The following is a 57,671-nucleotide window of genomic DNA, read 5'->3' on the forward strand; positions in this document are numbered from 1 at the left end:
CTGCAATCAGTAACGCAACCCACGCCAGGCTGAGAACCGGATGCGCACTGATGAATGGCATAATATCTTGCATGGGGTGTAGCAACTCCCGTCAGTTGGGGGAAAATTCAAGGCCTCAGAGTATACCTGCGCGTCGGCGCAAATACAGCCAGTATGCGCGGGCTAATGCCACAAACTGCGGCACATCCCGAAAAATTAACACGCCTTTAGGCCGAAAGTTAATGCCCGCCGCACTCCATCTTTGATCTCCCACGGCTATTCCCTTTTCAGCGCTGGGGTAAAATCAGCCCGCTTAAATGCACTTAGCCACGCCTGTTTTTTCACATCGAGCTGGCGAGCCTATTGAGCATTTCATCTTTCAAATTGAGGTCAATTGACATGTCGAGCAATAAAAAACCGATGGTTCTGGTTATTCTTGATGGCTACGGATTTCGCGAAGAACAACAAGATAACGCGATTCTGAATGCAAAAACCCCGGTCATGGATAAGTTGTGGGCGACTCAGCCTCACACCCTGATTGCTGCGTCAGGCCTTGACGTAGGCCTGCCTGATGGCCAGATGGGCAACTCCGAAGTGGGCCACGTCAATTTAGGCGCGGGTCGTATCGTTTATCAGGATCTCACCCGTCTGGATAAAGAAATCAAAGAAGGCGACTTCTTTAATAATAGCGTACTGACCGGTGCAGTCGATCGCGCAATCAGCGCAGGTAAAGCCGTTCACATTATGGGGCTGCTGTCCGCCGGTGGCGTTCACAGTCACGAAGACCACATCATGGCGATGGTCGAACTGGCCCACCGCCGTGGCGCGAAAGCCATTTATCTGCACGCTTTCCTGGATGGCCGCGACACCCCTCCGCGCAGCGCCGAAGCCGCATTAAAACGTTTCTCTGAGAAGTTTGCTGAAATCGGCACCGGCCGCATCGCGTCTATCGTCGGCCGTTATTACTCAATGGACCGCGACAACCGCTGGGACCGCGTGCAACTGGCTTATGACCTGATGTCTCAGGCCAAAGGTGCATTCACGGCAGATAACGCTCTGGCAGGTTTACAGGCCGCTTACGCGCGTGACGAAAATGACGAGTTCGTGAAACCAACCGTGTTGCAGGCTGCTGGCGAAGAAACCGCGGCAATCAATGACGGCGACGCGATGATCTTCATGAACTTCCGTGCTGACCGTGCACGTGAAATCACCCGTGCCTTCATCAACACCGACTTCGACGGTTTTACCCGCGAAAAAGTGATCAATTTCGGCGATTTCATCATGCTGACCGAATACGCCGCCGATATCAAAGCAGCCTGCGCGTATCCGCCGGCATCACTGAAAAACACGCTGGGCGAATGGCTGATGGCGCATAAGAAAACTCAGCTTCGTATCTCCGAAACTGAGAAATATGCGCACGTGACCTTCTTCTTCAACGGCGGCATGGAAGATCCGTTTGAAGGTGAAGATCGCATTCTGGTGAAATCACCGAATGTCGCGACCTATGACCTGCAACCGGAAATGAGTTCTGCAGAACTCACCGACAAGCTGCTGGGCGCGATTGCCAGCGGTAAATATGACACCATCATCTGTAATTACCCGAACGGCGACATGGTCGGGCATACCGGCGTTTATGAAGCAGCCGTCAACGCGGTGGAAGCACTGGATAGTTGTGTTGCACAAGTTGTGGATGCGGTTAAAGCGGTCGGCGGGCAACTGCTGATCACCGCCGACCACGGTAACGCAGAACAAATGCGTGACCCGGCAACCGGCCAGGCGCATACAGCCCATACCAGCCTGCCGGTTCCGCTGATTTACGTGGGCGGCAACGCGCAAGCCATCGAAGGCGGGAAATTGTCTGATATTGCGCCGACCATGCTCTCCCTGATGGGGATGGAAATCCCGGCCGAAATGAGCGGCAAACCGCTGTTTATCGCGCGCTAATTTCCGTTAAGAAAGCGAATTTAAGGCGTATCAGCGCAGGCTGGTACGCCTTTTTTGTTTGTGCATCAGCCGGTTGATTAGTGTTACGATAAGATAAGGGACAGCCATATTGTCTATCATCCACGGTCGACAAGCGGAAAAAAGTTTGAGCAAATTCATTCATTTCAGCCTGATGAGAACCCGCCTTTCCGCTCAGGACAAGGCCGTATCTGCCTTCCCATCTCCAGCCTTATTACTTTGCGCTTCATTGTTAACCCTCTCCGTGAGTGTGCACGCTGACGAAAACAAAGATCAGCTCAAAACCATTCAGCAGAACATTGCGGAAAAAGAGAAAAGCGTAAAGCAGCAGAAACAGCAGCGCGGAACGTTGTTGCAACAGTTGCAGGCACAGGAAAAAACCATTGCCTCGGCCAGTACGCAGCTACGCGGAACTCAGTCAACACTGGCGACGCTGAATAAAGATATCGGCGGGCTGAATGCCTCTATCGATAAACTGCAAAAACAGCAGAAAACGCAGGAAGCTATTCTTGCAAAGCAGCTGGATGCGGCATTCCGTATCGGCCAGCATAAAGGCCTGCAACTGCTGTTAAGCGGTGAAGAGACCGAACGCAGCGAACGCATCATGGCCTATTTTGGCTATCTGAATGAAGCCCGCCAGAAAACCATCGAAGAACTTAAACAAACACGTACCAAACTGGCCGAACAGCGGGTTTCCCTGCAATCGAAAGAGACCCAGCAAAAAAGCCTGTTAGGCGAGCAGCAGACGCAGCAACAAAAACTTGAGCAGGCCCGTTCGGCGCGAAAACAAACGCTGACGGCGCTGGAATCCTCGTTGCAAAAAGATGAGCAAAGCCTGTCCGAGTTGCGCGCAAACGAAGCCAGCTTGCAGAATAAAATTGCCGCCGCTGAACGTGCAGCAAAAGCCCGTGCCGAGAAAGAAGCGCGCGAAGCCGCCGCCGTCCGGGCGAAAGAACAACAGGCGAAGAAAACCGGCACCACCTATAAACCGACCCAAAGTGAGCAATCGCTGATGGCGCGTACCGGCGGTCTGGGAAGACCATCCGGCCAGAATATGTGGCCGGTTAACGGTTCGTTGATACATCGCTTCGGCGAACAGCTTCAGGGTGAACTACGCTGGAAAGGTATTGTTATTTCAGCAAGAGAAGGCAGCGACGTCCGGGCAATTGCCGACGGTCGTGTCATTCTGGCTGACTGGTTACAAGGTTACGGGCTGGTTGTGGTCATCGATCACGGCAAAGGTGATATGAGCCTGTACGGATACAACCAGGATGCGTTAGTCAGCGTCGGTGATCAGGTCAGAACCGGACAGGCCATTGCTAAAGTTGGAAACAGCGGCGGACAAGGCCAGCCATCGCTGTATTTTGAAATTCGTCGTCAGGGTCAGGCAGTTAATCCACAGCCGTGGTTGGGAAGATAGCATTGCGATATAAAAAGTCCGTTTTAGCTGCCCTTTGTGGTACTGCGTTATTCGTTTGTCAGGTTCAGGCAGCGAAGTTATCCATCCTGATTGATGACTTTGGTTATCGCCAGCATGAGGAAAACCAGGTACTCCAGATGCCAAAAGCGGTATCCGTAGCGATTTTCCCCAATGCGCCAGATTCGCAGATGATGATGAACAAAGCCCATCAGCAGGGACGTGAAATCCTGATCCACCTGCCGATGGCGCCGCTGAGTAAGCAACCGCTGGAAAAAGATACGCTGACGCCGTCCATGAGCGCGGCTGAAGTGAAACGCATTGTCGATCAGGCCATCAGCAATATCCCTTACGCCATCGGCATCAATAACCATATGGGCAGCGCCATGACGTCCAGCCTCACAGGCATGGAAAACGTCATGCAGGCCATGAACGCCCATAATCTGTTCTTCCTCGACAGCATGACCATCGGCAATACGCAGTCGGTTAAAGCCGCTCAGGGCACCCGCGTGAAAGTCATCAAGCGCAATGTCTTTTTAGATGATGTGCAGAATGAAGCCGAAATCCGCCGCCAGTTCGAACGCGCGATTCAGCTGGCGCGCAAAAATGGTTATGCCATTGCCATCGGACACCCGCACCCGACCACGGTAAAAGTGCTGCAACAAATGCTGCCAAATCTGCCTTCGGATATCGTACTGGTCAGGCCAAGCGATCTGCTGAACGAACCGCAGCGCAGCGCGGCCGTGAGTAAACCTGAGAATGTGCAGCTAGCAAAACCGTCGCGTAAAGGGATCCGGATGTGCCAGGTGAAACAACCTGTTCCTCAGATTTATGCTGACAGCATGTTTAAAATTCTCGGAGAGAGCCTGCAAACATTGCCTGCGATCCAATTCATCGAACGCCAGTATTCTGTTTTTATAAATTTTTATAAAAATTAGGAATCCTATACATTGACTCCGGCATATTACATTCATCTGTAAAATACATTTTAAAAATCACATAAGATGTTGATATGTAAATTTATTACCCTTCGCCAAATAAGTAGAGCTTCAAGAGTTTGCCTCCTATAATGGGGTGTGCATATTTTTAAGCGGACTAAGCAAGGGCGCTAACCGATGGGACAAGATCGATCTAAGATTTTGCTGCTGGACAGCGGCAAAGAATGGGGAGGCGGAACTAACAGTATGTTGGAACTGCTGAAAAGAATTGATCGTGAGAAATTCGAAATCAGTTGCTGCTTTTACAACGATTACGCACGGGATAACGGGGAAACGATCAGCCAAATACTCAATGCGCTGAATGTCCCTGTATTTTTTATCCCCCAGGTAAAACAACCTACCTGGGCAAAAATCAGTAAAGAAATATTAAGGACTCTGTTTTTCTTCAGCAACCGTCTGCGCCAGAAAGCCATTTACTCCATCGATAAAATCTGGCGAATCAACCCTAATATTCACAAAATCCACTCCCTGCTTGAACTCGGTCAGTTTGATATTTTATATATGAATAATCAGCCAAGCTCTAACATAGAAGGCTATTATTCTACTGCCGGTTTACCGACAGAAATCGTGCAGCATTGCCGTATAGAACCCGTTTTGAACCGGGATGTGGTGCGCATTGTGAACCGGTTTTGCCACAGTATTATCTCTGTATCGCAGGGCGTTCAGGAACAACTTCTCAAACGCGGCGTTCACAGAAAACTCTGTTTTACCGTATTCAACGGCATTGATATTCACCAACCATTACCTGATGGTACAAAAATCCGCCAGGAACTGGGCGCGACCGACGATACTTTTATCTTTGGTAGCATTGGTTCGCTGATAAACCGCAAAGCACACCACTTCACATTACTGGCGCTCGATAAATTTAACCGCGCATTCCCCGAAGCCAGATGGAAGATGGTTTTTGTCGGCGAAGGCCCGAATTTACGTCGGTTGATTCAACAAGTATCGGCCCTGAATATGACAGATAAAGTCATATTTACTGGCTTTCAAAGCAATGCCCTGGAGTATCTGGCAGCATTCGATGCTTTTATATTAGGTTCTAAAAGTGAAGGATTGCCGCGCGTAGTTTTGGAATCTATGTTACTGAAAACTCCTGCAATAGGATCGAACGTAACGGGAACGGCCGAATTGATTAAAAACGCTGAGACCGGCATGCTATTTGAGTATGGGAACATTGAAATGCTCTTCAATCACATGAAGGCACTCTATCTCAATGCACATCTCAGAAATGAAATTGCAGAGCAGGCAAACCTGGTTGTTCGCGAAAAATTTGCGATTGAGAAATATGTCTCAGGCGTGGAAACTATTTTAAGCAGTGTTAAAAAGAAACAAGGCTAAATATGTTCAAATTTCTAAACCCTAAATATCGCCACATTCTTTCGCGTCATAATCTGCCATATGCAGGTACTGTCATCACTGACATACCAAAGAATAATATTACCTCTGTCGTCATCCCATCTGCCGGTGCTGACTATATTGAAGAGGCCTGTTTATGCGCAGAATTTGCTCATAAATTTGCTACCGAATTACAGGAAATTGTCATTGTTACCGATCAGGATGCCAGCCAGTTCCGGCCGCTGCCCGCTAAAGTCCGGATCGTGACGTTGAACCCGGAGTCAAAATCTGGCGATTATCGCTATAAGCAAATTTATCTCAGCCGCCTGATTAAACTGCTGGCACCTTTGCAGGCAAAAACCGACGGGATTTTGATGATCGATTCAGATCTGAATCTGCTGAAAATGCCGGAAATCCAGCTTCATGAAAACCATATTTATTCCAGCTTTCGCAAGGGCAAGATGATTGCGAAACTCGACGGTTGCGATCCTGAAACCATCCCGGCCTATTATAAAAATAGCGTGCGTCCCTATATCGTCGACCATGTTAACGGCGCATTCTTAGCCGCAACGCGTAAAACCTGGGAACGCTTATCCCCGCTGTGGATTATGTTTTTCAGAGATACCTGGAATATCCTGCCCGATAACCAACCGCCGACAGACCAGCTACCTCTGGCAGCCATGCTCGATACGCTCGATATTAAAAGCGTTAACCTTGGTGACTGGATGAACTGGCCCGTATCGAAAAAAATCGGCGGCACACCCTCAGTGATTCCGAAAGAAGTGATCGGTGCTCACGGAGGGTTCCCGCTGACGGAATGGCAAAAGTATCTGGCATCGCCAGACAGCGAGTTGTTATTCAAAGGCCAGGATTACACCCGCAAAGTACGTTATTTGACGGATGCAGAGAAAAAAACGGCTGACCCCGCAGTGTAAAGCGCCGCTGATTGCCAGTAAAAAGCCCGCCATTCCAGCGGGCTTTCGCATTTTCAGGACGCCAGACTACCAGCTAAGTATCACTTTTCCAGAGAGCCCGGAGCGCATTGCGTCAAACCCTTTCTGGAACTCATCAATCGGAAAATGATGCGTAATTAGCGGTGTCAGATCTAAACCTGACTGTATTAATGCCGCCATTTTGTACCAGGTTTCAAACATTTCCCGGCCATAAATCCCTTTGATGAACAACCCCTTGAAGATGACCTGATTCCAGTCGATAGCCATTTCTGTTGACGGAATACCCAGCATCGCAATACGCCCGCCGTGATTCATAGCATTAAGCATGCTGCGAAACGCCGCCGGAGCGCCGGACATTTCGAGTCCCACGTCAAAACCTTCGGTCATGCCAAGCTCTTCCATGACGTCCTGCAAACTTTGCTGGCTGACATTAACCGCGCGGGTTACGCCCATTTTACGGGCCAGCTCCAGACGGTATTCATTCATATCGGTGATCACCACATGGCGGGCACCCACGTGTCGGCATATTGCAGCGGCCATAATGCCGATCGGTCCTGCACCGCTGATCAGCACATCTTCACCCACCAGATCAAAAGACAGTGCGGTGTGCACGGCGTTGCCAAACGGATCAAAAATAGCGGCCAGATCATCAGAGATATTGCCCGGGATCTTAAAGGCATTGAAAGCGGGCAAAACCAGATATTCTGCAAAGGCACCCGGACGATTGACCCCCACGCCTTGCGCATTTCGGCATAAATGCGTGCGGCCACCACGACAATTCCGGCAATGACCGCACGTAATGTGCCCCTCGCCAGAGACCCTGTCGCCGAGGCTAAAACCTTTAACTTCCTGCCCCATCCCCACGACTTCGCCGACATATTCATGCCCGACCACCATCGGTACCGGAATGGTTTTTTGCGACCACGTATCCCAGTTATAGATATGCACATCCGTCCCGCAGATGGCGGTTTTGCGGATTTTGATCAGCAGATCATTATGTCCCGGCTCCGGTACCGGCGCATCCGTCATCCAGATGCCTTCTTCACGTTTCAGTTTTGCTAAGGCTTTCACAGGTGCTCCTCAGGCAATCACACCAAGTTTTTTGCCAATCTGGATGAAGGCGCTGACCGCCTTTTCGATTTGTTCCGTACTGTGCGCGGCAGACATTTGTGTGCGGATACGCGCCTGCCCTTTCGGCACCACGGGATAGAAGAATCCGGTAACGTAAATGCCTTCCTGCTGAAGCAGCGCGGCAAATTCCTGTGCCAGCCGTGCTTCGCCAAGCATCACGGGAATAATGGCATGATCGGCCCCGGCCAGGATGAAACCGGCGGCGGTCATTTTTTCCCTGAAGAGCGTTGCATTACTCAGCAGCTTTTCACGCAATTCATTACCCGCCTCAAGCATGGACAGAACTTTCAGGGAAGCAGAGACTATCGAAGGAGCTAAAGAGTTTGAAAAAAGATAAGGACGGGAACGCTGGCGTAGCCAGTCGATCACTTCCTGACGCGCCGCGGTATAGCCTCCGGATGCTCCGCCCAGCGCTTTGCCGAGCGTTCCGGTGATGATATCCACACGCCCCATGACGTCGCAATATTCATGCGTTCCACGCCCTTGCGCGCCAACAAAACCGACGGCATGGGAATCATCCACCATGACCAGCGCATCAAAACGCTCCGCCAGATCACAAACGCCTTTCAAATTGGCAATGACACCATCCATCGAAAACACGCCGTCTGTCGCCACGAGAATATGACGCGCGCCGTCCTTTTTCGCCTGCTCCAGGCAAGCCTCAAGTTCGGCCATATTGTTATTGGCATAGCGATAACGTTTAGCCTTGCAAAGACGAACCCCGTCAATAATCGAGGCGTGATTCAGCGCGTCAGAAATAATGGCATCTTCTTCACCTAACAGCGTTTCAAATAAACCGCCGTTTGCATCAAAGCAGGAGGAATACAAAATGGCATCGTCCGTCCCCAAAAAATCCGCCAGACGATGTTCAAGTTCTTTGTGAGTATCTTGCGTACCGCAAATGAAACGTACCGACGCCATGCCAAAACCGTGGCTGTCGAGCCCTTCCTTGGCGGCCTGAATTAATTCCGGATGGTTTGCCAGCCCGAGATAGTTATTCGCACAAAAATTGATGACCGGCTTGCCGCCCGCGACTGACACTTCGGGCTGCTGGGGAGTGGTCAGAATGCGCTCTTCTTTAAACAGTCCTTCAGCCCTCGCCTGGTCAAGCTGATCTTCTAACTGGCGATAAAACGAAACAGACATACAGTATTCTCCTGAAATGACCCATTCACGGAATACATTACTAATCTGCATACAAAATAACGATGAAACCGCTCACAATATCTTTGTTTTGCAGCATAGTTCACGCCTTACGGTCTGAAACACAAGAATGCATGTTATCGGACACCTTCCCAATGTGACCTTCATAATGAAGTGTTATGATATCGCCAACTGTATAGGTTGCGCATGGTGCGCAACTCTTCAAATGATTAAAGGTGAATCCCATGATAATCGTCACTGGCGGCGCTGGTTTTATCGGCAGCAATATTATTAAATCGCTCAATGATATGGGATACCGCGATATTCTGGTGGTCGATAACCTGAAAGACGGAACCAAATTCGTTAATCTGGTTGATCTGGATATCGCGGATTACTGTGACAAAGAAGATTTCATTGCCAGCATCGTTGCCGGCGACGATCTGGGTGATATCGACGCCATCTTCCATGAAGGCGCTTGCTCTTCCACCACCGAGTGGGACGGCAAGTACATGATGGATAACAACTATCAGTACTCGAAAGATATCCTGCACTATTGCCTGGATCGCAGCATTCCTTTCCTTTACGCCTCTTCTGCCGCCACTTACGGCAGCCAGAGCACCAGCTTTGTTGAAGATCGTAAATACGAACAACCGCTGAACGTCTACGGCTACTCTAAGTTCCTGTTTGACCAGTATGTTCGCGAAATTCTGCCACACGCTGATTCGCAAATTTGTGGTTTCCGTTACTTCAACGTATACGGACCGCGTGAAGGCCATAAAGGCAGCATGGCCAGCGTGGCCTTCCACCTGAATAACCAGATCAAAGCCGGTGAAAATCCGAAATTGTTCTCAGGAAGCGAAGGTTTCAAACGCGACTTCATCTATGTGGGTGACGTTGCCGCCGTGAACCTGTGGTTCTGGCAGAACGGCGTTTCCGGTATTTTCAACTGCGGTACCGGACGTTCAGAATCGTTCCAGGCCGTCGCGGATGCCGTGGTCGCGTACCACAAATCTGGCGATATCGAATACATTCCCTTCCCGGAAAAACTGAAAGGGCGTTACCAGTCCTTTACGCAAGCCGATATGACCGCGCTGCGTAATGCCGGCTACGACAAACCGTTCAAAACGGTCGCTGAAGGCGTAACGGAATACATGAGCTGGCTTAACCGCACAGTCTAAGCCCGCTGATTGAGGAATGGATTAACGGTATGAGAATACTGGTAATTGGGCCGTCATGGGTCGGTGACATGATGATGTCACAAAGTCTCTACCGCACTTTGAAGGCTGCGGATCCTGAAGCGCAAATCGACGTGATGGCACCTGCATGGTGCCGTCCTTTGCTCGACCGGATGCCGGAAGTGCGCCAGGCTCTGCCGATGCCATTAGGCCACGGCGCTCTGGAATTAGGCGAGCGCCGCCGTCTTGGCATTTCGCTGCGTGGCGAACAATATCAGCGCGCCTTCGTGCTGCCAAACTCGTTTAAATCAGCTCTGGTGCCTTTCTTTGCCCACATTCCCCAGCGCACCGGCTGGCGTGGCGAAATGCGTTATGGTCTGCTTAATGATCTGCGGGTTCTCGATAAGGCCGCCTTTCCTTTGATGGTTCAGCGCTATGCCGCGCTGGGCTATGATGCGAAGCAAATCCGCACCGCTGCCGACTTACCGCAGCCGATTCTCTGGCCAAAATTACAGGTGTCAGAAGCAGAAGTTGCGGCGGTGAAAACCTCATTTGCCGTCGGTGACAACAGGCCGCTTGTCGGTTTTTGTCCGGGTGCAGAATTTGGCCCGGCAAAACGCTGGCCGCACTATCATTACGCCGCTCTGGCAGAAAAACTGATTGGTGAAGGCCAGCAGGTGGTGCTCTTTGGTTCGGCGAAAGACCATCCGGCGGGCGAACAAATCCGCCAATCTCTGACTGAAAATGCACAGCCTTTCTGCCTGAATCTGGCCGGTAAAACGTCGCTGGATCAGGCCGTTGTTATGATTGCCGCCTGTCAGGCGGTGGTCAGCAATGACTCGGGGCTGATGCATGTCGCTGCCGCACTGGATAAACCACTGGTTGCCCTGTACGGTCCGAGCAGCCCGGATTTCACCCCGCCGCTCAGCCATCAGGCCAAAGTTATCCGCCTCATCACTGGCTACCATAAAGTCCGTAAAGGTGATGCGGAAGAAGGCTATCACCAGAGTCTGATCGATATTCAGCCGGAGCAGGTTTATCAGGAATTAAGTCAGTTACTGAATTCAGGGAAGGAGCAGTAATGCGGGTTCTCATCGTCAAAACATCGTCAATGGGTGACGTTCTGCATACTCTCCCGGCACTGACGGATGCCATGAAGGCTATTCCCGGGATCCGGTTTGACTGGGTCGTGGAGGAAGGTTTCACGCAAATTCCCGGCTGGCATCCGGCGGTAGATCGCGTTATCCCGGTAGCCATCCGGCGCTGGCGCAAAAACTGGTTTGGTTCTGAAACCCGCCAGCAACGCTGTGATTTCAAACGCGAATTGCAATCACGGACTTACGATGCCGTCATCGACGCGCAAGGCCTCATCAAAAGCGCCGCGCTGATTACCCGTGTCGCCAAAGGCGAGAAGCACGGCCAGGACTGCAAAAGCGCACGCGAGCCTTTTGCCAGCTGGTTTTACAATCAGCGTCATGAAGTCGATAAAAAACAGCATGCGGTAGAACGTACCCGCGAGCTTTTTGCAAAAAGTCTGGGTTATGAGAAACCTGCGATTCAGGGCGACTACGCCATCGCCGCACGCTTCCTTTCACACCCACCGGCGGACGCCGGGCAGTATCTGGTCTTCCTTCACGCGACTACCCGGGCAGATAAACACTGGCCGGAAGAGCATTGGCGCGAACTGATCGGCCTGTTCAGTACGCAGAATATCCGTATCAAACTGCCCTGGGGCGCGGAACATGAATACCAGCGTGCACTGAGGCTTGCAGAAGGCTTCCCCTTCGTTGAAGTCTTACCAAAATTAAGCCTGCAAAATGTGGCCGACGTGCTGGCTGGTGCAAAAGCCGTGGTTTCAGTCGATACCGGCCTGAGCCATTTGACTGCCGCGCTGGATCGCCCAAATATCACACTTTACGGCCCGACAGATCCGGGGCTAATTGGGGGATATGGAAAGAATCAGTTTGTCCTGAAAGCAGAAGGCAATTCCCTGGAAAATCTGAAGGCGGAACAGGTCTTTGTTCGTCTTAACGAAATTCTTTCTGCAGAAAAGGAAATGAACTGACCATGAGCTACGTGATTATTTTCATTTTGCTGTGGCCGTTCAAAATGCTGATGAAGCCCTTTCGCCAGCGGAAAGGGCGAAACCTGGTCATACAAACCGCTAAGATTGGTGACTTTGTTAACATTACGCCATTACTAAAGCATTTAAGAAAATCTGATGTCCTGATCAGTAAAACTGTTTTACCCCTGGCTGAGCGGGATTCAACAATAGAGAACATCTATCTGATTGAGGATTTTAAAAAGTCCTTAATCAGCAAAATTCGTCTCGCGTTTAGCCTGCTCAACCGTTATGACAACGTGTATTTGTTGCAACCCAACAGCGTTAATGCCTTTTATGCGGCATTTTGTAATGCGAAGAAAAAAGCGTTTCTGATCGCTTATACCCGTAAGTGGTATCACGGTATTTTCTATCAGACAGCGGATATTGTCCGTCTGCATAAGAAAACGGATTTCACGCTGGAAAGTTATCTGAAGCTGGCGGATCCGGACCTCAGTGCTGAGAGTTATAAAAAACACGCGACTTTACCGTTATGGATACCCGAAGAAGTCTTGCCCGAACTGGCTAAAAATACGTCGGTAAAAATTGGTATCAGCATCTCCGCAGGTAATAAGGCGAAGACTATTCCGACGGAGATATGGATAAAAATCCTCAGCTCTCTTGCTGGATTGCCTTGCAAGTTTTATGTTTTTGGCCCGGATAATGAACAAAAATATCTCGACAAACTGCTGGAAAAACTGAGTCGTCATGAAAACATCATTAGCTTAATTGGGAAGCTAAAATTGCATGAAGTGCCACATGCAATTTCACTGATGGATATGTATATAGCGTCCGATTCCGGTAATATTTATATCGCGGATGCCGTAAATGTTCCGGTGGTCTGCCTTGCAGGCCCCTGCGACCTGGCAGAACAGCACCCAACCTATGCGCCCTTAATTTTAACGCCAGAGGATGAAACGTTTACACCTGAGTCTTATATCTTCGCAGCGCCATATCAGTTCAGGCATAGCGCAGAGGAGCTCTTTTCGCTCAGTGATGCACAGTTGAATCAAATACGTTCATTTGTTATTAACAACACCAGTCAGGAACAGAATCATGTCCAGCCATGAATATCTGAATTACCTCGAGCATAAAGAAGATCTCGTAAACAATTTGGAATTCTCAGCATTACCCGTTGTTCATATCGCGTTTGGAATAAACAATGCATATGCTCGTGGTATGGGGATCACTATTTTTTCTATTCTGGAAAACAACCCGAGCCTGGCTTTTCATGTTCACGTTTTTGGCAGCCCGCTCGATGAAAAATCAAAATTGCTGCTGCTTGAATTGGCAACAAATCACCCATTAGCCATAACTTGTTATGTCTTTCGGGAATCTGCTTTTTCCGATTTACCCCTGATGGGGCGCTATCCGCAGGCAATTTATTACCGTCTTTTCACACCGTATATTCTCTCTGAAGTCACCTCCAAACTGATATACCTTGATGCTGACACACTCTGTTTAGGCAGCTATAAAGAGCTGCATGATACGGATATCAGCCATTATACTTTAGCTGCGGTTAACGATACCCAACGGGCGAGAAACAAACTATGCCCGCAACTGGGTCTCAAAAGTGGTAACTATTTCAATTCAGGTTTTTTATACATCAACATCCCGCGATGGCTCGAGAAAAAAACAACTGAACGGATCATTAAAACACTTTCTCTTAGCGAGCAAGAGCTGAAATTCCCCGATCAGGACGCGCTAAATATTACACTCGAAAATGAAGTGTTATTACTTCCTAAGAAATACAATTTTATATGCGACATAATTTTAAACAAGGTCGGTAAGAGTGTCCCGGTGCCGCCAGATACCATCCTCATCCACTACACGGGCAAATGCAAACCCTGGCATCTTTGGGGACTCGGGGAACTCTCGGCTATTTATGACCGATATTATGAAAAATCTCCCTGGCGCGCAGTGCCACACGACATGCCGGTTTCTTATAAAGAAATGAAGCGTTATGCACAGGCGCTCTGGCATGAACGCCAATACATGCCCAGCTTATGCTGGATGGCTAAGTATATGAATAACAAAATTTTTGGAAAGACACCTTTATGATAAAGAATCTGATATCAGAGATAAAAACGTCGTCTTTTGACGATAAACTGGCGTCAGTATTTTTCTTATTTATAACGATCTCCATCTCTTTCTTCATGTATTCCGGAGAGATCACCCGAAACTTTTTCTATATCACGACTTATATAGCGGTAATCTATGTTTTCTACATTAGCCTGCGGGTAGAAAAGAAAATTCACTTCTACCCTATTGCATGGGTTGTTTTTTCTTTAGGCATAAGTAAATTACTTTGGGTTATTCTTACAACAAACCATCAGTATCCCTTGATTGCTTATCATTACCAAATTAGCGGTAAACGACTCATTTTGGCAGCATTTATCCTGTATGCCATTGAACATAACATGCACAAATGGAAAATCCCCACGCTGACAGTACGCGCGGGCATCTCCATTATGACATTACTGTTTATCACTATATCCGTTATTCGCGTTATTATTTATTTAAAAACGGGCGAGAGAATTAAAATAAACTCCGATGCGCCCACATCAGGGGCTTATACCTTTACTATTTTCTCCCTGTTGGTCATGTACAGCCTTAAATATCATGCATTAAAACATTACCGGCTTATTTGCCTGATTGTTATGACGATGACGTTTGCTGTCCTTGCCGCAACCGAAACTCGATCGGCAATTATGTTATTTACACTGGTTAGTGCCGGGAGTGTAATTTACGATTTTTCAAAAAGCTCCAACACGTCAAAGATAATATACGGCTTTGCCATTGCCAGTTTAATCATTGCTGCTGTGATTTCAGGCCATCCTTATTACAATAAAGTGCTTAGCCGAATCGATAATCTTCACAATGAAGTAACGTCTTATGATGAAGGCAACCGTAATACCTCTGTAGGGGCCCGTTTTTCTATGTGGCGTGCAGGAATAGATGCCTTCAGGCAGCATCCGTTCGGCCAGTCTGCTGACAGTCGCAATGCACTGGCGACGACTTTCATTACTCAGCATGAAGGGGGAAATCCGGAAGCACTGCGTAATCTGCAATTCCATTTGCATAATGACATCATCGATACAATGTCGCTGCAGGGGATTTTGGGGGCTATTATCATGGTGCTGTTCTTTGCCGTATTGTTGATCTATCCCTTCAAACTGGTACCGAAAGGATACGAGTTTCTATTACTCTCTGTTCCGGTTATTTACTTCAGCCAGGGTGATACGCAATTTTATAATCGTGAGACGCCATACTTTATTGTTTTGGTGCTGGGTTATCTGCTGATGTTAAGAATGCGAAGCCATAACCCATTAAAAAAGCAATGATTTTTTCGGGCCGTGGATCTCGCACGGCCCGGTGCATGCCAGCCTTATCAGTGGAAATGTGTGATATGACCCTTACAACGACATCCGAAGACATTAAGCTCAGCGCAATTATCCCTATGTATAATGCAGGGGCGATGTTTCGAAACTTTATGGATTCGCTCGTCGCTCAGACATTAAATAGCCTCGAAATTATTATCGTTAATGATGGCTCAACGGACGGTTCAGATCAGATTGCACAAGAATACGCTGAACGATATCCGCATATCCGGGTCATTACCCAAACTAACGGCGGCGTTTCGCGCGCGCGCAATTCGGGCCTGGATATCGCCAGAGGTCAATATGTTACCTTCCCGGATGCTGATGACATCATCTACCCTGACATGTACAAAACACTGATAGATATGTGCGAGCAGGATGATTTGGATGCCGCACAATGTAATGGCGAACGCTATTTCGTGGGTTCTGAAAAAGTAAAACCAATAATACCCACGGATCGCTTAACCTCTACCGGCCTGCTGGATGGTGCCACCTGGTTGAAAACTGCGCTGGCCACCAACCGTTATTTACATGTGGTCTGGCTGGGCGTTTATCGTCTGGAACTCATTAAGAAGAAAGGGCTTTATTTTGAACCGGGATTGCATCATCAGGATATTCCCTGGACGACAGAGTTCATGTTCAATGCCCGTCGCGTAAAATATACCCAAGAAGTACTTTATCGTTATTACATTCACGGTCAGTCAATCAGCAATCAAAAACGAACCGGAATGAAAAATGCTGAGTATCAAAAACATTATCTGAAAATAGCTAAAATGCTTGATGAGCTGAATGAGCGCTATAAAGATCAGGTAAAGATATATTCCGAATTCCCACGACAAGTCACCCGTGAAGCGCTGACAGTGTGCCATTCGATCCGCCGCGAGCCGGATCCTGCGGCCCAAAAAGCCATGATTGAAGATATTTATACCTCCGGCACGCGCAGAATAATGCTCAAAAACGCCCGTGGACTCAAACAGTGGTGGCAATTATTGCTGTGGCTGAAACGCCTCCATAGCCTGCGGAAAAAACTCGCTTAAGACGTTTCAGAAAGAGATGATTCTTTTATGTTCATCTCTGGATTATAACTACTTCATAAACGAAGTTATTTATCTTTCTATATCAGGAAGATAAATAGCTTCACAGCTTTCGATTCTTCACCTAAAATCGACTCACTATATTCTAATATCAGATAATAGAATGCCTAACTCCGAAGCCAAATACGCAGCCTTGATACCCAAAAGAATTTTGCTGATGAAACTCCGTCACCACGGAGATATGGTGCTGACGACGCCGGTAATAAACAGGCTACATCAGCATTATCCCGATGCTGAAATTGACGTGCTTTTGTACAAAGAAACACTCCCTATTCTCAGCGAACACCCTGCACTGTCCAATATCCATGTCATTGACAGATCATGGAAAAAACAAGGGGTTCGCTATCAATTGCAGCAAGAATACCGGCTATTAAAAGCGGTTCGGGCACGACATTATGATCTGGTGATCAACCTGGCCGACCAATGGCGCAGCGCACTGATTTCCCGGCTCACTGGTGCAAAAGTACGGTTAGGCTTCGACTATAAAAAACGTCAGTCACCGATTTGGCGCGCCGGGCATACACAGCTGGTGTCGACTGAAAACCACAGTGTTTTGCATACTGTCGAACAGAATATGTCGATTCTGTCTCCGTTAGGCATTCCTACGGATAATGCCCAGACATCGATGCATTATTCCCCAAGCGATAAAGTTTTCTGTCAGCAACTGCTGCACGAAAATCAGGTTTCCGGCGAGTATATTGTGATTCAGCCAACGTCCCGCTGGACATTCAAATGTTGGGATGATGAGAAATTTGCCAACGTAATCGATGGTCTCGCCGATACGGGGCTGACTATCGTTATGACGGCAGGCCCCGATAAAAAAGAATTGGATATGGTGCGCAAAATCCAGGATCTGACCCATTATCCTCAGGTCGTCTCTGTTGCCGGCCAGCTATCACTGACACAACTGGCGGCGATGATCGATGGAGCAAAGCTCTTTATCGGCGTGGATTCTGCACCGATGCACATGGCAGCCGCACTCAATACGCCTTGCGTTGCCTTATTTGGCCCCACAAAAATGCAGCACTGGCGCCCCTGGGGCAACAATAACACCACCATTTGGGCGGGTGATTATGCTCCGCTTCCGGCACCTGATTCTATTGATACGAAGACTCAGCAACGTTATCTGCATGCAATCCCTGCCAGCGATGTGATTGATGCCGCCAGGAGTTATCTGCATGAGTAATACTATGGATGTTAAAAGTATTCGCCTAGCCATTGTCCGGCAAAAGTATCGCCCGGACGGCGGTGCAGAACGTTTCATCTCACGCGCACTTGAAGCGCTGGATGACCAGAATATCGACCTCAATATCATTACGCGTCAGTGGGAAGGGAAGCCAAATACGAAATGGAAAATCCACTTTTGCAATCCTGCAAAATATGGACGAGTTTCGAGGGAAAAAGGTTTTGCGACGGCTGCCCGGCAATGTTGGGAACAGGAACACTTCGACATCGTGCAAAGTCATGAGCGTATACCCGGTTGCGACATTTTTCGCGCGGGCGACGGCGCGCATCGGGTCTGGCTGGAACAAAGGGCGCGAGTAATTTCCCCTTTGCAGCGCATGCTCACACAAATCAGTCCCTACCACCGATATGTTCTGCAGGCCGAAGAGGCCATGTTCCATTCGCCAGAATTGAAAAAAATCATCTGCAATTCTGAGATGGTAAAACACGATATCATGCGCTGCTACGGGGTCGATGAGAGTCGTTTCGAAGTAATTTATAACGCCATTGATTCTCAGAAGTTTGTTCCCGCTACAGATGAACAACGCCGCACATCACGTGACACCCTTTCACTGCCACAGCAGGCCAATGTTCTGATTTATGTGGGTTCGGGTTTTGAACGCAAAGGGCTGAAACCTGCCATTGAGGCTATTGCCTCAGGTGACCGTTACCTGATTGTCGTCGGTCAGGATAAAGATCAGAAAAAATACGAATCACTGGCCCGCCAGCTCGGGTGCTTTGAACGAATCCGCTTCGCCGGCGTGCAAAACAATGTACTGCCTTACTATCATGCCGCTGACGGCATGATTCTGCCCACTTTATACGACCCTTTCCCTAACGTTATTCTCGAAGCTATGGCCTGCGGCCTGCCCGTCATCACCAGCCAGACATGTGGTGGCGCTGAATTTATTACAAACGGGCGGGAGGGCTTTGTTTGTGACGCATTAGATGTTGCCAGCCTCAGCGAATACGTAAGCAACATTCCATCACGCCAGGAAAATGACGAGATGGGAAACGCTGCGCGAAACCGAATTTTACCGTACACCCCAAAAAATCTTTCACAACAGCTGGTTGCGCTTTATCACTCGTTACTGGTCTGATGACAAGGGTGCTGACATGATGAGTCGATCGCACTTATCTGATAACATGTGCCCATCTATCCGCCGGGACTATTTTCGCTCTATGAAATTGATTTTCCCTAACGCAACGCCTGATAAAAAATGAATATTTTTTATAATATAATCATATATTTAATTCAGCCATTAATTTGGATCCGCTTGCTGCTGCGCAGCCGCAAGTCCCCGGCATACCGTAAACGCTGGGCTGAACGTTATGGCTTTTGCAAAGGGAAGGTTGTCTCTGGCGGCATCATGCTACATTCAGTCTCCGTGGGCGAAACACTGGCAGCTATCCCTTTAGTCCGGGCCTTGCGCCATCGTTACCCTTCGCTGCCGATTACGGTGACAACAATGACACCGACGGGCTCAGAACGCGTCCAGTCCGCGTTTGGTAAAGGGGTTCACCATGTTTATCTGCCTTATGATCTGGCAGGATCGGTAAATCGTTTCCTTGATGAAGTTAACCCAAAACTGGTGATCATCATGGAAACTGAATTATGGCCGAATCTTATCAGTGCCCTGCACCACCGCCAGATCCCACTGGTTATCGCTAATGCGCGCCTTTCGGCCCGTTCTGCAAAGGGATACCAGAAACTCGGTAAGTTCATTCGTACCATTTTGCAACGTATAACGCTGATCGCGGCACAAAACCAGGAAGATGGTGAGCGTTTCCTTTCTCTGGGGCTGAAACGCAATCAGCTCGCCGTTACCGGTAGCCTGAAGTTCGACATTTCAGTGACACCTGAACTGGCGGCAAAAGCCATCGCGCTGCGCAGCCAGTGGGCATCGCGCCGTCAGGTCTGGATTGCGACCAGTACGCATGAAGGGGAAGAAACCCTGCTGCTGGAAGCACATAAAGAATTGCTGAAAGCTCACCCGACGCTGCTGCTGATCCTTGTGCCGCGCCATCCGGAACGTTTCCCGGTTGCCTGTGAACTGACGCGCAAAGCGGGTCTGACCTTCACGCAGCGAAGTACCGGCGAAGTACCGTCATCGGGAACGCAGGTCGTGATCGGCGATACGATGGGTGAGTTAATGCTGCTGTACGGAATTGCCGATCTGGCGTTTGTTGGCGGCAGTCTGGTCGATCGCGGAGGTCATAATCCTCTGGAAGCCGCAGCACACGCCATTCCTGTCCTGATGGGCCCGCATACGTTTAACTTCAAAGATATCTGCGCCAAACTCGCGCAGGACGATGGATTAATCACCGTGACGGATACGCCATCGCTGGTCAAAGAAATCTCTACTCTGCTGACGGACGAAGACTACCGTCTCTATTACGGACGTCACGCGGTAGAAGTTTTGCATCAAAATCAGGGTGCGCTGCAACGCCTGCTGCATTTACTGGAGCCTTATCTGCCTGTGCGGGGTCATTAATGGCCGATAAAAAACGTTTATCCGTCGTGCTGATTGCACGCAATGAAGCAGATCTGCTGCCCGAATGCCTGGAGTCTGTGGCCTGGGCAGATGAAATCATCCTGCTTGATTCAGGCAGTGAAGATGCCACGCCGGACGTTGCCCGTCAGTTCGGTGCGAAAGTGTTCACCAACGTGCAATGGCCAGGTTTTGGTAAACAGCGCCAGTTAGCGCAAAGCTATGCGACCGGCGATTACATTTTGATGATCGATGCGGACGAACGGGTTTCTCCGGAACTACGACAGTCGGTTGAAAACGTTCTGAATAATCCTCAGGAAAACGCGGTTTACAGCCTCGGCCGCAGTAATTTATTCCTCGGAAAATTTATGCGCCACAGCGGCTGGTATCCCGATCGCGTCAACCGCTTATATCCTTCAGCCTTCCGCTATAACGACGATTTAGTTCATGAATCGCTGAACACGGGCAATGCCGCCGTTATCCCTTTGCAAGGCGATTTGCTGCACCTGACTTGTCGGGATTTATTTGCTTTCCAGCGCAAACAGCTCAGCTATGCCGAAGCATGGGCCAGTCAGCGCAATCAGCAAGGCCGCCGTTGCAGCTTTTTCTCTGTCATTTCACACACGTCAGGCGCATTCATAAAAACCTGGATCCTGCGGGCGGGTTTTCTGGATGGTAAACAGGGTTTGATTCTGGCGGGCGTCAATGCACAGTATACTTTCAATAAATATGCTGCCCTGTGGGCGCTCAGCCATCAACTGCAAAAGTGAGCCAGTATGAGCACTAAGGCAATTTATCCCGGCACTTTCGACCCGCTGACTAACGGACATCTGGATATCGTGACGCGTGCTGCGCTGATGTTCGATCACGTCATTCTGGCGATTGCCGCCAGCCCGAGCAAAAAACCGATGTTTACTCTGGATGAACGTGTAGCGCTGGCCACTCAGGTCACTTCTCATCTGAAGAATGTCGAAGTGATTGGCTTTAGCGACCTGATGGCGAACTTTGCGAAAGCACAGGGCGCGAATGTGCTGGTGCGTGGTTTGCGTGCGGTGTCTGACTTTGAATATGAGATGCAGCTGGCAAACATGAACCGGCATTTGCTGCCGACGCTGGAGAGCGTATTTATGATGCCATCAAAAGAGTGGTCGTTTATTTCATCATCTCTGGTGAAGGAAGTGGCCCGCCACGGTGGCGATATCACGCCGTTCCTGCCTCAAAAAATCACTCAGGCTTTGATGGAGAAGATCAGCGCCTGAGTCTGTTCTACCGCTGGCAGTTAGGGCAAAAAAACGTGGTACGCTGAGCATGTTTCTTACTCTCGACAGGCGTACCGCATACCCTGCAAGGCTCGCCAGCGCGGCCATAAACCTGTAATTCCTGCGCGAAATACCCCGGTTTGCCATCCGACTGAAGGAAATCTTTCAGCGTGGTTCCGCCCTGCTCAATGGAACGCAGTAACACCGCTTTAATGGTTCTGACGAGTAATTCGGCCTCATCGCGTTTAAGAGAATGCGCCAGCCTGTCCGGTGAAATACCCGCGACAAACAGCGATTCGCTGGCGTAGATGTTGCCTACACCGACCACCAGTTTGTTGTCCATCAGCCATGGCTTGATGGGGGATTTTTTTGTGCGCGACTTCTCCAGCAGATAATCGGCGGTAAAATCCGTACTTAAAGGCTCCGGCCCGAGGTGCGCCAAAACATTGCTGGCCGCCAGATCCGTAGACCATAACCAGGCTCCAAAACGGCGCGGGTCGGTATAACGCAACACAAAACCGGTATCCATCACCAGATCGACATGGTCATGTTTACCCGGTTCAGTTTCTTCCGACAAAATCCGCAAACTGCCAGACATGCCCAGATGAATGATGATCCAGCCCGTCTTAAGCTCAACCAGCAGGTACTTTGCACGACGCTGAACGCTCAGCACCGGCTGGTCACTGAGCGACAGAATCTCTGCAGAAACAGGCCAGCGCAGACGCGGATTACGCACGATAGCGTGCATGATCGTGTGGCCTTTCAGATAGGGTTCAATCCCTCTGCGGCTGGTTTCAACCTCAGGTAATTCCGGCATAATTTCTCCCTTTGCAGAATGATTCTCAGAGTGTGTCGCAGACATCGGCATCAGGCAAACAAAAGTCGCGCTGAGCGGAAATGGCCAAATTCAGGCAATAAAAAACCCGGCCGGAGCCGGGTTTTATTAATCCACTAAAATTATTTAATTTTAGCTTCTTTATAGATCACGTGTTGACGGACAACTGGATCGAATTTCTTCAGTTCCAATTTTTCCGGCTTAGTACGCTTGTTCTTCGTGGTGGTATAGAAGTGACCAGTACCAGCAGAAGAAACCAGCTTGATCTTCTCGCGAACACCTTTAGCCATGATGCAGTTCCTTAATACTTCTCACCGCGGGCACGCAGATCGGCCAAGACCGTCTCAATACCCTTCTTATCAATAACACGCATACCTTTAGCAGATACACGCAGAGTTACAAAGCGCTTCTCAGCCTCAACCCAAAAACGGTGGGAGTGCAGGTTCGGCAGAAAACGGCGTTTGGTCGCGTTCAGTGCGTGGGAACGGTTGTTACCGCTCACCGGGCGCTTGCCAGTAACTTGGCAGACTCGGGACATGTCTATTCTCCAAAAATCAAATCAGCTCGAGCTTCGTATAGGGTATGGCCGCCTCGTCAGGCTTTTAGAGCCCATCTCAGCAAACTCCACTGAGAACCGACTCACTGTCGTCGGGTAAAAACCAATTCATCAGGTTAGAAACCTGCTGAGATAGGCTCTTAACGCCAAACCCAAGATTCTCAAAGGTGGCGTAGTATACGCTCTGTAGCGTAAGTGCTCAAGTCCCGAACAGCTAAAGATCCCTAAGGATCTTCAAAAAACGACGCTAAATCCAACCACGTTCAGCAAAAGAGACTGTTTCTCCGTGGCCTACAACCAGATGGTCAAGGACGCGGATTTCCAGCAGTTGGCACGCTCGAATAATCTGTTCAGTCACTTTCCGGTCCATCAGGCTAGGCTCAGCCCGACCGGATGGGTGATTATGCGCCAGTATTAGGGCTGCCGCATTAACCTTCATCGCACCGCGAACAATTTCACGGGGATACACTTCTACGTGCCCAATAGTACCAGCAAACATCTCCTCATGGCGAATAACGCGATGCTGGTTGTCGAGAAAAAGTACCAGAAAGACCTCTCTTTCCCGAAAAACCAGCAAATTCTGCAGATATTCCCGGATGACCTCCGGACTGAGCATCGCATTTTCAGCATTCAGGTGACGTAAATATGACCGCCGTGACAGTTCCGAAACCGCGACTAGCTGTGCAAATTTCGCGACACCCATCCCTTTAATGCCCACCATTGATTCAAAATCAGCCATCAGCAACTGATGCAGTGAACCGAATTTTTCCAGAAGATTCTTCGCCAGTGCCATGACGTGCATCCCCTGACAACCGGTGCGCAGGTAGATCGCCAGCAGTTCCTGGTCGGTCAGCCTTTTTGCACCCTGCTGCAATAATTTTTCCCGTGGCGGCAACTCGCCCGGCCAGCTTTCCTGTGCTTTCGTCATCCTGACTCCTTTTAGGCGCCGATTGTGGCACAGAGCCTTGTCTGCAAGTGTTTCCGGTTTGAAAGCCTGCGAGGCATTACGCAGAATTTTTATTCATCCGCTTAAGAGCATCGCCAATAGCTGTCATCATTGTGCGTTATGCTAAAATGTCGCTTCTTTCGGCTTACAACCAATCGGACAATGATGATGACGGGACTTTCCGGCAAACATATTGTGCTCGGTATCAGCGGTGGTATCGCTGCCTATAAAGCACCAGAACTGGTACGTCGCTTACGTGAAAGAGGCGCAGAAGTACGCGTGGTCATGACGCAAGCGGCGAAATCCTTTGTGACTCCCCTGAGCCTGCAGGCCGTTTCTGGCTACCCGGTTTCTGATGACCTGCTTGATCCGGCTGCCGAAGCGGCAATGGGGCATATTGAGCTGGGCAAATGGGCTGACTTAGTTCTGATTGCTCCCGCCACGGCTGATTTACTGGCACGAATGAATGCAGGTATGGCGAATGACCTGCTGACGACTGTCTGCCTGGCAACCGCCGCGCCCGTTGCCGTTTTGCCGGCTATGAACCAGCAAATGTATCGCGCTGCCGTCACTCAGGAGAATCTGGAAAAACTGGCCGCACGCGGCACGTTAATTTGGGGGCCCGACAGCGGAAGCCAGGCCTGTGGCGATATCGGCCCTGGCCGGATGCTCGATCCGCTGGTGATAGTCGATTTAGCCAATACCCATTTTTCTGCACGTAAAGATCTGGCGCATCTGAATATCATGGTTACCGCAGGCCCGACGCGCGAAGCGCTCGACCCGGTACGTTTTATCAGCAACCACAGTTCAGGAAAGATGGGATTCGCCATCGCCAAAGCGGCTGCTGACCGTGGCGCACAGGTCACGCTGATTGCGGGTCCTGTATCACAACCGACACCGCCGAATGTCCGCCGCATTGACGTCGAAAGTGCGCTGGATATGCAAAAAGCCGTGCAGCTTTCCGCTGCTTCACAGCAGATTTTCATCTCCTGCGCAGCCGTCGCGGATTATCGTGCAGAATTGGTTGCTGAGGAAAAAATTAAAAAACAAGGTGATGAAATCACTGTAAAAATGGTTAAAAACCCCGATATTGTAGCAGGCGTTGCGGCAATGACGGAAAACCGGCCCTATGTCGTGGGGTTTGCCGCAGAAACCCAGAATGTGGAAGAATACGCGCGGCAAAAAAGGATCCGCAAGAATCTGGATCTGATTTGCGCCAACGACGTTTCACTTGCCGGGCATGGTTTTAATACTGATACCAATGCCTTGCATCTTTTTTGGCAGGACGGGGATAAAACCTTACCGCTCAGCGATAAGTCCCTGCTTGGTCAACGTTTATTAGAAGAGATTGTCAGCCGTTATGATGAAAAAAATCGACATTAAAATTCTCGACCCGCGCATCGGTTCGACTTTCCCTTTACCAGCCTACGCGACGCCGGGCTCCGCAGGTCTGGATTTGCGCGCCTGTCTGGACGCGTCGGTAGAACTGAAACCGGGCGAAACGACGTTGCTGCCAACCGGTCTGGCTATCCATATCGGTGATGCAAATCTGGCGGCGATTATCCTGCCACGTTCAGGTTTGGGCCATAAACACGGCGTCGTTCTGGGCAACCTGGTCGGTCTTATCGATTCGGATTATCAGGGCCAGCTGATGGTTTCCGTCTGGAACCGTGGTCAGACAACATTTGTGATCGAGCCGGGCGAGCGTATTGCACAAATGGTCTTTGTGCCGGTGGTTCAGGCAGAATTCAATCTGGTGGAAGATTTTGACGCCAGTGAACGCGGTGAAGGTGGTTTTGGCCATTCAGGCCGTCAATAAGAACCTGTTCAGCACCGCTGATTTTGACGCGATATTGAACAGATCCTTATCACTATCAGACCGTAACAACACCAAGGGAACGAAATAAGCCGCAGGATCACAGCGATTCATGCGGCAGTTGTGCGGTTTCTCCATGATTTTAGCCGTTTTTTAGCAAGGGTCTATTCAGACATGGCAGAGAAAGAAACGACAAAAAGGAACCGGCGCGAAGAGATTTTGCAGGCGTTAGCGCAAATGCTTCAGTCCAGCGATGGCAGCCAGCGGATCACCACCGCGAAACTCGCCGCCAGCGTAGGTGTTTCGGAAGCAGCTCTTTACCGTCATTTCCCCAGTAAGACGCGGATGTTTGACAGCTTAATCGAATTTATCGAAGACAGCCTGATCACCCGTATCAATCTTATCCTGCAGGATGAGAAAGATACGTTAAACCGAATCCGTCTGATTTTACTGCTGATTTTAGGTTTTGCAGAACGTAACCCCGGGCTGACCCGCATTATGACCGGTCACGCACTGATGTTCGAACAAGACCGCCTGCAAGGCCGTATCAACCAGCTTTTTGAGCGGATTGAAGCGCAACTGCGGCAGGTATTGCGTGAAAAGAAAATGCGTGAGGGCAGCGGATTCGCCAGTGATGAAACCCTTCTCGCCAGCCAGTTGCTGGCATTTTGCGAGGGGATGTTGTCGCGGTTTGTGCGTTCAGAATTTAAGTATCGTCCGACTCAGGACTTTGATACCCGCTGGCCACTGATTTCTGCTCAGCTGCAATAACGTCAATTTTCAGCACAGGTTACAGATGCAAAAAAGGGCCGAAAGGCCCTTTTTCATTTCACAGGAATGATTACACGCCGTACGTTTGCTGATACGCGCGCACAGCCGCCAGATGGTCAGCCATTTCCGCTTTCTCTTCCAGATATTCAATCAAATCCGCCAGCGTAATAATTGAAATCACCTTGCAGTGATAATCCCGCTCAACTTCCTGAATCGCAGAGATATCCGCACGGCCACGTTCCTGACGATCCAGCGAAATCAGCACGCCCGCCAGCGTCGCGTTGTGCGCATTGATGATTTCCATGGATTCACGGATAGCCGTACCGGCGGTAATCACATCATCAACCAGCATGACGCGGCCCTGTAGCGGGCTGCCCACCAGTAAACCGCCTTCACCGTGATCTTTGGCTTCTTTGCGGTTGAAACAATACGGCACATCGCGGTCATGATGCTCAGCCAGCGCGACGGCGGTGGTGGTCGCGATCGGAATCCCTTTATAGGCCGGGCCGAAAACTAAATCAAAATCAATTTTTGAATCCATCAATGCTTCAGCGTAAAAACGTCCCAGTAACGCCAGGTCACGGCCGGTATTAAACAAACCGGCATTGAAGAAGTAAGGACTGATGCGCCCGGACTTCAGGGTAAACTCGCCGAATTTCAAAACCTGTTTGTTCAGTGCGAACTCGATAAACTGGCGCTGATAGGCTTTCATTGATGGTCTCCTCGTTAATATCTTACATCTGCAATTGTCAGCCCGCAGGCCATAAAAAAGGCGACTTCTCAGTCGCCTTAAAAAATTATTCCGCCAGCGCCGCTTTCTGCGCCTGGAAGATAGTGTCGATCCCCTCTCGTGCGAGGGAAAGTAAAGTGAGTAGTTCTTCGTGGCTGAACGGCTCGCCTTCGGCGGTGCCCTGTACTTCAATCATGCGGCCATCTTCCATCATGACCACGTTCATGTCCGTTTCAGCGGCGGAGTCTTCGACATACTCGAGGTCGCACAGCGCTTCACCTTTCACAATGCCGACGGAAACGGCAGCAACCATCCCTTTCATCGGATTGGCTTTCAGTTTACCCGCAGCCACCAGCGCGTTCAGCGCATCTGCCAGCGCCACACAGGCACCGGAGATAGAGGCAGTACGCGTGCCGCCGTCAGCCTGCAAAACATCGCAGTCCAGCGTGATGGTGAATTCACCCAACTTTTTGAGATCTACTGCCGCACGCAATGAGCGGGCAATCAGGCGCTGAATTTCAAGAGTACGTCCGCCTTGTTTGCCTTTTGCGGCTTCACGCGCATTACGGCTGTGCGTGGAGCGCGGCAGCATGCCGTATTCAGCCGTGATCCAACCTTGTCCCTGACCTTTCAGGAAACGCGGAACGCCTTCTTCCACCGTCGCGGTACACAGCACTTTGGTATCACCAAACTCCACCAGCACGGAACCTTCAGCGTGTTTAGTGTAATGGCGGGTCAGTGTTACTGGGCGTACTTGTTGTGCATTTCTGCCTGCTGGACGCATGGATAGTTCTCCGGGTCGCGAATCGTGTTTGGCTGCGCATTATACGGACTTCGCGAGGTAATGCCTATCATGACCCGCTCACCGGGGCTATAATCGCTTCATCTTTACATTAACAGGTACGCATACATGATCCGTAGTATGACCGCTTATGCCCGACGCGAAATTAAGGGTGACTGGGGCAGCGCCGCGTGGGAACTTCGCTCGGTAAACCAACGTTATCTCGAAACTTACATCCGTCTGCCAGAGCAATTCCGCAGCCTGGAGCCGGTTGTCCGCGAGCGCATTCGTGCCCGTCTGACACGGGGTAAAGTCGAATGTAATCTGCGTTTTGATCTCGATCCGGGCGCGCAAAGCACTTTGCAGCTGAATGAAAAACTGGCGAAACAGCTGGTTGAAGCGGCGCAATGGGTAAAAATGCAAAGCGACGAAGGCGAGATTAATCCGCTGGAAGTTCTGCGCTGGCCGGGCGTGATGCTGGCCGAAGAACAGGATCTGGATGCAATCAGCACCGAACTGCTGCTGGCGCTGGAAACCGCACTGGACGACTTTATCAGCGCGCGCGAAAGCGAAGGTGCCGCGCTGAAAACGCTGATTGAACAACGCCTCGACGGCGTCAGCGCCGAAGTCGTGAAAGTCCGCGCCCAGATGCCCAATATCCTGCAATGGCAGCGTGAACGTCTGGTGAGCAAACTGGAAGACGCGCAGGTTCAGCTGGAAAATACCCGCCTGGAACAGGAACTGGTATTGATGGCGCAGCGTATTGATGTGGCAGAAGAGCTAGACAGACTGGAAGCACACGTTAAAGAAACCCATAAAATCATGAAGAAAGAAGAGGCCGTTGGCCGCCGCCTTGATTTCATGATGCAGGAATTTAACCGCGAGTCGAACACGCTGGCATCCAAATCGATCAATGCCGATGTCACAACTTCAGCCATCGAGCTGAAAGTGCTTATCGAACAGATGCGCGAACAGATTCAGAACATCGAATAAATCATCTGATCTGATGCAATAAAAAACGCCTCCCGTCAGCCTGACCGGGGGCGTTTTTTTATGCTTTAGCTCTGAAAATCAGAAAGAAATTAATCTTCCCAACGTTTCAGCAGTACACAAGCATTCACGCCGCCAAAACCAAAGCCGTTGGACAGTGCGTAAGTAATGCCGTGCTTCTGCGCCGTGTTGCCGACGATGTTCAGGCCTTCTGCCGCGGCATCTTTGTTTTCAAGGTTGAGCGTTGGCGGCACGATTTGGTCGCGCACAGCCAGGATGGTGAAGATAGTTTCCAGACCGCCCGCAGCGCCCAGCAAGTGGCCGGTTGCAGATTTGGTGGACGTTACCGCCAGTTTCCCGTCTGTACCGAACAGGGTTTTAATCGCGTTGATTTCACCCAAATCACCCACCGGCGTAGAGGTCGCATGCGCATTCAAATGCTGCACGTCTGAGGGCTGAATGCCCGCCTGACGCAAAGCGATTTTCATCGCACGACCCGCGCCGTTGCCGTCTTCCGCACCGGAAGTCATATGGTAAGCATCACCGCTGGTGCCGTAACCGACGATCTCAGCGAGAATTTTTGCGCCACGCGCTTTCGCATGTTCCAGTTCTTCGATAACCAGCATGCCTGCGCCTTCGCCCATCACAAAGCCGTCACGGGCGCTGTCAAATGGACGGGATGCTTTTTCCGGATGATCTGCGTGGCCGGCAGACATCGCTTTTGCCGCCGCAAACCCCCCCAGGCTCACGGTATCGATCGCCGCTTCAGCGCCACCACACAGTGCAACATCAGCTTCATCATTGCGAATCAAACGAACCGCATCGCCGATTGCCTGAACACCCGCCGCACACGCGGTAACCGGCGCGCCGATGGGGCCTTTGAACTGGTGTTTAATTGAAACCTGACCGGAAGCCAGATTCACCAGGAATGAAGGAATGGTGAACGGGGACAAACGCTTAGCACCACGGGTGTCGTTAGTGCGCACAGCATGCGCAATCGCCGGGAAACCACCGATACCCGAGCCAATGACGGTTGCAGTACGTTCCTGCTGTTCAGGGGTTTCCGCTTTCCAGCCTGCATTAGCAATCGCCATATCGGCAGCGGCCATGGCGAAAAGAATGAAACGGTCCATTTTCTTCTGGTCTTTCGGCACAACAAACAGGTCAGGGTCGAAACCTGATTCAGGATCCTGTTCTTTAGTTTGTACCTGGCCGCCAATTTTCACGGACAGCGTTTCAACAATTTCTTCCGGCAAAACGCGGATACCAGACTGACCAGCCAACAGGCGCTTCCAGATAGTTTCGATATCACAGCCCAGAGGACTCACAGCCCCCATGCCGGTAATAACCACTCGACGATGAGTCATAAAAAATTCCTCTCTGTCTGTATAAGACTTAAGTTTCTTCAGGCGCGCTTCCACGAACCGGGCAGAAACGGGTTTCTGTTAATAATGGCTGACAGTATGTGACGAATTACGATTTTGTAAACCCGTAACCAAAAATTTTGTTTTGCCTATTTTGCAAGACTTCGTAAAACCAGGCTGGTTATTGCCTGAACGCGTTCTTCTAACTGCTCAGGGGTTTTCTGTTCCAACAGTAATGGATGAGAGAACGGCGTTGTGACTGTGGTGATCGCCATGCAAACTTCATCCAGTGGTGTTTTTCTTTCAAACTCACCGGCTTCACGCCCATCAGTCACTACTTTTTCCACAATGCCATACATCACCGCCCGGTGGTTGAGGGTGGATTTCCATTGCTGAGCCGAGGCGATTGCGGCCAGATCATGTAGCTTTCGATCCTGAAAGAAGAGATCCAGACTACGTGTTAACAGCGTCTTAAAAATTGAACGCAGGCGCAGAGTTGCACTTTGATCGCTCCGGGCAATCAGCAGCAAAGCCTGATCAATCTGGCCAACACGCTGGGAACAGATTGCTTCACCAATCGCCTGTTTTGACTCAAAAAATTTATAAATATAAGCACTTGAAACACCAATTGATTTAGCCAGATCCGCCACAGACGTTTTGGCATAGCCATACAGACGGAAGTGCTCAAATGCCGCATCAATAATTTGTTCACGCCGTTCGTGTTCGGCTGGTCCACGCTGAGTTAACGCAACCGGAATTTCAGGCTTCATACACTCCTCCGGACAGATAAAACCATTGGGCTTTGCGTCTTTTAGTGACGATTTTAAATAATCGTAACTTAAAAATAGACACTTTTCATCTTTATGGAAGAAACACATCAGGAAGAAAAAGAACGAAGGATGAACAAACTGGCACGCGATATCTGTTTTTCTAATCTAAAATAAGCCAGAATCCTTACCAAGCCTTTTGCTTCTCCTGGTTGATGCATAATTCACATTAGATTTAATAATTCGAAAGGAGATGCAAAAGAAAAACTCAATCGAGAGTTTATGAAAAGCTCATTACTCTACGCGGCTCCCGCTTTCTCACTCACTGATTTGTCCGGCGAACATTCATGTTACTCACAGTTCTTTATATTATTGGGATCACCGCAGAAGCCATGACCGGTGCCCTGGCGGCCGGGCGTCGTAAAATGGACTCCTTTGGCGTCATTATTATCGCAGCGGCGACTGCCATTGGCGGTGGATCTGTTCGTGACATGTTGCTCGGGCACTATCCTTTAGGCTGGGTTAAGCATCCGGAATACATCGTGATTGTGGCCGTTGCCGCAATTATGACAACCTGGCTGGCACCGCTGATGCAACACCTTCGCCGGTTATTCCTCGTGCTCGATGCCGTAGGCCTGGTGGTGTTTTCAATCATCGGGACACAGGTCGCACTTGATATGGGCCACGGCGCCATCATCGCTTCAGTCTGTGCTGTGATTACCGGCGTTTTCGGCGGCGTACTGCGGGATATGATGTGTAATCAGATCCCGCTGGTTTTCCAGAAAGAAATCTATGCCGGTATTTCTTTCGCCTCTGCCTGGGTTTATATCGGCCTGCAGTATCTTGCATTGCCACACAATCTGGTGGTGATCATCACCCTGCTTATCGGTTTTACCGCACGTCTTATCGCGCTGCGCTTTCGTCTCGGGCTGCCGGTTTTCAACTACCCGCACTCAGACCATTAAATTACCACCCGCATTTATGGGCTACCGAAAAGCAGGCAATTTTGCCTGCTTTAGCCGCTCCGCCAGCGCCATAACCTGCGGGTGGTGGATAAAATCGTAAACCTGGTGCGCACGTTTTTGCCCTATTCCGGCCATAGTTTCCCATTCCCCTGAAGTGAGTTGTTCCAGCTGACGCCAGTTTTGCCTTTGCTGCGCAAACTTCAGGGCAAAGGTAGGAAAACCCAATGCTGACAGCCAGTGCCTGAAACCTTTATCCCGTGCCAGTTGGATTTGCGCCACCAACTTCTGCGCCTGCTTAACACTAATCCCCGGCACCGCCGCTATGTCCTTCTCATTCAGATTTAACCACGCCACCAGTGAATCAGCAGGAATACCGTCGGACAACTTTTGCCACGTCGCACCACCAAACCCGGCCATATCTAATCCTTCAGGACCACTAAGCCAGACAAGGCGCGAGAGAAACTGCTGCGCGCAACCGGGCTCCGGAGTGAAGCAAGAAAGCGCATCATATTGTTGTGGATCAGGAAGGTTTATTTCGTGGCGTTCGCTCACACGCCACATGACACCATCAAGACGTGGGATCCCCTGTCCGGCCAGACTGATAGCCACCTGATCACCGGGCAACACATCCCAGGCCTTAAAGCGGGCAACCGAGCCTATACTGACTTTACTCACCGATTTATCGTCCAACTTCAACGTCTTCAGGTTCAGGATCACGGTGACTTTTCCACTTCGCCCGGTGGTTGTCGTAATCCCCGAGACTTCAGTCAGTTGTCTCGCGGGCGGGTATTTCCAAGCAGCGGCCCACGTGGCGGGCTTATTTCTCCAGTATTTTCCGGCCGGCTCTTCTTGCTGGCGGATCACCACGCCGTCAGTCGCAAAAGGCAGAGGCTGGAGAAACCAGGTATCCCGCCATTTCGATACGTCTTCCACCGAGCTCACTGAAAGTGTGAATTGAGAAACCAGAGGGAATCCTAAAGCACTAAGCTTTTGGAGATGCTCCTGCATGTCGGCAGGCCCGTCAGGCCATGACCAGACAAAGATGCCAAACTGACTGAGCTGATCGGACACCGAATTTCGCATCATAGCCCCCGCCACTTTTGACCTCGCGTTCATGCCACCTGCAACACTTTGTTGGTGACCGGTCATCTTCAGATACAACTCACCTTGCAATACCAGTTCAGGGCTTTTATCGGGAATATTGAGTGGAATTGACGGAATGGAAGCCGCTTTAACAGTCCAGTTCTGGCCTTTCGCACCATCCCCCCGGCTTAGCAGGGCCGCCAGTTTTCCATGGCGATAAATCAGCGAAACAGCCACACCGTCGATTTTAGGCTGCACCCAGAGATTTTTACGCCCGCGCATCCAGTCAGATACGGCCTGTTTATCGCGTAATTTATTAAGCCCGGTATGTGCGACAGGATGAGTAATGATGGCGTCATCGCCACCTGGCACTGCGGGTTCAGGCTGGGACAATCCGGCGCACTGCAGCCACTGGCTCTGCTTCAGACGCAGGTTATCGTAAACGGAATCCTCAATCGGACTGCTTCCAGACGTGTGGTAAGCCTTATCCCATTGAGCCAGTTGTTCAGAAAGCTGATGTGTTTCCCGTGCCAGTTGTGCCTGTGACCATGCAGGGCAAGCCTGCGGCAATTTATCACTACCTACGACAGGGAAAACAGAACAGAACACGCTGATAAAAAGAATGAAACGGCGCATAAGCACCTCCTTGTGGGCGCCAGTAAACGCTGCCGATATTTTATCTGCCAGTGCCAATGTTCGTTCTTGCGGGATGCTTTCCTGGTTATTTCATGCGTTGCTGTAATACAAAGAAATTTTGGAATGCAGCGCGTAATTTCATAAAGAGGAGCTGTTTTATCGGGCTTAGTTACGATGAAATACGTCGGAACGCTGCACCGAATGCGGCGAGCGTGTATACTGTGCGAGAGATCACTCTTCGCATACTTCCTATCAACCCATTCAGTTGAAACGTCATCATGGTTCAAGGCACGCTATATATTGTCTCCGCCCCGAGTGGAGCAGGTAAATCAAGTCTGATTCAGGCTTTACTGAAAACACAACCGCTCTACGACACACAGGTTTCTATTTCCCATACCACCCGCGCAGAACGCCCGGGCGAGAAACATGGCGAGCACTACTTCTTTGTCTCTAAAGAAGAGTTTCGCGAGATGATTGAACGTGATGCCTTTTTAGAACACGCAGAAGTTTTCGGGAATTATTACGGGACTTCACGTGAAACCATTGAGCAGGTTTTAGCGTCTGGCGTTGACGTTTTCCTGGATATCGACTGGCAAGGTGCTCAGCAGATCAGGAAAAGAATGCCGCAGGCACGCAGTATTTTCGTGTTGCCGCCATCAAAAGATGAGCTTGACCGTCGCCTGCGTGGCCGGGGTCAGGACAGCGAAGAGGTCATCGCAAAACGTATGGCGCAAGCTGTTGCAGAAATGACGCACTTTGCCGAATACGACTATTTAATTGTGAATGATGATTTTGATCTGGCTTTATCGGATTTAAAAACGATTATTCGCGCAGAACGTCTGCGTCTGAGCCGTCAACGGCTCCGTCATGACGGATTAATCACCAAACTATTGGCAGACTGAAGTCACTTTCAGTATTATGCCCAGTCTTTCGTCACCCTGTGGAGTAGCACATATATGGCACGCGTAACTGTTCAAGACGCTGTTGAGAAAATTGGTAACCGTTTTGACCTGGTGTTGGTGGCTGCTCGTCGCGCACGCCAGCTGCAATCTGGTGGTAAAGATCCACTGGTCGCTGAAGAAAACGATAAATTCACTGTTATTGCCCTGCGCGAAATCGAAGAAGGCCTGATCACGAATCAGATCCTTGATGTTCGTGACCGTCAGGAACAGCAAGAGCAGGAAGCCGCAGAGATTCAGGCAGTGACTGCCATCGCTGAAGGTCGTCGTTAATTAACGAAACGGATCTCACTTGTATATCTTTGAAAGCCTGAATCAACTGATTCAAAAATACCTGCCGGAGGAGCAAATTAAGCGCCTCGTGCAGGCTTACCTCGTGGCGCGGGACGCGCATGAGGGGCAGACACGCTCCAGCGGTGAGCCTTATATCACTCACCCGGTGGCCGTGGCATGTATTTTGGCTGAAATGAGGCTCGATCATGAGACTCTGATGGCGGCGTTATTACACGACGTTATCGAAGACACGCCTGCAACCTACCAGGATATGGAACAACTGTTCGGCAAAAGCGTTGCTGAACTGGTTGAAGGCGTTTCAAAGTTAGACAAGCTGAAATTCCGCGATAAGAAAGAAGCACAGGCGGAAAACTTCCGCAAAATGGTCATGGCGATGGTGCAAGACATCCGCGTCATTTTGATCAAACTCGCTGACCGTACCCACAATATGCGCACACTGGGTTCTCTGCGCCCGGATAAACGTCGCCGCATCGCCCGCGAAACGCTGGAAATTTACAGCCCGCTGGCACACCGTTTGGGTATTCACCATCTGAAAACCGAGCTTGAAGAGCTGGGCTTCGAAGCACTCTATCCAAATCGTTATCGCGTCATCAAAGAAGTGGTGAAAGCCGCGCGTGGTAACCGTAAAGAGATGATCCAAAAAATCCTCTCTGAGATAGAAGGCCGTTTAACCGAAGCCGGTATTCAGTGCCGTGTGAGTGGTCGCGAAAAGCACCTGTATTCAATCTATTGCAAAATGCACCTGAAAGAACAGCGTTTCCATTCCATTATGGATATCTACGCGTTCCGGGTAATCGTTAAAGAACTCGATACCTGTTATCGCGTGTTAGGCCAGGCGCACAGCCTGTATAAACCGCGTCCGGGTCGGGTCAAAGATTACATCGCCATCCCCAAAGCCAACGGCTATCAATCTCTGCATACTTCTTTAATCGGGCCACATGGTGTTCCGGTCGAAGTACAAATCCGTACCGAAGATATGGATCAGATGGCAGAGATGGGGGTTGCGGCACACTGGGCTTATAAAGAGAACAGTGAAACCAGCACGACGGCGCAGATTCGTGCGCAGCGCTGGTTGCAAAGCCTGCTCGAACTGCAACAGAGCGCAGGCAACTCATTTGAATTTATCGAGAGCGTGAAATCCGATCTGTTTCCGGACGAGATTTACGTCTTCACGCCGGAAGGCCGTATTGTCGAATTGCCTGCAGGTGCGACACCGGTCGACTTTGCGTACGCCGTGCATACCGATATCGGCCATGCCTGCGTCGGTGCGCGTGTTGATCGCCAGCCTTATCCGCTCTCGCAGCCGCTGACCAGCGGCCAGACAATCGAAATCATTACCGCGCCGGGCGCCCGTCCGAATGCGGCATGGCTCAACTTTGTCGTCAGCTCACGCGCTCGCGCCAAGATTCGTCAGATGCTCAAGAACCTGAAACGTGATGATTCCGTTTCTCTCGGTCGACGTCTGCTGAACCATGCACTGGGTGCCGGTAAGAAACTGTCAGACATTCCGCCAGAAAATATCAAAAACGAACTCGACCGCATGAAGCTCGCGGCGATGGACGATTTACTGGCTGAAATTGGTCTCGGCAACGCCATGAGCGTCGTCGTGGCTAAAAATCTGATGGGTGATCAGTCTTCGATGGCAACATCGGGTACACGCAATCTGCCAATCAAGGGCGCAGACGGCGTGCTGATTACCTTCGCGAAATGCTGCCGCCCTATTCCGGGTGACCCGATTATTGCTCACGTGAGCCCGGGTAAAGGACTGGTTATTCATCACGAATCCTGTCGTAACATTCGCGGTTATCAGAAAGAACCTGAGAAATTCATGGCCGTTGACTGGGACGATCACCAGGAAACCGATCAGGAATTTATCGCGGAAATCAAAGTCGACATGTTCAACCATCAGGGCGCTCTGGCAAATCTGACCGCTGCGATTAACGCCGCGCAGTCAAACATCCAGAGCCTGAGCACTGAAGAAAAAGACGGCCGCGTATACAGTGCCTTTATCCGCCTGACGACCCGCGACCGCGTTCATCTGGCGAATATCATGCGTAAAATTCGTATCATGCCGGACGTCATCAAAGTTACCCGCAACCGAAACTGATTGTTATGACCCCAGAACGTTATGCGCGCATCCGCGAAATGCTTGCGGCCCGACAGCCAGACCTGACGGTCTGCATGGAACAGGTGCATAAACCGCATAACGTTTCTGCTGTCATCCGGACCGCCGACGCCGTGGGTGTTCACCAAATCCACGCCGTCTGGCCAACGACCCGAATGAAGACGTTAGTGTCTTCCGCTGCGGGCAGTAACAGCTGGGTTCAGGTCAAAACGCACAAAACTATTCAGGATGCCGTCGCCAAAATGAAGGCGCAAGGTATGCAAATTCTTGCGACCAACCTGTCTGAAAAAGCCGTCGATTTCCGCGCGATTGATTACACCCGCCCGACCTGTATTTTGCTGGGGCAGGAAAAAACCGGTATTACGCCCGAAGCTCTCGCCCTTGCAGACAGCGATATCATTATTCCGATGATCGGGATGGTACAGTCGCTAAACGTGTCTGTGGCCTCCGCTTTAATCCTGTATGAAGCACAGCGCCAGCGTGAAAATGCCGGAATGTATACCCGAGAGAGCAGCGTTTTAAGCGAGAAAGAACAGCAGCGCCTGCTCTTTGAAGGTGGCTATCCGGTCTTATCGCATGTGGCGCAACGCAAAAAACTACCGCGCCCATTCATTGATGAGACTGGCCAAATTATTGCTGATGACGAATGGTGGTCAGCGATGCAAATGACGGTGAAAAAAAGATGAAAGGCCGCCTGCTCGACGCCATCCCGCTCACGTCGCTCTCCGGCGTGGGAGCCAGTCAGGCAGATAAACTCGCTAAACTCGGTCTTGAAACTATTCAGGATCTGCTGCTCCACCTTCCCCTGCGTTACGAAGACCGCACCCGCCTGTACACTATCAATGATTTATTGCCGGGCATCTTTGCGACCGTAGAAGGTGAAGTGCTGCGAAGCGATATCAGTTTTGGCCGTCGCAGAATGCTGACCTGCCAGATAAGCGATGGCACAGGTTTGCTGACATTGCGCTTTTTCAATTTCAACGCCGCAATGAAAAATAGCCTGGCCGCTGGCCGCCGTGTGATGGCTTATGGCGAAATCAAACGCGGCACGCACGGCGCTGAAATCATTCATCCGGAATACCGTGTTCAGGGCGAAAACAGCGAAGTCGTTTTGCAGGAATCGCTGACGCCGGTTTATCCGACAACAGAAGGCATCCGTCAGGCCACACTGCGTAAACTGACCGATCAGGCGCTGGAATTACTCGATACCGTGCCCATCGCTGAACTGTTGCCGGAAGAACTGAGCCGTTCGTTAATTCCGCTTCCGCAGGCCCTGCATTTACTGCACCGGCCGCCACCAGATATTCAGCTGACCGATCTGGAGAAAGGACATCATCCGGCACAACGACGTCTGATTATGGAAGAGTTGCTGGCGCACAATCTCAGCATGCTGGCCGTTCGCGCTGGCACGCAAAGCTATAAAGCCATGCCGCTTCATCATGACGATAGTCTGAAAAATCAGTTCCTGGCCTCTTTGCCGTTCAGCCCGACTGGCGCACAACAGCGCGTGGTCGCTGAAATCGAACAGGATTTAGCAAAAAGCTATCCGATGATGCGTCTGGTTCAGGGCGACGTAGGTTCAGGTAAAACGCTGGTGGCGGCACTTGCCGCGCTTTGTGCGATTGCACAGGGGCAGCAGGTCGGGCTGATGGCACCCACAGAATTACTCGCCGAGCAGCACGCCAACAATTTCCGTCAGTGGTTCGAACCGCTTGGAATTCAGGTCGGATGGCTGGCCGGGAAACAAAAAGGCAAAGCCAGACAGGCGCAGCAAGATGCGATTGCCAGCGGTCAGGTTTCGATGGTCGTCGGGACTCACGCGATATTTCAGGAACAGGTTCTGTTCTCTTCGTTATCTCTGGTGATCATCGATGAACAGCACCGCTTTGGCGTTCATCAGCGGCTGGCGTTGTGGGAAAAAGGTCTGCAACAAGGCTTCCATCCGCATCAGCTGATCATGACTGCCACGCCAATCCCGCGAACGCTGGCAATGACTGCTTATGCCGATCTGGATACGTCAGTTATCGACGAACTTCCGCCCGGCAGAACGCCGGTAACAACCGTTGCGATCCCTGATACTCGCCGCAGCGATATCATCAGCCGCGTGAAAAGTGCCTGTGAGCAGGAAAACCGCCAGGCTTACTGGGTTTGTACGCTGATTGAAGAATCAGAAATGCTGGAAGCTCAGGCGGCGGAAGCCACCTGGGAAGGACTGAAAGAAGCGCTGCCTGCGCTCAATATCGGGCTGGTTCATGGCCGGATGAAAGCGCAGGAAAAACAAGCCGTCATGCAGGCGTTCAAACAGGGCGAAGTGCAGCTTCTGGTGGCAACAACCGTAATCGAAGTGGGCGTCGATGTGCCCAACGCCAGCCTGATGATCATCGAAAACCCGGAACGCCTCGGGCTGGCGCAGTTACATCAGCTGCGTGGCCGCGTCGGGCGTGGTGCCGTCGCTTCTCACTGCGTATTGTTGTACAAAACGCCACTGAGCAAAACGGCGCAGAAGCGCTTGCAGGTTTTACGCGACAGCAACGATGGTTTTGTTATTGCCCAACAGGATTTAGAAATCCGCGGGCCGGGTGAATTACTGGGCACACGCCAGACCGGCAGCGCCGAGTTTAAAGTGGCTGACTTGCTGCGCGATCAGGCCATGATCCCCGATGTACAGCGCATAGCCCGGTATCTCCAGCAGCAATTCCCCGATCACGCCAAAGCACTGATTGAGCGCTGGCTACCAGAAAGAGTGCGTTATACCAACGCATAACTTTTAGTCTTCCTTCCCTCTCTGAAACACCAAAACATTATTAAAAATGATGTTTTGGCTTCGATGCATTTACCCCACTTTTACTCATTTTAGCCTCAAAACCATTAAGTCCTCTGGTTATTTGATGACCTTCACAGACTCAGGCCAAGCAGGTAACCGGTTTCACATCACACCACTACACTGATGATAATTAAGGTAACCCTGTCAGATCCCTTTACCATAAGGCCAATATCATCATGAGTATCAGCCAATCCCTCTTTGATTTTATAGAACAGAAAATCAGCCCGTTTGCGGCCCGGTTATCTTCTCAGCGCCATGTCATGGCGGTGCGTGACGGGTTTATTTCAGCAATGCCGTTTATGATTGTCGGTTCCTTTCTGCTGGTTTTCGTACACCCACCTTTCTCACCAGAATCCTCATGGGGATTTGCCCGAAGCTGGCTGGAATTGTCGGCAAAATATGAAGTGCAGATTCTGACGCCGTTTAATATGACGATGGGGATTATGTCGATCTACATCGCCGCGGCCATTGCCTACAATCTGGCACGAAGCTACAAGCTTGACCCGTTTATGACCGCGATGCTGTCGCTGATGTCTTTTCTGCTGGTGGCAGCGCCTCAGATTGATGAAAAGATGTCGACAACCGCGTTGGGTGGCGTAGGGATTTTCACCGCCATTCTGGTGGCGATTTATGTAACAGAGCTGACCCGACTGCTGAAAAAATACAATATTGGCATACGGCTGCCAGAACAGGTTCCCTCCAACATTAAGCATTCATTCGATCTGCTGATCCCGATTATTGCCGTTGTGATTACGCTGTTCCCGCTGAGTTTACTGGTGCAGTCGGGCTTCGACATGTTGTTACCGCAGGCGATAATGGCACTCTTCGAGCCGTTGATTTCCGCCGCAGATTCCCTGCCCGCCGTACTTGTGGCGGTGCTGATTTGCCATCTGCTGTGGTTCGCAGGTATTCATGGCTCGGCTATCGTTTCGGGGATGTTGCAGGCTTTCTGGTTGACCAATCTGGGGTTAAACCAAACTGATCTCGCCGCAGGTTTGCCGATGACACACATCATGACCGAAGCATTCTGGAACTTTCTGATCGTGATCGGCGGGTCCGGTGCCACCATCGGGCTGGTCTTGCTGTTTTGCCGCAGTGAATCGGCACATCTGCGCACCATGGGAAAACTCAGCCTGGTGCCGAGTTGTTTTAACATCAATGAGCCGGTGATTTTTGGTACGCCGATCGTCATGAACCCGGTCTTTTTCATTCCGTTCCTTCTTGCACCAATGGTTAACGCCGTGATCGCCTACTGCGCTGTCTCGACTAATCTTCTCCCGCATATGATTTCACTGGTTCCCTGGACATCTCCGGCACCGATTGGGGCAGCATGGGCGATGGGCTGGGATTTCAAAGTCTCGATTCTGGTGATCATGCTGATGCTGCTTTCGATGGTGATTTACTATCCGTTCTTCAAGGTTTACGAGAAGCAGTTGCTGACGCAGGAAAAGGCAGAGGAAGCTGAAGCGGTATTTACGGAAAAAGCAGACGCCACTCAGTAAGCGGTAAGTGAATAAACAGAAAGCGTAGAACAGGCGCCGGGTCCCTCATTCCGGCGCCTGTTTTTTTCATATGTCCGCCGGAATTACCCGATTTTTGCCAAAAACTGAATAACACTGCCGTAGAAAAAACCTCAGCCGGGCAAACAGTTCATAAAAGATTTTTTAACGAAGATTTCACAGTTGAAATTGTCGTTAGCAAACGTTTGCTTTTGTCGCGCATTTCAATAAAAATGCCCGCTTTGCCGCTTATTGGAATGCCATAACATGAGTTCGCAAACCACAGAACAAGACTCGCAGCAACCCGACCTTTCCCGCCAGCCAAAAAGTGAACTGATTTACCGGCTCGAAGACCGTCCGCCAATTCCTCAGACTCTCTTTGCCGCCTGTCAGCATTTACTGGCGATGTTTGTCGCGGTGATCACCCCCGCATTACTGATTTGCCAGGCGCTCGGTTTACCTGCGCAGGACACTCAGCACATCATCAGCATGTCGCTGTTTGCTTCGGGTCTGGCTTCCATTTTGCAAATTAAAACCTGGGGCCCCGTCGGTTCCGGCCTGCTCTCTATCCAGGGCACCAGTTTCAACTTTGTTTCTCCACTGATTATGGGCGGTCTGGCACTGAAGAACGGTGGCGCTGACGTTCCGACGATGATGGCCGCACTGTTCGGCACCTTGATGCTCGCTTCCTGCACTGAAATCGTTCTTTCGCGCTTCCTGCACCTTGCCCGCCGCGTCATTACCCCGCTGGTTTCCGGTATTGTGGTGATGATTATCGGTCTTTCGCTGATTCAGGTTGGGCTGACTTCAATTGGTGGCGGCTATGCGGCGATGAGTAATCATACGTTCGGCGCGCCTAAAAACCTGATTCTGGCTGCCGTCGTTCTGGTGGTTATCATTCTGCTCAACCGCCAGCGTAATCCGTATATGCGCGTCGCTTCTCTGGTTATCGCCATGGCGGTAGGGTATGTGGCGGCCTGGATGATGGGCATGTTGCCTGACGTGGCGCCAGCCGCACAGAGCAGCTGGATTACGTTACCGACACCGTTGTATTACGGCCTTGGCTTCGACTGGAATCTGCTCATCCCGCTGATGCTTATCTTTATGGTGACCTCGCTGGAAACTATCGGCGATATCACTGCGACATCTGACGTTTCCGAGCAACCAGTCAGCGGCCCGCTCTACATGAAACGCATCAAGGGCGGGGTGCTGGCTAACGGCCTGAACTCCATGCTGTCTGCGGTATTCAACACCTTCCCTAATTCCTGTTTCGGGCAGAACAACGGCGTGATTCAGCTGACCGGCGTTGCCAGCCGTTATGTCGGTTTCGTGGTTGCGCTGATGCTGATCGTGCTGGGGCTTTTCCCTGCGGTCGCCGGATTTGTGCAGCACATTCCTGAGCCTGTTTTAGGCGGCGCAACCATCGTGATGTTCGGCACGATTGCCGCTTCCGGTGTGCGTATTGTTTCCCGCGAACGTCTGAACCGCCGTGCGATTATGATCATGGCGCTTTCTCTAGCCGTTGGTATGGGTGTTTCCCAGCAGCCTTTGATCCTGCAATTCGCACCAGACTGGTTAAAAACGCTGCTGTCTTCTGGTATTGCAGCCGGCGGTATTACCGCGATTGTTCTGAATCTGGTTTTCCCTCACGAAAAGTGATCACAGGATGTAATCCGCGTGTAACAGCGGCAGCGGGTCTGGAACCCCTGCCGCTTTTTATTGTCTCCATTCTGCTAACCTGTTGAGAAAAGTCGCTGTTTGCGGCATAAACAAAGAATCTATTTTCCTTTTTCCCGTTACAGGGCTCCAGACGATGAGATTTATCGGTAAAATTTTGCTGACGTTTGCCTTACTTCTGGTGCTGGCGATCGTGCTGGTGTATGTCTTATTGCAAACCCGCTGGGCCGCTGGCTGGGTAAGCCGCTGGGTGAGCAATAACAGTGAGTACCGTGTCTCCGTTGAGAAGGTCGATCACAATTGGTCGGCACCGGGCCGTCTGACGCTCACGAATGTCGTCTTCGGGCCGAAGAATCAGCCAGAAGTCCTGAATGCCGGTGAGGTTGATCTTGATTTGAGCTGGCGTCAGATTACTGACCCTTACTTTTTCGATCACGTTGTTCTGGTTAACGGACGCCTCAATGTGAATCCTTCCACCATTAAGCTGCCGTTCCAGGCCAATACCCTGCAACTGAGCAAGATGGCACTGACCGGAAATACCGCAGGCCTCGATATTCAGGGGCAGCAAATTAATGCCGGTATTTCACCGTGGCAACCGAAACCGAATCAGCTTTTAGGAGATAAAGCCGATTTCCAGCTGAGCGCAGCGAGCCTGACCGTGAACGGGCTTCCGGCTGAAAACGTGCTGATTCAGGGCAATATTAACAACAAGAATCTGACATTGAGTAATTTCGGCGGTGATCTGGCTCGTGGACAACTGACAGGGAAAGCTACGCAGGCCGCCGACGGCAGCTGGAATATCGAGAACCTGCGTCTGAGCAATGTCCGCCTGCAAACGGACAAACCTCTTTCTGCATTTTTTGATGATTTCCAGACATTGCCCAAAGTCACTATTCAACGTCTTGATCTGATTGATGCGCGTTTGCAGGGAACCGACTGGGCATTCAGCGATGTCGATTTGTCTGTCCAGGATCTGACATTGGAAAAAGGCGACTGGCAAAGCGATGACGGCGAAATCAGGTTGAACGCAACGGATATGATTGACGGTAATCTGCATATCCAGGATCCAATCATCAGCCTTGATCTATCCCCGCAGGGAATTTCCATCAAACAGGCGACCGCCCGCTGGGAACGCAGTTTACTACGCACCACCGGAAACTGGCTGCGCGCCAACAAGCGTTTACAACTCGACGAAATATCCGTCGCCGGGCTTGAATACACGCTGCCGCAAAACTGGAAGCAACTCTGGAATCAGACACTGCCCGATTCACTGTCGGAAGTCTATGTCGGCCGGTTTATCGCTAACCGGAACCTGATTATTGATATCAACCCGCAGTTCCCGTTCCAGATGACCGCGCTTGATGGCTTAGGCAATAACCTGCTGCTGGCCCGTAATCACCAATGGGGGATTTGGGCTGGTACGTTGAGTCTCAATGCCAGCGAGGCTACGTTCAACCGTAATGATGTTCGCCGCCCCTCAGTCACGCTGAATGCAAACGACAGCCAGGTGAATATTTCCGAGCTTAGCGCCTTTACCAAAGAAGGTTTGCTGGAAGCGACGGCAACGGTGGATCAGCAGCCACAGCGTCATTTCTCTGTGAAAATGACCGGTCGTGCGGTGCCAGCCAATGAGCTGGAAAACTGGGGATGGCCGCATCTGGCGCTGGACGGTAATGCCAATATGCAGCTCAATTTGCAGGGACAAATGCCGGCCAATGTCGATTACAAGCCGACGCTCAGAGGCACTTTGCAGGTCACAGGCAGCAACGGACAGACTCTGACTCAGCAAATGGTTAACGGGCTGATTTCAGACGCTGCGCCGCAATAACCGATTCCACGTCTGAACGTAAAAAAGGCACCGTTAGCACGGTGCCTTCTTTGTTTTTACGGAAAGCAAATCAGTTTATTTCAGGTTCCAGTGGCGCACCCGCCGCCGCCGGCAACACCAGATAAGTGCCTTCAAAAACGGCACCGTCAACTTCATCACCGTATAAATTCACCTCAAGCTGCACACGCGCTTTGCGCCCGCGCGCCAGACGATCGAGATCGCCTCTGACGGACCCCAAATCGGCGATAGCACGCGGCCTGCCGGTCACCGGCGTGCTGTAACGGATATGTGCATCGGCCAGCACGATAGTCCCGCCCAGATGGCGTTCACGCAATAACAACCAGATCAGACCCCAGCCGGTCAGGGTGGCCAGTGAAAACAGGCTTCCCGCAAATAATGTGTGATGAGGATTCTGATTACCCGTTTCCGGCATTGTGGTGACAAAACGCTGCCCGGTGTACTGGCTGATACGTACGCCCATTTTTTCGCTAAGCGGAATATGATCGTACCAGGCTTGTTGCAGCTGACCGCACCAGTCAGGGCGATGCAAAATATCGTCCAGCGTTTCGATAGGTTTGATCATCAGGAAATGGCGAACCGGCGTTGTTTGCGGCGTAGTGATTTCGCCCTGATTCACAAAACCCAGCTTGGCAAAAAACTCCACGGCATCTTCACGCGCGCTACACACGACGCGTTTCACGCCTTCCTGACGCGCGACAGACTCCAGCGTCATTGCCACCAGCGTCCCTAACCCTTTGTCCTGCACATTCGGATCAACGGCCAGAAAGCGGATTGATGCCTCGTTATCAGCATTAATATATAAGCGGCCAACCGCAACCGGTTCACCGTTTTCATCCACTACCATCTGGTGATGCGCAATCGAATCATAGGCATCACGCTCTGAACCTTCCGGCTGGTGTAACGGCTTACGCAGCATTTCCCAACGAAATCGGTAATAGGCGGCCAGTTCTTTTTCGGTCGTCGGTACTCTCAGGTGATACATAGATGCTTTCTCTCCGGCGTTATGCCTTATCGATCAGACCTGTAGCCAGAAGGTCACCGGCCCGTCATTCACCAGTGCCACTTTCATATCTGCTGCGAAGCGGCCCGTTTCAGTAACAATGCCTTTCTCACGACACTGCCCGCAAAAATACTGATACAAACGGTCTGCTTCCTGTGGCGCAGCGCCACGAGAAAAACCCGGACGCATGCCTTTTTGGGTATCGGCTGCCAGGGTAAACTGCGAAACAACCAACAGGCTGCCACCGGCCTGTTGCACGTTAAGATTCATTTTGTCATTTTCGTCACCGAATATCCGGTACCCGATCACCCGTTCACAGAGTCGTTTGGCTTTTTGTTCATCATCGCCTTGTTCCACTCCTAACAAAACCAACAATCCCGGCCCTATTTCGCCACAAATATCACCATCAATCGTGACACTGGCATTCAATACCCGCTGAATTAACGCGATCATACAAATCCTTCGGACTGATTATTCCGCTGCCACATTTTGAGCAGACTGCAATTTTCTCAGAGAACGAAACTCGCCAAGGGTGACGGTAATCTCCGCCCCAAGAAGCACGATACACCAGCTGACATAGACCCAAAGAAATAAAATGGGGATCACAGCCAGTACACCGTAAATCAACTGATACGACGGGAAAAGCTGAATATATAAGGTGAAGATTTTTTTACTCAATTCAAATAAAGCCCCGGAGATCAGCGCCCCCACCAGCGCATCTTTTGCCGGGACTCTTACCGTCGGTACAACCTGATACAGCAGCCAGAATGTCACCCATGAAATCAATAATGGCAAAATGCGCAAAGCATGGTCGATGACAGAATGTACGCCGCTAAGATTGAGCCAGTTAAGAGAAAGCAGATACGAGCTGACGGCTACACTGGCGACCAGCAAAATCGGCCCCAGAGTTAAGACCATCCAATACACGGCAAACGAGAATACAATCGGACGCTTAGTTTTGCTGTCCCAGATTTTGTTCAGCACGCTGTCTACCGAAGCTATCAGTAGCAACGCAGTGACGATTAATCCGCAGGTCCCTACGGCAGTCATCTTGCTGGAGTTAGCGACAAACTGTTCGAGATAACGCTGAATCGTGTTACCGGTCGCTGGCATGAAATTACTGAAAATGAAGGATTTCAACTGAATGCTGATATCCGAAAATACCGGGAACAGGGCAAACAATGAAAAGACCACAGCGATCAGCGGCACAAGGGAAAGTAAGGAGACATAGGCTAAATGGCCCGCGAGAAGCGTCAGGCCATCTCTATCCGAACGCTTTAAGAGCAGGTGCGTGAATTTCCATAATGATTTTGGGTAGTGGTTCAATGCCCTTTTCTGCATCCATACATCCTTCAGGAAAAGTATTTGGGTACCGTCTGGTTATCTTCCACCCATATAGCCTGAATACCGACGGCGCTGGCGGCTTCAATATTCTCTGCGATGTCATCAAAGAACACAGCCTGATCAGCGGTGAAACCTTCTTGATCCAGGACATGCTGAAATATTTCCGGTTCGGGTTTGCGCATACCCAGATTTTGCGAAAGGTACATCGCATCAGTATTGGCTTCAATTTCAGGATAATGCTGCGGCCAGAAATCCAGGTGTAGCCGGTTAGTATTTGAAAGTACGACAACGCGATGACCTTCTTCGCGCAGTTTCTTGAATAGTGTGATGACCTCAGGCCGCAGCCCGACAAAAATGGCGTGCCAGCCTGCGCTGAATTGCTCAAAGCTGAGCGCGATGCCCATTTCATGACATAAATCGGTGGCAAACTGCTCGTCGGTGATTTCACCACGCTCGTGCTTCTGGAACACCTCGCCCATAGTGAACCGTTCAGTCAGCGTTGCCAGCGGCGTACCGCTCAGATGGCTCCACACGCCAAGAACACGTTTGAAATCAATATCAATAATGACGTTTCCCATATCAAAAATGTACAGCATTGCACGCTCCTGATTTCAAAGATGACGCTTAACTTTAGCGGTAAAACGAACAACTGAACAGTAACAGATATGTGGTCTCTCATGCAGTGTGAGAAAAAAAACATAAAAAAAACAGGGCACCAAAGGTGCCCTGTTTTTGTGTAACGGCTTGCGTAAAAGAAGATTAACCTTCTTTAGGACCACGCATTGCACGTTTACGATCGTTCTCGGTCAGGTGACGTTTACGGATACGTACGGACAGAGGAGTCACTTCAACCAGTTCGTCATCATCGATGAATTCCAGAGCTTGCTCCAGAGACATTTTGATAGCAGGAACCAGTGTCGTTGCTTCGTCAGTACCGGACGCACGCATGTTGGTCAGTTTCTTACCGGTCAGGCAGTTCACGGTCAGGTCATTAGAACGTGAGTGAATACCGATGATCTGGCCTTCATACACTTCTGCGCCGTGGCCCAGGAACAATTTACCGCGATCTTGCAGGCTGAACAGTGCAAACGCAACTGCTTTACCCTGACCGTTAGAAATCAGAACGCCGTTCTGACGCTGACCGATTTCGCCCTGACGGACGTCATCATAGTGGCTGAACGTGGAGTACAGCAGACCGGTACCTGAAGTCATGGTCATGAATTCAGTACGGAAGCCGATCAGGCCACGTGCTGGGATCAGGTAATCAAGACGGATACGACCTTTGCCGTCTGGGATCATGTCTTTGACATCGCCTTTACGCTCACCCATGGCCTGCATTACAGAACCCTGGTGTTGCTCTTCGATATCCAGTGTCACGTTCTCGAATGGCTCTTGCATGCGGCCATCGATTTTACGGTTGATTACTTTAGGACGGGAAACCGCCAGCTCGAAACCTTCACGACGCATGTTTTCGATCAGAACCGACAGGTGAAGTTCACCACGGCCTGAAACACGGAATGCATCAGCATCTTCAGTTTCTTCAACACGCAATGCTACGTTGTGCACCAGTTCTTTGTTCAGACGGTCAAGGATCTGACGTGAAGTCACATACTTACCTTCTTTACCACAGAACGGAGAGGTGTTAACGCAGAAGTACATGGTAACGGTTGGTTCATCAACGCTCAGCGCTGGCAGAGCTTCAACATTTGCCGGGTCACAGATAGTGTCGGAAATGTTCAGCTCACCCAAACCGGTGATCGCGATGATGTCGCCAGCTTCAGCAACGGTCGCTTCGATACGCTCAAGACCCATGTGGGTCAGAACTTTACCGACTTTACCGTTACGGGTTTTACCTTCGCTGTCGATCACAGTGATCTGCTGGTTAGGTTTAACAGTACCGCGTTTGATACGACCGATGCCGATGACGCCAACATAGTTGTTGTAGTCCAGCTGAGAGATTTGCATCTGGAAAGGTGCTTCCATCTCAACTTGTGGCGGAGATACGTGGTCAACAATCGCCTGGTACAGCGGGGTCATGTCTTCGGCCATATCGTTATGGTCGTTACCCGCGATACCCATCAGTGCAGATGCATAGATGATTGGGAAATCGAGTTGTTCGTCAGTTGCGTCCAGGTTTACGAACAGGTCGAAGACCTGATCAACAACCCAGTCAGGACGCGCGCCAGGGCGGTCAACTTTGTTGATTACCACGATCGGCTTCAGACCATTAGCGAATGCTTTTTTGGTCACGAAACGGGTTTGCGGCATTGGGCCATCCATTGCATCCACAACCAGCAGCACCGAGTCGACCATTGACATCACACGCTCTACCTCACCGCCGAAGTCGGCGTGTCCTGGGGTATCCACGATGTTGATGCGGTAGTCTTTCCAATTAATGGCGGTGTTTTTTGCGAGGATGGTAATCCCACGCTCTTTCTCCAAATCGTTGGAGTCCATTACGCGTTCGGTAGCTTCTACACGTTCTCCGAAAGTACCGGATTGTTGCAGCAGCTTGTCGACCAGGGTGGTTTTACCATGGTCAACGTGGGCAATAATGGCGATGTTACGCAAATTTTCGATCACAGCTTTGCCTCAGGCATTAGAAATAGCGCGCTATTGTACACGTATTAAGCGAGGTTCTAAACAAGATCACAAGGATCTTGTTGAAACAACTTATGGATGGTTACTTTGTGATCCCTTTCACGGTGCAAAATGACCACTGAACCATTGTGACGCACTAATTTGGTGCCATGCATTTCAATAGAAGCACCATTGTAGTGCAAATATTCCGTTATGGTGCATACTCATTGAGTGCAAAAGCCCTGTAAAATGGCGTTGTTTGCATTTTCTCAAAGTTGGCACAGTTTTCGCTATTAGTTTTTAGGGTAAAAAGTTTTTACAGGGTGAAAAGAGTCTGACCAGACAAATAATAGTGCTGTTTAGGCCACACGCCAGTTCCAGTAAAGCTGTTATTTCCAACTAAAGACCAAAAATGGTTATTCGTTCCACGACGATAATGAGAAATTCGGGAGAACTAGTATGTCCGCTGAACACGTTTTGACGATGCTGAATGAGCATGAAGTGAAATTCGTAGATTTACGTTTCACTGATACCAAAGGCAAAGAACAGCACGTCACTATTCCTGCACATCAGGTTAGCGCTGACTTCTTCGAAGAAGGCAAAATGTTTGATGGCTCTTCAATCGGTGGCTGGAAAGGTATTAACGAATCTGACATGGTTCTGATGCCAGATGCCAGCACTGCTGTTCTTGACCCATTCTACGAAGAAACCACACTGATTATTCGTTGCGACATCCTTGAGCCAACAACGCTGCAAGGTTATGACCGCGACCCACGTTCTACCGCAAAACGTGCAGAAGATTTCCTGCGTTCTTCTGGCATCGCGGACACCGTCCTGTTCGGGCCAGAACCAGAATTCTTCCTGTTTGATGATGTGCGCTTCGGCAGCAGCATCTCCGGTTCACACGTGGCTATCGATGATATCGAAGGCGCATGGAACTCAAGCACCAAATACGAAGGCGGCAACAAAGGCCACCGTCCTGCAGTTAAAGGCGGTTACTTCCCGGTTCCTCCGGTCGACTCCTCCCAGGATCTGCGTTCTACCATGTGTCTGACCATGGAAGAAATGGGTCTGGTTGTTGAAGCTCACCACCACGAAGTAGCGACCGCTGGTCAGAACGAAGTGGCAACCCGCTTCAACACCCTGACCAAGAAAGCTGATGAAATCCAAATCTACAAATACGTGGTTCACAACGTGGCTCACGCATTTGGCAAAACTGCGACCTTCATGCCAAAACCAATGTTTGGCGACAATGGTTCCGGTATGCACTGCCACATGTCCCTGTCTAAGAACGGTAACAACCTGTTCTCTGGTGACAAATACGGCGGCCTGTCTGAAATGGCACTGTTCTACATCGGCGGTATCATCAAACACGCTAAAGCCATCAACGCATACGCTAACCCGACAACAAACTCCTACAAGCGTTTGGTCCCGGGCTACGAAGCACCTGTGATGCTGGCGTATTCTGCACGTAACCGTTCTGCCTCTATCCGTATTCCACACGTATCCAGCCCTAAAGCAATGCGTATCGAAGCACGCTTCCCTGATCCAGCGGCTAACCCATACCTGGCGTTTGCTGCACTGATGATGGCTGGCCTGGACGGCATCATCAACAAGATCCACCCTGGCGATGCGATGGATAAAAACCTGTATGACCTGCCACCGGAAGAAGAAGCAGAAATTCCAAAAGTTGCAGGTTCACTGGAAGAAGCTCTGAACGCTCTGAACGAAGACCGCGAGTTCCTGACCCGTGGCGGCGTGTTCACTGACGACGCTATCGATGCTTACATCGGTCTGCGTAAAGAAGAAATGGACCGTGTGCGTATGACTCCGCACCCTGTTGAGTTCGAACTGTACTACAGCGTTTAATTTCTGATTAAACCCTGAACTCAGCACCAGTCATTGGTCGGTGCTGAGCGTAATACCCGACTGAAGGCCTGGTCGTAACAAAGCCTTCAGCGTCAAAATTAAGTAAGACGATTTTATTTGTTGCCGTGGAAACTTTCAGCCCATCTCCGGATGGGCTTTTTTCTCCACACTCTTTCCTGCTTAACCCCTCTGGCCCGTGATTTCGCCGGGTAGCGAGATAAAATGCACCAATCAGGTGCGGGAGACTGCGGTATGGCAACTGGCAAGCTGCCCGATGCTGGGCAGATCCTGAATTCCTTAATCAACAGCGTTCTGTTGTTGGACGACGATTTGGCGGTGCATTACGCCAACCCGGCCGCTCAGCAGTTACTGGCGCAAAGTTCCCGCAAACTTTTTGGCACCCCTTTGCCAGAACTGGTGGGATATTTTTCGCTCAACATAGAGTTAATGCGTGAAAGTCTGACTGCCGGACAGGGCTTTACAGACAGCGAAGTCACCTTAGTGGTTGATGGCCGCGCGCATGTGCTGTCACTGACCGCGCAGATGCTGCCCGAAGGCTTCATTCTGGTCGAACTGGCGCCGATGGATAACCAGCGACGTCTGAGTCAGGAACAATTGCAGCATGCTCAACAGGTTGCCGCGCGTGATTTGATCCGCGGCCTGGCCCATGAAATCAAGAACCCGCTTGGCGGGCTGCGTGGTGCCGCCCAGTTATTATCCAGAGCACTGCCCGATCCGGCTCTGCTGGAATACACCAAAGTCATTATCGAGCAGGCCGACCGTCTGCGTAATCTGGTTGATCGCCTGCTGGGGCCACAACGCCCGAGTCAGCACGTAACACAAAGCATTCACCAGGTTGCCGAGCGTGTGTGTCAGCTGGTGTCGATGGAAAAACCGGATAACGTTCAGTTGGTCAGAGACTATGACCCGAGCCTGCCGGAACTGGCGCACGATCCGGATCAGATAGAACAAATTTTGTTAAACATCACCCGAAACGCATTACAAGCGCTCGGGGAGGAAGGCGGCACAATTACTTTGCGCACGCGCACCGCTTTCCAGATTACGTTACACGGCGTGCGTTATCGACTGGTAGCCCGTATTGATATTGAAGATGACGGCCCCGGCGTACCGGCGCATTTGCAGGACACCCTTTTTTACCCCATGGTCAGTGGCCGCGAAGGGGGCACAGGTTTGGGCCTGTCCATCGCGCGTAGTTTGATTGATCAGCATTCGGGTAAAGTTGAATTTAACAGTTGGCCAGGACATACCGAATTCTCGGTTTACCTGCCTATTCGCCAGTGAGGTTCTTATGCAACGAGGGATAGTCTGGATCGTCGATGACGATAGCTCCATCCGCTGGGTACTTGAACGCGCGCTCACTGGAGCCGGTTTGACCTGCACCACGTTTGACAGCGGCAATGAGGTGCTTGATGCCATTGCGACTCAAACCCCTGACGTTTTGTTATCAGATATCCGTATGCCCGGCATGGACGGTTTAGCGCTGTTAAAACAGATTAAACAACGCCATCCGATGCTTCCGGTCATCATAATGACAGCACATTCCGATCTGGATGCCGCGGTCAGCGCCTATCAGCAGGGCGCATTTGATTATCTGCCAAAACCGTTCGACATTGACGAAGCCGTGGCGCTGGTCGAGCGCGCCATCAGTCATTATCAGGAACAACAGCAACCGGCGCGAAGCCAGCCGGCCAGCGGCCCGACGGCTGATATTATTGGTGAAGCGCCAGCCATGCAGGATGTATTCCGCATTATTGGCCGGTTATCACGCTCTTCAATCAGCGTGCTGATTAACGGGGAATCCGGGACCGGTAAAGAGCTGGTTGCCCATGCTTTGCACCGCCACAGCCCGCGAGCCAAGGCGCCGTTTATCGCGCTGAATATGGCGGCGATCCCGAAAGACCTGATTGAGTCTGAATTATTCGGCCACGAGAAAGGCGCATTTACCGGGGCGAATACCATCCGCCAGGGCCGTTTTGAGCAGGCCGATAACGGCACGCTGTTCCTCGATGAAATCGGTGATATGCCGCTTGATGTGCAAACCCGCCTGCTGCGCGTGCTGGCTGACGGACAATTCTATCGGGTTGGCGGCTACGCACCGGTAAAAGTGGATGTCCGGATCATTGCGGCCACCCACCAGAATCTGGAGCTGCGGGTTCAGGAAGGCAAATTCCGTGAGGACTTATTCCACCGTCTGAACGTGATCCGCGTCCATCTGCCTCCGCTGCGTGAACGTCGTGAAGATATTCCGCGCCTGGCACGTTATTTCCTGCAAGTTGCGGCAAAAGAGCTGGGTGTGGAAGCCAAAAATCTTCATCCCGAAACTGAAACGGCGCTGACGCGTCTGCCGTGGCAAGGGAACGTGCGCCAGTTGGAAAACACCTGCCGCTGGTTAACCGTCATGGCCGCCGGGCAGGAAGTGCTGATTCAGGATTTACCGAGTGAACTGTTCGAAACGACCGCTCCGGAAACGGGCGGCCAGAGCCTGCCGGACAGCTGGGCAACGCTGCTGGCACAATGGGCCGATCGCGCCCTGCGTTCCGGTCATCAAAACCTGTTGTCAGAAGCACAGCCTGAAATGGAGCGTACGCTGCTGACTACGGCGCTGCGCCATACTCAGGGACACAAACAGGAAGCGGCACGTTTACTGGGCTGGGGGCGAAATACCCTGACGCGTAAACTGAAAGAACTCGGCATGGAATAATGTCATTGCCAGAAAGCAAAACAGCCGCAGATGCGGCTGTTTTTGTTTGTGTGGGGAACGTCAGATAACGCGGGAGAATTGCTGCTGGCGAACCTGACGGCGCAGGTAAATATCAAAACACATGCAGATATTACGGATCAGCAGACGGCCGCGCGGGGTGACCTGAATGTGATTTTCGCTGACGTCCACCAGACCGTCTTTAACCAGCGGTTCCAGCAACGCCAAATCATCGGCAAAGTAATCCGTAAACTGAATTCCGTGGCGTTTTTCGATATCGGCAAAATCCAGTTCGAAATGACAGATCAGCGCTTTGATTACGTCGCGACGCAGGCAATCATCATCGGTCATTTCCAGACCCCGCCACAGCGCATTCCCTTCAGCCTCCACGCGGGCATAGTAGGTTTTCAGGTCTTTTTCATTCTGCGCGTAGGTATCGCCCAGCATGCTGATCGCCGAAACGCCCATGCCTAACAAATCGCTGTCGCCCTGCGTGGTATAGCCCTGGAAATTGCGATGCAATTTGCCTTCGCGCTGCGCCACGGCCAGTTCGTCATCCGGGCGGGCAAAGTGATCCATGCCAATAAAGCGGTATCCGGAATCTGTCAGCGAAGCGATGGTTTCCTGCAAGATCTTCAGTTTTTCTTCGGCGCCGGGTAAATCGGCATCTTTGATTTTGCGCTGAGCGGCGAACAATTTCGGCATATGCGCGTAGTTGAAAACGCTCAGACGATCGGGGCTCAGCTGTGCCACGCGTTTCAGCGTATACGCAAAACTCTCTGCGGTTTGTTTCGGCAGGCCGTAGATGAGATCGATATTGGTGGAGTTGAAACCCAGCGCACGCGCCCGTTCAATCAGCGCAAAAATGAAATCTTCGTCCTGCTCGCGGTTTACCAGGCGTTGCACTTCTTTATTGAAATCCTGAACCCCCATACTCAGGCGATTAAAACCTTCACTGCGCAGATGATCGAGAACATCCAGCTCTATTTCACGCGGATCTACTTCCAGCGACATCTCGGCATCAGGCAGGATATCGAAATGTGCCCGCAGAAGGCTCATCAGGCGGCTTATCTGCGCTGTATTCAGGTAAGTCGGTGTACCACCGCCCCAGTGCAGCTGACTGACCTGACGGCCTTTAAAGAGCGGCGCACGGTGGCTGATCTCTTTCTCAAGGGCATTAAGGTATTCTTCGGCTTTATGCTGCTGGCGGGTCACCAGTTTATTGCAACCGCAGAAATAGCAGAGCTTATGGCAGAAAGGAATGTGCACATACAGCGAAAGGGAACGCTCAGGATAACGCACAGCCGCTTTTTTAAAGGCCGCATCATCGTAGCTTTCGCTGAATTCGAGTGCTGTTGGATAGGATGTGTATCGCGGACCTGAATAGTTGTACTTCTGGATCAGCGCTAAATCCCAGACGGTTGTCTGTTCTGACATGGGGTGACTTACTCCTTCCGGCGTCGGATGCTGCCGGTTCGCCTTACAGGCAGGCTTTGGGCCTGCCGTGCAAAGGTCGCTCTGCGCAAACGTGCTTTGGTTTTCGATAACCGCCGTAGTTTACCGAATAACCAAAGCAGATAACATGCAAAGAGTAAGGCTATTGCCGGGATGACCCAGCGCATGGCTTAGAAACCGTCTTTTGGGTTTCCGCGCTTGAGCAACTGCATCATGTCTTCGTTCTTCTCTTCTTCTTCGTCATCTTCGTCGTCGCCGAGTTCAATGCCGAGGATTTCCATCAGAACGTCAATGCGATCCAGCGTCTGATCGACATAAGCCTGATCTTCTGCGCTCAGTGCTTTGCCGTCATCGATAAGATCCAGCAGTGAATCCAGACGCTCATCATTTTCCAGCAACGTCAGTTCTTCTTCCGGCGTCATTTTTGGTTTTGCATCTTGCTTCGGCTGCGCGGCTTTTTTAGCTTTCGCCGCATTGTTTGTCACTGTCTCAACGATTAATGGCACCGCTTTTTTGCTGCCGATACGCGGATCAGTTTTCTTAGCGCCAGAGCCGCTTTGGTTCTGAGCCGCCTCCGGATTAGCGCGTGAGCCTGCTTTATGGCCACGACGCTTGTTATCACGCTTGCGTTCGCGCGCTTCGATATCAAGCTCTACACGACTTTTCTTCTTCGTTTTAGCTGTCGCGGTATTGGCGCGTGGTGCTTTCGCTGGCTGTTTCATGGCATCTGCTCTTAGGTGTGTACATTTAGTATAGATTTGCGGCGGAATCTAGCAGAAAGCGAACAAAGAAAAAAGGCAGCAAGGTAACCTTGCTGCCTTTTTCTTTCCTTCATTAGAAGGATGTTCATCAAACACTTTCCCTGTATAGCGTCAACGTCCCGGTTTTTCCTTTGCCTTTCAGAGCCTCCGGCCCCGTTCATCCTTAAATCGCAAAGCATTTCCCGTGATCCGTGAATGCAGAATTCGTCCGTGCTTCCCTACTTGCTTTCATCGCGTAAGAATTACTTTACCCGACTGGCGCAAAGGCTCAAGATACTCATCTGCCGCTGGTGATATTTTAAAAGTACTAATTTTTTATCTTGTTGATAATGATATAAATTAAAAATCTCGGCGATAAAACAAGCGAAATAACCCGCATCATGAATAGCAAATGTCTTACATCATGAAGGCAATTTCCCCCGCCTTCATCTCTGTGGTCCCTTCGCCTCATCATTCGGATTTCAAAAACACGAACACATCTCGGCTCTGTTGCAGTTATAATCGCCAGCCAGATACTCACGCCTCACGGAGACGCACGTTTTGACCAGCCAAACTTACAACTATCATATGACCCATTTCGTCATGAGCGCCCCGGATATCCGGCACCTGCCAGCTGACGAAGGCATTGAAGTCGCATTTGCTGGTCGCTCAAACGCCGGCAAATCCAGTGCGCTGAATACGCTGACGCAGCAAAAAAGCCTCGCTCGTACCAGTAAAACGCCGGGACGAACTCAGTTGATCAACCTGTTCGAAGTCAAACCGGGCATCCGCCTGGTCGACTTGCCGGGTTATGGTTACGCGGAAGTACCGGAAGAAATGAAGCGCAAATG

General features: G+C 50.7%; 53 protein-coding genes (2 of these 53 cut by a window edge). 34 read left to right on the forward strand and 19 right to left on the reverse strand.

Annotation, left to right across the window (positions count from 1 at the left end):
* Positions 1-73, reverse strand: the start of a protein-coding gene (locus CWS43_RS25250; protein WP_101079907.1) for a rhodanese-like domain-containing protein. 359 nt of this gene lie to the left of the window's left edge; 73 of the gene's 432 nt are visible here — the first part of the coding sequence; its start codon is at positions 71-73; its stop codon lies off the left edge, out of view.
* Positions 74-378: 305 nt separating this feature from the next.
* On the opposite strand from CWS43_RS25250, the gene gpmM reads away from it, so the two are divergent.
* The 5 genes from gpmM to CWS43_RS25275 all read left to right on the forward strand — a co-directional run bounded on the left by gpmM (position 379) and on the right by CWS43_RS25275 (position 6,629).
* Positions 379-1,923, forward strand: a complete 1,545-nt coding sequence (gene gpmM / locus CWS43_RS25255) for a 2,3-bisphosphoglycerate-independent phosphoglycerate mutase (RefSeq protein ID WP_101079908.1) — start codon at positions 379-381, stop codon at positions 1,921-1,923.
* 172 nt (positions 1,924-2,095) lie between these two features.
* Positions 2,096-3,361 (forward strand): murein hydrolase activator EnvC, encoded by a 1,266-nt coding sequence (envC, locus tag CWS43_RS25260; protein ID WP_198555927.1) that lies wholly within the window; start codon positions 2,096-2,098, stop codon positions 3,359-3,361.
* Between the two features lie 2 nt (positions 3,362-3,363).
* Positions 3,364-4,296 carry a divergent polysaccharide deacetylase family protein gene (locus tag CWS43_RS25265; RefSeq protein WP_101079910.1) on the forward strand — a complete coding sequence of 311 codons (933 nt, stop codon included), beginning with the start codon at positions 3,364-3,366 and terminating at the stop codon, positions 4,294-4,296.
* Between the two features lie 177 nt (positions 4,297-4,473).
* The gene (locus tag CWS43_RS25270) at positions 4,474-5,697 is read left to right on the forward strand and encodes a glycosyltransferase (RefSeq protein ID WP_101079911.1); all 1,224 of its coding nucleotides are present in this window, start codon (positions 4,474-4,476) and stop codon (positions 5,695-5,697) included.
* 2 nt (positions 5,698-5,699) lie between these two features.
* On the forward strand, positions 5,700-6,629 hold the full coding sequence (locus CWS43_RS25275) for a hypothetical protein (RefSeq protein ID WP_101079912.1): 930 nt from the start codon (positions 5,700-5,702) through the stop codon (positions 6,627-6,629).
* Positions 6,630-6,695: 66 nt separating this feature from the next.
* Here the strand turns inward: CWS43_RS25275 and tdh are convergent, their stop codons facing one another.
* Both tdh and kbl read right to left on the reverse strand, forming a co-directional pair.
* On the reverse strand, positions 6,696-7,718 hold the full coding sequence (gene tdh, locus CWS43_RS25280; RefSeq protein WP_101079913.1) for an L-threonine 3-dehydrogenase: 1,023 nt from the start codon (positions 7,716-7,718) through the stop codon (positions 6,696-6,698).
* Between the two features lie 9 nt (positions 7,719-7,727).
* Positions 7,728-8,924 (reverse strand): glycine C-acetyltransferase, encoded by a 1,197-nt coding sequence (gene kbl, locus CWS43_RS25285; protein ID WP_101079914.1) that lies wholly within the window; start codon positions 8,922-8,924, stop codon positions 7,728-7,730.
* A 242-nt stretch (positions 8,925-9,166) separates the two neighbouring features.
* Here kbl and rfaD point away from each other — a divergent pair, with 242 nt between their 5' ends.
* From rfaD to coaD, 12 genes are all read left to right on the forward strand, one after another.
* The gene (gene rfaD / locus CWS43_RS25290; RefSeq protein WP_101079915.1) at positions 9,167-10,099 is read left to right on the forward strand and encodes an ADP-glyceromanno-heptose 6-epimerase; all 933 of its coding nucleotides are present in this window, start codon (positions 9,167-9,169) and stop codon (positions 10,097-10,099) included.
* Between the two features lie 29 nt (positions 10,100-10,128).
* On the forward strand, positions 10,129-11,178 hold the full coding sequence (rfaF, locus tag CWS43_RS25295) for an ADP-heptose--LPS heptosyltransferase RfaF (RefSeq protein WP_101079916.1): 1,050 nt from the start codon (positions 10,129-10,131) through the stop codon (positions 11,176-11,178).
* Positions 11,178-12,161, forward strand: coding sequence for a lipopolysaccharide heptosyltransferase RfaC (gene rfaC, locus CWS43_RS25300; protein ID WP_101079917.1), 984 nt, complete (start codon positions 11,178-11,180; stop codon positions 12,159-12,161). The genes rfaF and rfaC overlap by 1 nt, the downstream gene beginning before the upstream one ends.
* A 2-nt stretch (positions 12,162-12,163) precedes the next feature.
* The gene (locus CWS43_RS25305) at positions 12,164-13,267 is read left to right on the forward strand and encodes a glycosyltransferase family 9 protein (protein ID WP_101079918.1); all 1,104 of its coding nucleotides are present in this window, start codon (positions 12,164-12,166) and stop codon (positions 13,265-13,267) included.
* Positions 13,254-14,258 carry a glycosyltransferase family 8 protein gene (locus CWS43_RS25310; protein ID WP_101079919.1) on the forward strand — a complete coding sequence of 335 codons (1,005 nt, stop codon included), beginning with the start codon at positions 13,254-13,256 and terminating at the stop codon, positions 14,256-14,258. Before CWS43_RS25305 ends, CWS43_RS25310 begins: the two co-directional genes overlap by 14 nt.
* Positions 14,255-15,541: an O-antigen ligase gene (locus CWS43_RS25315; RefSeq protein WP_101079920.1), complete on the forward strand. Its 1,287-nt coding sequence runs from the start codon at positions 14,255-14,257 to the stop codon at positions 15,539-15,541. The genes CWS43_RS25310 and CWS43_RS25315 overlap by 4 nt, the downstream gene beginning before the upstream one ends.
* Before the next feature lie 65 nt (positions 15,542-15,606).
* Positions 15,607-16,614, forward strand: coding sequence for a glycosyltransferase (locus tag CWS43_RS25320; protein ID WP_101079921.1), 1,008 nt, complete (start codon positions 15,607-15,609; stop codon positions 16,612-16,614).
* A 160-nt stretch (positions 16,615-16,774) separates the two neighbouring features.
* Positions 16,775-17,857 (forward strand): putative lipopolysaccharide heptosyltransferase III, encoded by a 1,083-nt coding sequence (gene rfaQ, locus CWS43_RS25325; protein WP_101079922.1) that lies wholly within the window; start codon positions 16,775-16,777, stop codon positions 17,855-17,857.
* A gap of 4 nt (positions 17,858-17,861) precedes the next feature.
* The gene (locus CWS43_RS25330) at positions 17,862-18,995 is read left to right on the forward strand and encodes a glycosyltransferase family 4 protein (RefSeq protein WP_198555925.1); all 1,134 of its coding nucleotides are present in this window, start codon (positions 17,862-17,864) and stop codon (positions 18,993-18,995) included.
* 120 nt (positions 18,996-19,115) lie between these two features.
* Positions 19,116-20,390 (forward strand): lipid IV(A) 3-deoxy-D-manno-octulosonic acid transferase, encoded by a 1,275-nt coding sequence (gene waaA / locus CWS43_RS25335; RefSeq protein WP_101079924.1) that lies wholly within the window; start codon positions 19,116-19,118, stop codon positions 20,388-20,390.
* Positions 20,390-21,157, forward strand: coding sequence for a glycosyltransferase family 2 protein (locus CWS43_RS25340; protein ID WP_101079925.1), 768 nt, complete (start codon positions 20,390-20,392; stop codon positions 21,155-21,157). Before waaA ends, CWS43_RS25340 begins: the two co-directional genes overlap by 1 nt.
* Before the next feature lie 6 nt (positions 21,158-21,163).
* Positions 21,164-21,646: a pantetheine-phosphate adenylyltransferase gene (coaD, locus tag CWS43_RS25345; protein WP_101079926.1), complete on the forward strand. Its 483-nt coding sequence runs from the start codon at positions 21,164-21,166 to the stop codon at positions 21,644-21,646.
* A gap of 7 nt (positions 21,647-21,653) precedes the next feature.
* Here the strand turns inward: coaD and mutM are convergent, their stop codons facing one another.
* From mutM to radC, 4 genes are all read right to left on the reverse strand, one after another.
* Positions 21,654-22,463 carry a bifunctional DNA-formamidopyrimidine glycosylase/DNA-(apurinic or apyrimidinic site) lyase gene (gene mutM, locus CWS43_RS25350; protein ID WP_101079927.1) on the reverse strand — a complete coding sequence of 270 codons (810 nt, stop codon included), beginning with the start codon at positions 22,461-22,463 and terminating at the stop codon, positions 21,654-21,656.
* 140 nt (positions 22,464-22,603) lie between these two features.
* On the reverse strand, positions 22,604-22,771 hold the full coding sequence (rpmG, locus tag CWS43_RS25355; protein WP_004392084.1) for a 50S ribosomal protein L33: 168 nt from the start codon (positions 22,769-22,771) through the stop codon (positions 22,604-22,606).
* Between the two features lie 11 nt (positions 22,772-22,782).
* On the reverse strand, positions 22,783-23,019 hold the full coding sequence (rpmB, locus tag CWS43_RS25360) for a 50S ribosomal protein L28 (RefSeq protein ID WP_101079928.1): 237 nt from the start codon (positions 23,017-23,019) through the stop codon (positions 22,783-22,785).
* A 265-nt stretch (positions 23,020-23,284) separates the two neighbouring features.
* Complete coding sequence (gene radC / locus CWS43_RS25365) at positions 23,285-23,965, reverse strand: DNA repair protein RadC (protein ID WP_101079929.1); 681 nt, start codon at positions 23,963-23,965, stop codon at positions 23,285-23,287.
* Between the two features lie 183 nt (positions 23,966-24,148).
* Between radC and coaBC the strand changes: the two genes are divergently transcribed.
* The 3 genes from coaBC (at position 24,149) to slmA (ending at position 26,570) form a co-directional block, all read left to right on the forward strand.
* Positions 24,149-25,366, forward strand: a complete 1,218-nt coding sequence (gene coaBC / locus CWS43_RS25370) for a bifunctional phosphopantothenoylcysteine decarboxylase/phosphopantothenate--cysteine ligase CoaBC (RefSeq protein WP_198555928.1) — start codon at positions 24,149-24,151, stop codon at positions 25,364-25,366.
* A complete protein-coding gene (dut, locus tag CWS43_RS25375) occupies positions 25,344-25,802 on the forward strand; it encodes a dUTP diphosphatase (protein ID WP_198555926.1) in 459 nt (152 codons plus the stop codon). The genes coaBC and dut overlap by 23 nt, the downstream gene beginning before the upstream one ends.
* 171 nt (positions 25,803-25,973) lie before the next feature.
* Positions 25,974-26,570 (forward strand): nucleoid occlusion factor SlmA, encoded by a 597-nt coding sequence (gene slmA / locus CWS43_RS25380; RefSeq protein WP_101079931.1) that lies wholly within the window; start codon positions 25,974-25,976, stop codon positions 26,568-26,570.
* Between the two features lie 70 nt (positions 26,571-26,640).
* Here the strand turns inward: slmA and pyrE are convergent, their stop codons facing one another.
* Positions 26,641-27,282, reverse strand: coding sequence for an orotate phosphoribosyltransferase (gene pyrE / locus CWS43_RS25385; protein WP_101079932.1), 642 nt, complete (start codon positions 27,280-27,282; stop codon positions 26,641-26,643).
* An 85-nt stretch (positions 27,283-27,367) separates the two neighbouring features.
* Positions 27,368-28,084: a ribonuclease PH gene (gene rph, locus CWS43_RS25390; protein ID WP_101079933.1), complete on the reverse strand. Its 717-nt coding sequence runs from the start codon at positions 28,082-28,084 to the stop codon at positions 27,368-27,370.
* 126 nt (positions 28,085-28,210) lie between these two features.
* On the opposite strand from rph, the gene CWS43_RS25395 reads away from it, so the two are divergent.
* On the forward strand, positions 28,211-29,074 hold the full coding sequence (locus CWS43_RS25395) for a YicC/YloC family endoribonuclease (RefSeq protein WP_101079934.1): 864 nt from the start codon (positions 28,211-28,213) through the stop codon (positions 29,072-29,074).
* A gap of 89 nt (positions 29,075-29,163) precedes the next feature.
* On the opposite strand, the gene fabF is transcribed toward CWS43_RS25395, so the two are convergent.
* The gene (gene fabF, locus CWS43_RS25400) at positions 29,164-30,438 is read right to left on the reverse strand and encodes a beta-ketoacyl-ACP synthase II (protein WP_101079935.1); all 1,275 of its coding nucleotides are present in this window, start codon (positions 30,436-30,438) and stop codon (positions 29,164-29,166) included.
* Positions 30,439-30,584: 146 nt separating this feature from the next.
* Positions 30,585-31,205 (reverse strand): TetR/AcrR family transcriptional regulator, encoded by a 621-nt coding sequence (locus CWS43_RS25405; protein WP_101079936.1) that lies wholly within the window; start codon positions 31,203-31,205, stop codon positions 30,585-30,587.
* A gap of 344 nt (positions 31,206-31,549) precedes the next feature.
* On the opposite strand from CWS43_RS25405, the gene CWS43_RS25410 reads away from it, so the two are divergent.
* Complete coding sequence (locus tag CWS43_RS25410) at positions 31,550-32,167, forward strand: trimeric intracellular cation channel family protein (protein ID WP_101079937.1); 618 nt, start codon at positions 31,550-31,552, stop codon at positions 32,165-32,167.
* Positions 32,168-32,188: 21 nt separating this feature from the next.
* Here CWS43_RS25410 and ligB read toward each other — a convergent pair whose 3' ends face one another.
* On the reverse strand, positions 32,189-33,886 hold the full coding sequence (gene ligB, locus CWS43_RS25415) for an NAD-dependent DNA ligase LigB (protein ID WP_101079938.1): 1,698 nt from the start codon (positions 33,884-33,886) through the stop codon (positions 32,189-32,191).
* Positions 33,887-34,164: 278 nt separating this feature from the next.
* Here ligB and gmk point away from each other — a divergent pair, with 278 nt between their 5' ends.
* The 8 genes from gmk (at position 34,165) to CWS43_RS25455 (ending at position 45,092) form a co-directional block, all read left to right on the forward strand.
* Positions 34,165-34,788: a guanylate kinase gene (gene gmk, locus CWS43_RS25420; RefSeq protein ID WP_101079939.1), complete on the forward strand. Its 624-nt coding sequence runs from the start codon at positions 34,165-34,167 to the stop codon at positions 34,786-34,788.
* Between the two features lie 54 nt (positions 34,789-34,842).
* On the forward strand, positions 34,843-35,118 hold the full coding sequence (gene rpoZ, locus CWS43_RS25425; RefSeq protein ID WP_015699238.1) for a DNA-directed RNA polymerase subunit omega: 276 nt from the start codon (positions 34,843-34,845) through the stop codon (positions 35,116-35,118).
* 19 nt (positions 35,119-35,137) lie between these two features.
* Positions 35,138-37,246 carry a bifunctional GTP diphosphokinase/guanosine-3',5'-bis pyrophosphate 3'-pyrophosphohydrolase gene (gene spoT / locus CWS43_RS25430; protein ID WP_095924090.1) on the forward strand — a complete coding sequence of 703 codons (2,109 nt, stop codon included), beginning with the start codon at positions 35,138-35,140 and terminating at the stop codon, positions 37,244-37,246.
* A 5-nt stretch (positions 37,247-37,251) separates the two neighbouring features.
* Positions 37,252-37,950 carry a tRNA (guanosine(18)-2'-O)-methyltransferase TrmH gene (trmH, locus tag CWS43_RS25435; protein WP_101079940.1) on the forward strand — a complete coding sequence of 233 codons (699 nt, stop codon included), beginning with the start codon at positions 37,252-37,254 and terminating at the stop codon, positions 37,948-37,950.
* Positions 37,947-40,028 (forward strand): ATP-dependent DNA helicase RecG, encoded by a 2,082-nt coding sequence (recG, locus tag CWS43_RS25440; protein WP_101079941.1) that lies wholly within the window; start codon positions 37,947-37,949, stop codon positions 40,026-40,028. The genes trmH and recG overlap by 4 nt, the downstream gene beginning before the upstream one ends.
* Positions 40,029-40,264: 236 nt before the next feature.
* Positions 40,265-41,590, forward strand: coding sequence for a PTS sugar transporter subunit IIC (locus CWS43_RS25445; protein WP_101079942.1), 1,326 nt, complete (start codon positions 40,265-40,267; stop codon positions 41,588-41,590).
* Positions 41,591-41,854: 264 nt separating this feature from the next.
* Positions 41,855-43,246, forward strand: a complete 1,392-nt coding sequence (locus CWS43_RS25450; RefSeq protein WP_101079943.1) for a uracil-xanthine permease family protein — start codon at positions 41,855-41,857, stop codon at positions 43,244-43,246.
* 154 nt (positions 43,247-43,400) lie between these two features.
* Positions 43,401-45,092, forward strand: coding sequence for an AsmA family protein (locus CWS43_RS25455; RefSeq protein ID WP_101079944.1), 1,692 nt, complete (start codon positions 43,401-43,403; stop codon positions 45,090-45,092).
* 70 nt (positions 45,093-45,162) lie between these two features.
* Here CWS43_RS25455 and fabY read toward each other — a convergent pair whose 3' ends face one another.
* The 5 genes from fabY to typA all read right to left on the reverse strand — a co-directional run bounded on the left by fabY (position 45,163) and on the right by typA (position 50,040).
* Positions 45,163-46,095: a fatty acid biosynthesis protein FabY gene (gene fabY, locus CWS43_RS25460; protein ID WP_101079945.1), complete on the reverse strand. Its 933-nt coding sequence runs from the start codon at positions 46,093-46,095 to the stop codon at positions 45,163-45,165.
* A 33-nt stretch (positions 46,096-46,128) separates the two neighbouring features.
* Positions 46,129-46,566 (reverse strand): D-aminoacyl-tRNA deacylase, encoded by a 438-nt coding sequence (gene dtd / locus CWS43_RS25465; protein WP_101079946.1) that lies wholly within the window; start codon positions 46,564-46,566, stop codon positions 46,129-46,131.
* Between the two features lie 18 nt (positions 46,567-46,584).
* The gene (locus CWS43_RS25470) at positions 46,585-47,454 is read right to left on the reverse strand and encodes a virulence factor BrkB family protein (protein ID WP_101079947.1); all 870 of its coding nucleotides are present in this window, start codon (positions 47,452-47,454) and stop codon (positions 46,585-46,587) included.
* A gap of 11 nt (positions 47,455-47,465) precedes the next feature.
* On the reverse strand, positions 47,466-48,053 hold the full coding sequence (gene yihX, locus CWS43_RS25475) for a glucose-1-phosphatase (RefSeq protein WP_101079948.1): 588 nt from the start codon (positions 48,051-48,053) through the stop codon (positions 47,466-47,468).
* 163 nt (positions 48,054-48,216) lie between these two features.
* Positions 48,217-50,040: a ribosome-dependent GTPase TypA gene (gene typA / locus CWS43_RS25480; protein WP_101079949.1), complete on the reverse strand. Its 1,824-nt coding sequence runs from the start codon at positions 50,038-50,040 to the stop codon at positions 48,217-48,219.
* A gap of 456 nt (positions 50,041-50,496) precedes the next feature.
* Between typA and glnA the strand changes: the two genes are divergently transcribed.
* The 3 genes from glnA (at position 50,497) to glnG (ending at position 54,628) form a co-directional block, all read left to right on the forward strand.
* Positions 50,497-51,906 (forward strand): glutamate--ammonia ligase, encoded by a 1,410-nt coding sequence (gene glnA, locus CWS43_RS25490; protein ID WP_101079951.1) that lies wholly within the window; start codon positions 50,497-50,499, stop codon positions 51,904-51,906.
* 252 nt (positions 51,907-52,158) lie between these two features.
* Positions 52,159-53,208: a nitrogen regulation protein NR(II) gene (glnL, locus tag CWS43_RS25495; protein WP_101079952.1), complete on the forward strand. Its 1,050-nt coding sequence runs from the start codon at positions 52,159-52,161 to the stop codon at positions 53,206-53,208.
* A gap of 7 nt (positions 53,209-53,215) precedes the next feature.
* Positions 53,216-54,628, forward strand: a complete 1,413-nt coding sequence (glnG, locus tag CWS43_RS25500) for a nitrogen regulation protein NR(I) (protein WP_101079953.1) — start codon at positions 53,216-53,218, stop codon at positions 54,626-54,628.
* Between the two features lie 60 nt (positions 54,629-54,688).
* On the opposite strand, the gene hemN is transcribed toward glnG, so the two are convergent.
* Positions 54,689-56,062: an oxygen-independent coproporphyrinogen III oxidase gene (hemN, locus tag CWS43_RS25505; RefSeq protein WP_101079954.1), complete on the reverse strand. Its 1,374-nt coding sequence runs from the start codon at positions 56,060-56,062 to the stop codon at positions 54,689-54,691.
* A 188-nt stretch (positions 56,063-56,250) separates the two neighbouring features.
* On the reverse strand, positions 56,251-56,802 hold the full coding sequence (gene yihI / locus CWS43_RS25515) for a Der GTPase-activating protein YihI (RefSeq protein WP_101079956.1): 552 nt from the start codon (positions 56,800-56,802) through the stop codon (positions 56,251-56,253).
* 579 nt (positions 56,803-57,381) lie between these two features.
* Between yihI and yihA the strand changes: the two genes are divergently transcribed.
* Positions 57,382-57,671, forward strand: partial view of a ribosome biogenesis GTP-binding protein YihA/YsxC gene (gene yihA, locus CWS43_RS25520; RefSeq protein ID WP_101079957.1) — the start only. Its footprint extends 355 nt past the window's final position; 290 of the gene's 645 nt are visible here — the first part of the coding sequence; the start codon lies at positions 57,382-57,384; its stop codon lies beyond the right edge, outside the window.

The sequence above is a fragment of the Rahnella sp. AA genome, assembly GCF_002834385.1.
Lineage (GTDB): Bacteria > Pseudomonadota > Gammaproteobacteria > Enterobacterales > Enterobacteriaceae > Rahnella.

Coding starts and splice junctions, on each gene's coding strand:
- CWS43_RS25410 (WP_101079937.1), top strand. CDS start 31,550: ATGTTACTCACAGTTCTTTATATTATTGGGATCACCGCAGAAGCCATG.
- CWS43_RS25470 (WP_101079947.1), bottom strand. CDS start 47,454: ATGCAGAAAAGGGCATTGAACCACTACCCAAAATCATTATGGAAATTC.
- CWS43_RS25270 (WP_101079911.1), top strand. CDS start 4,474: ATGGGACAAGATCGATCTAAGATTTTGCTGCTGGACAGCGGCAAAGAA.
- mutM (WP_101079927.1), bottom strand. CDS start 22,463: ATGCCGGAATTACCTGAGGTTGAAACCAGCCGCAGAGGGATTGAACCC.
- dtd (WP_101079946.1), bottom strand. CDS start 46,566: ATGATCGCGTTAATTCAGCGGGTATTGAATGCCAGTGTCACGATTGAT.
- yihX (WP_101079948.1), bottom strand. CDS start 48,053: ATGCTGTACATTTTTGATATGGGAAACGTCATTATTGATATTGATTTC.
- gpmM (WP_101079908.1), top strand. CDS start 379: ATGTCGAGCAATAAAAAACCGATGGTTCTGGTTATTCTTGATGGCTAC.
- CWS43_RS25455 (WP_101079944.1), top strand. CDS start 43,401: ATGAGATTTATCGGTAAAATTTTGCTGACGTTTGCCTTACTTCTGGTG.
- kbl (WP_101079914.1), bottom strand. CDS start 8,924: ATGTCTGTTTCGTTTTATCGCCAGTTAGAAGATCAGCTTGACCAGGCG.
- waaA (WP_101079924.1), top strand. CDS start 19,116: ATGAATATTTTTTATAATATAATCATATATTTAATTCAGCCATTAATT.
- CWS43_RS25450 (WP_101079943.1), top strand. CDS start 41,855: ATGAGTTCGCAAACCACAGAACAAGACTCGCAGCAACCCGACCTTTCC.
- CWS43_RS25315 (WP_101079920.1), top strand. CDS start 14,255: ATGATAAAGAATCTGATATCAGAGATAAAAACGTCGTCTTTTGACGAT.
- dut (WP_198555926.1), top strand. CDS start 25,344: ATGATGAAAAAAATCGACATTAAAATTCTCGACCCGCGCATCGGTTCG.
- coaBC (WP_198555928.1), top strand. CDS start 24,149: ATGATGACGGGACTTTCCGGCAAACATATTGTGCTCGGTATCAGCGGT.
- ligB (WP_101079938.1), bottom strand. CDS start 33,886: ATGCGCCGTTTCATTCTTTTTATCAGCGTGTTCTGTTCTGTTTTCCCT.
- rfaQ (WP_101079922.1), top strand. CDS start 16,775: ATGCCTAACTCCGAAGCCAAATACGCAGCCTTGATACCCAAAAGAATT.
- trmH (WP_101079940.1), top strand. CDS start 37,252: ATGACCCCAGAACGTTATGCGCGCATCCGCGAAATGCTTGCGGCCCGA.
- gmk (WP_101079939.1), top strand. CDS start 34,165: ATGGTTCAAGGCACGCTATATATTGTCTCCGCCCCGAGTGGAGCAGGT.
- CWS43_RS25405 (WP_101079936.1), bottom strand. CDS start 31,205: ATGAAGCCTGAAATTCCGGTTGCGTTAACTCAGCGTGGACCAGCCGAA.
- CWS43_RS25340 (WP_101079925.1), top strand. CDS start 20,390: ATGGCCGATAAAAAACGTTTATCCGTCGTGCTGATTGCACGCAATGAA.
- fabF (WP_101079935.1), bottom strand. CDS start 30,438: ATGACTCATCGTCGAGTGGTTATTACCGGCATGGGGGCTGTGAGTCCT.
- fabY (WP_101079945.1), bottom strand. CDS start 46,095: ATGTATCACCTGAGAGTACCGACGACCGAAAAAGAACTGGCCGCCTAT.
- rfaD (WP_101079915.1), top strand. CDS start 9,167: ATGATAATCGTCACTGGCGGCGCTGGTTTTATCGGCAGCAATATTATT.
- rpmG (WP_004392084.1), bottom strand. CDS start 22,771: ATGGCTAAAGGTGTTCGCGAGAAGATCAAGCTGGTTTCTTCTGCTGGT.
- radC (WP_101079929.1), bottom strand. CDS start 23,965: ATGACGAAAGCACAGGAAAGCTGGCCGGGCGAGTTGCCGCCACGGGAA.
- CWS43_RS25305 (WP_101079918.1), top strand. CDS start 12,164: ATGAGCTACGTGATTATTTTCATTTTGCTGTGGCCGTTCAAAATGCTG.
- slmA (WP_101079931.1), top strand. CDS start 25,974: ATGGCAGAGAAAGAAACGACAAAAAGGAACCGGCGCGAAGAGATTTTG.
- envC (WP_198555927.1), top strand. CDS start 2,096: ATGAGAACCCGCCTTTCCGCTCAGGACAAGGCCGTATCTGCCTTCCCA.
- rpmB (WP_101079928.1), bottom strand. CDS start 23,019: ATGTCCCGAGTCTGCCAAGTTACTGGCAAGCGCCCGGTGAGCGGTAAC.
- yihI (WP_101079956.1), bottom strand. CDS start 56,802: ATGAAACAGCCAGCGAAAGCACCACGCGCCAATACCGCGACAGCTAAA.
- hemN (WP_101079954.1), bottom strand. CDS start 56,062: ATGTCAGAACAGACAACCGTCTGGGATTTAGCGCTGATCCAGAAGTAC.
- rfaC (WP_101079917.1), top strand. CDS start 11,178: ATGCGGGTTCTCATCGTCAAAACATCGTCAATGGGTGACGTTCTGCAT.
- CWS43_RS25445 (WP_101079942.1), top strand. CDS start 40,265: ATGAGTATCAGCCAATCCCTCTTTGATTTTATAGAACAGAAAATCAGC.
- rpoZ (WP_015699238.1), top strand. CDS start 34,843: ATGGCACGCGTAACTGTTCAAGACGCTGTTGAGAAAATTGGTAACCGT.
- rfaF (WP_101079916.1), top strand. CDS start 10,129: ATGAGAATACTGGTAATTGGGCCGTCATGGGTCGGTGACATGATGATG.
- pyrE (WP_101079932.1), bottom strand. CDS start 27,282: ATGAAAGCCTATCAGCGCCAGTTTATCGAGTTCGCACTGAACAAACAG.
- CWS43_RS25320 (WP_101079921.1), top strand. CDS start 15,607: ATGACCCTTACAACGACATCCGAAGACATTAAGCTCAGCGCAATTATC.
- CWS43_RS25275 (WP_101079912.1), top strand. CDS start 5,700: ATGTTCAAATTTCTAAACCCTAAATATCGCCACATTCTTTCGCGTCAT.
- glnA (WP_101079951.1), top strand. CDS start 50,497: ATGTCCGCTGAACACGTTTTGACGATGCTGAATGAGCATGAAGTGAAA.
- CWS43_RS25330 (WP_198555925.1), top strand. CDS start 17,862: ATGGATGTTAAAAGTATTCGCCTAGCCATTGTCCGGCAAAAGTATCGC.
- rph (WP_101079933.1), bottom strand. CDS start 28,084: ATGCGTCCAGCAGGCAGAAATGCACAACAAGTACGCCCAGTAACACTG.
- glnL (WP_101079952.1), top strand. CDS start 52,159: ATGGCAACTGGCAAGCTGCCCGATGCTGGGCAGATCCTGAATTCCTTA.
- glnG (WP_101079953.1), top strand. CDS start 53,216: ATGCAACGAGGGATAGTCTGGATCGTCGATGACGATAGCTCCATCCGC.
- coaD (WP_101079926.1), top strand. CDS start 21,164: ATGAGCACTAAGGCAATTTATCCCGGCACTTTCGACCCGCTGACTAAC.
- CWS43_RS25395 (WP_101079934.1), top strand. CDS start 28,211: ATGATCCGTAGTATGACCGCTTATGCCCGACGCGAAATTAAGGGTGAC.
- recG (WP_101079941.1), top strand. CDS start 37,947: ATGAAAGGCCGCCTGCTCGACGCCATCCCGCTCACGTCGCTCTCCGGC.
- CWS43_RS25310 (WP_101079919.1), top strand. CDS start 13,254: ATGTCCAGCCATGAATATCTGAATTACCTCGAGCATAAAGAAGATCTC.